At 44.2% G+C, this 57,671-nt stretch carries 53 protein-coding genes and 1 other annotated feature (1 of these 54 running past the window's edge); of the genes, 14 read left to right on the top strand and 39 right to left on the bottom strand.

Annotation, left to right across the window (positions count from 1 at the left end):
• On the bottom strand, window positions 1-820 hold the 5' end (the start) of the coding sequence (locus IGI69_RS00265) for an extracellular solute-binding protein (protein WP_438739278.1). Its footprint begins 851 nt before the window's first position; 820 of the gene's 1,671 nt are visible here — the first part of the coding sequence; it begins with the start codon at window positions 818-820; its stop codon lies off the left edge, out of view.
• Window positions 821-1,024: 204 nt separating this feature from the next.
• Between IGI69_RS00265 and IGI69_RS00260 the strand changes: the two genes are divergently transcribed.
• Window positions 1,025-2,530: a response regulator transcription factor gene (locus tag IGI69_RS00260; RefSeq protein ID WP_231472740.1), complete on the top strand. Its 1,506-nt coding sequence runs from the start codon at window positions 1,025-1,027 to the stop codon at window positions 2,528-2,530.
• Window positions 2,524-4,239: a sensor histidine kinase gene (locus tag IGI69_RS00255; RefSeq protein ID WP_430616028.1), complete on the top strand. Its 1,716-nt coding sequence runs from the start codon at window positions 2,524-2,526 to the stop codon at window positions 4,237-4,239. Before IGI69_RS00260 ends, IGI69_RS00255 begins: the two co-directional genes overlap by 7 nt.
• A 63-nt stretch (window positions 4,240-4,302) precedes the next feature.
• Here the strand turns inward: IGI69_RS00255 and IGI69_RS00250 are convergent, their stop codons facing one another.
• On the bottom strand, window positions 4,303-4,917 hold the full coding sequence (locus IGI69_RS00250; protein WP_438739275.1) for a TetR/AcrR family transcriptional regulator: 615 nt from the start codon (window positions 4,915-4,917) through the stop codon (window positions 4,303-4,305).
• Between the two features lie 319 nt (window positions 4,918-5,236).
• Here IGI69_RS00250 and IGI69_RS00245 point away from each other — a divergent pair, with 319 nt between their 5' ends.
• Genes IGI69_RS00245 through IGI69_RS00235 form a run of 3 tightly spaced genes read left to right on the top strand, consistent with a single transcriptional unit; the run spans window position 5,237 to window position 6,301 of the window.
• Entirely contained in the window at window positions 5,237-5,563 is a 327-nt protein-coding gene (locus IGI69_RS00245) for a PadR family transcriptional regulator (protein WP_438739273.1), read from the top strand.
• A complete protein-coding gene (locus IGI69_RS00240) occupies window positions 5,550-6,140 on the top strand; it encodes a DUF1700 domain-containing protein (protein ID WP_086294318.1) in 591 nt (196 codons plus the stop codon). Before IGI69_RS00245 ends, IGI69_RS00240 begins: the two co-directional genes overlap by 14 nt.
• The gene (locus tag IGI69_RS00235; RefSeq protein WP_005226470.1) at window positions 6,137-6,301 is read left to right on the top strand and encodes a hypothetical protein; all 165 of its coding nucleotides are present in this window, start codon (window positions 6,137-6,139) and stop codon (window positions 6,299-6,301) included. Before IGI69_RS00240 ends, IGI69_RS00235 begins: the two co-directional genes overlap by 4 nt.
• Before the next feature lie 292 nt (window positions 6,302-6,593).
• Here the strand turns inward: IGI69_RS00235 and IGI69_RS00230 are convergent, their stop codons facing one another.
• Window positions 6,594-7,079, bottom strand: a complete 486-nt coding sequence (locus IGI69_RS00230; protein ID WP_005226468.1) for a hypothetical protein — start codon at window positions 7,077-7,079, stop codon at window positions 6,594-6,596.
• 258 nt (window positions 7,080-7,337) lie between these two features.
• Between IGI69_RS00230 and IGI69_RS00225 the strand changes: the two genes are divergently transcribed.
• The gene (locus IGI69_RS00225) at window positions 7,338-8,711 is read left to right on the top strand and encodes an MFS transporter (RefSeq protein WP_438739271.1); all 1,374 of its coding nucleotides are present in this window, start codon (window positions 7,338-7,340) and stop codon (window positions 8,709-8,711) included.
• 121 nt (window positions 8,712-8,832) lie between these two features.
• Here the strand turns inward: IGI69_RS00225 and treP are convergent, their stop codons facing one another.
• Window positions 8,833-10,812, bottom strand: a complete 1,980-nt coding sequence (gene treP, locus IGI69_RS00220; protein ID WP_016608959.1) for a PTS system trehalose-specific EIIBC component — start codon at window positions 10,810-10,812, stop codon at window positions 8,833-8,835.
• A gap of 336 nt (window positions 10,813-11,148) precedes the next feature.
• On the opposite strand from treP, the gene IGI69_RS00215 reads away from it, so the two are divergent.
• From IGI69_RS00215 to treR, 3 genes are read left to right on the top strand one after another with little or no spacing between them, the layout of a single operon-like run.
• Window positions 11,149-13,776: a glycoside hydrolase family 65 protein gene (locus IGI69_RS00215; protein ID WP_438739269.1), complete on the top strand. Its 2,628-nt coding sequence runs from the start codon at window positions 11,149-11,151 to the stop codon at window positions 13,774-13,776.
• 14 nt (window positions 13,777-13,790) lie between these two features.
• The gene (gene pgmB, locus IGI69_RS00210) at window positions 13,791-14,441 is read left to right on the top strand and encodes a beta-phosphoglucomutase (RefSeq protein ID WP_151196107.1); all 651 of its coding nucleotides are present in this window, start codon (window positions 13,791-13,793) and stop codon (window positions 14,439-14,441) included.
• Window positions 14,442-14,495: 54 nt separating this feature from the next.
• Window positions 14,496-15,212: a trehalose operon repressor gene (gene treR / locus IGI69_RS00205; RefSeq protein WP_005226457.1), complete on the top strand. Its 717-nt coding sequence runs from the start codon at window positions 14,496-14,498 to the stop codon at window positions 15,210-15,212.
• Between the two features lie 297 nt (window positions 15,213-15,509).
• On the opposite strand, the gene rny is transcribed toward treR, so the two are convergent.
• The 7 genes from rny to yfmF all read right to left on the bottom strand — a co-directional run bounded on the left by rny (window position 15,510) and on the right by yfmF (window position 24,479).
• Window positions 15,510-17,084 (bottom strand): ribonuclease Y, encoded by a 1,575-nt coding sequence (rny, locus tag IGI69_RS00200; protein ID WP_005232891.1) that lies wholly within the window; start codon window positions 17,082-17,084, stop codon window positions 15,510-15,512.
• A 242-nt stretch (window positions 17,085-17,326) separates the two neighbouring features.
• Window positions 17,327-18,370, bottom strand: coding sequence for a recombinase RecA (gene recA / locus IGI69_RS00195; RefSeq protein ID WP_008376737.1), 1,044 nt, complete (start codon window positions 18,368-18,370; stop codon window positions 17,327-17,329).
• Window positions 18,371-18,472: 102 nt separating this feature from the next.
• Window positions 18,473-19,711 carry a competence/damage-inducible protein A gene (locus IGI69_RS00190; RefSeq protein ID WP_005232893.1) on the bottom strand — a complete coding sequence of 413 codons (1,239 nt, stop codon included), beginning with the start codon at window positions 19,709-19,711 and terminating at the stop codon, window positions 18,473-18,475.
• 127 nt (window positions 19,712-19,838) lie between these two features.
• Window positions 19,839-20,420, bottom strand: a complete 582-nt coding sequence (gene pgsA / locus IGI69_RS00185; RefSeq protein ID WP_005232894.1) for a CDP-diacylglycerol--glycerol-3-phosphate 3-phosphatidyltransferase — start codon at window positions 20,418-20,420, stop codon at window positions 19,839-19,841.
• A gap of 132 nt (window positions 20,421-20,552) precedes the next feature.
• Entirely contained in the window at window positions 20,553-21,455 is a 903-nt protein-coding gene (locus IGI69_RS00180; protein WP_438739265.1) for a helix-turn-helix domain-containing protein, read from the bottom strand.
• A gap of 464 nt (window positions 21,456-21,919) precedes the next feature.
• Window positions 21,920-23,218: an EF-P 5-aminopentanol modification-associated protein YfmH gene (yfmH, locus tag IGI69_RS00175; protein ID WP_005226432.1), complete on the bottom strand. Its 1,299-nt coding sequence runs from the start codon at window positions 23,216-23,218 to the stop codon at window positions 21,920-21,922.
• Entirely contained in the window at window positions 23,211-24,479 is a 1,269-nt protein-coding gene (yfmF, locus tag IGI69_RS00170; RefSeq protein WP_438739262.1) for an EF-P 5-aminopentanol modification-associated protein YfmF, read from the bottom strand. The genes yfmH and yfmF overlap by 8 nt, the downstream gene beginning before the upstream one ends.
• Before the next feature lie 161 nt (window positions 24,480-24,640).
• On the opposite strand from yfmF, the gene mscL reads away from it, so the two are divergent.
• On the top strand, window positions 24,641-25,087 hold the full coding sequence (gene mscL, locus IGI69_RS00165) for a large conductance mechanosensitive channel protein MscL (protein ID WP_005232898.1): 447 nt from the start codon (window positions 24,641-24,643) through the stop codon (window positions 25,085-25,087).
• 96 nt (window positions 25,088-25,183) lie between these two features.
• Here mscL and IGI69_RS00160 read toward each other — a convergent pair whose 3' ends face one another.
• From IGI69_RS00160 to IGI69_RS00105, 12 genes are all read right to left on the bottom strand, one after another.
• Window positions 25,184-25,636: a GNAT family N-acetyltransferase gene (locus IGI69_RS00160; protein ID WP_086298923.1), complete on the bottom strand. Its 453-nt coding sequence runs from the start codon at window positions 25,634-25,636 to the stop codon at window positions 25,184-25,186.
• Window positions 25,637-25,697: 61 nt separating this feature from the next.
• On the bottom strand, window positions 25,698-26,000 hold the full coding sequence (locus IGI69_RS00155) for a Veg family protein (RefSeq protein WP_438739260.1): 303 nt from the start codon (window positions 25,998-26,000) through the stop codon (window positions 25,698-25,700).
• Between the two features lie 30 nt (window positions 26,001-26,030).
• Entirely contained in the window at window positions 26,031-26,594 is a 564-nt protein-coding gene (locus tag IGI69_RS00150; protein WP_142437338.1) for a sigma-70 family RNA polymerase sigma factor, read from the bottom strand.
• Window positions 26,595-26,689: 95 nt separating this feature from the next.
• Window positions 26,690-27,208, bottom strand: a complete 519-nt coding sequence (locus tag IGI69_RS00145) for an NYN domain-containing protein (RefSeq protein ID WP_005226413.1) — start codon at window positions 27,206-27,208, stop codon at window positions 26,690-26,692.
• Window positions 27,205-28,044 carry a 23S rRNA (guanosine(2251)-2'-O)-methyltransferase RlmB gene (rlmB, locus tag IGI69_RS00140; RefSeq protein WP_005232903.1) on the bottom strand — a complete coding sequence of 280 codons (840 nt, stop codon included), beginning with the start codon at window positions 28,042-28,044 and terminating at the stop codon, window positions 27,205-27,207. Before rlmB ends, IGI69_RS00145 begins: the two co-directional genes overlap by 4 nt.
• A complete protein-coding gene (locus tag IGI69_RS00135; RefSeq protein ID WP_005232904.1) occupies window positions 28,010-28,432 on the bottom strand; it encodes a Mini-ribonuclease 3 in 423 nt (140 codons plus the stop codon). The genes rlmB and IGI69_RS00135 overlap by 35 nt, the downstream gene beginning before the upstream one ends.
• Window positions 28,429-29,841, bottom strand: coding sequence for a cysteine--tRNA ligase (gene cysS / locus IGI69_RS00130; RefSeq protein ID WP_438739257.1), 1,413 nt, complete (start codon window positions 29,839-29,841; stop codon window positions 28,429-28,431). The genes IGI69_RS00135 and cysS overlap by 4 nt, the downstream gene beginning before the upstream one ends.
• A complete protein-coding gene (gene epsC, locus IGI69_RS00125; RefSeq protein WP_034872105.1) occupies window positions 29,834-30,370 on the bottom strand; it encodes a serine O-acetyltransferase EpsC in 537 nt (178 codons plus the stop codon). Before epsC ends, cysS begins: the two co-directional genes overlap by 8 nt.
• A gap of 65 nt (window positions 30,371-30,435) precedes the next feature.
• Window positions 30,436-30,634: a binding site (T-box leader), on the bottom strand.
• A complete protein-coding gene (gene gltX / locus IGI69_RS00120) occupies window positions 30,631-32,088 on the bottom strand; it encodes a glutamate--tRNA ligase (protein ID WP_005226398.1) in 1,458 nt (485 codons plus the stop codon). Its footprint overlaps the feature before it by 4 nt.
• A gap of 169 nt (window positions 32,089-32,257) precedes the next feature.
• Entirely contained in the window at window positions 32,258-33,397 is a 1,140-nt protein-coding gene (locus tag IGI69_RS00115; protein ID WP_005232908.1) for a PIN/TRAM domain-containing protein, read from the bottom strand.
• A 163-nt stretch (window positions 33,398-33,560) separates the two neighbouring features.
• Complete coding sequence (radA, locus tag IGI69_RS00110) at window positions 33,561-34,931, bottom strand: DNA repair protein RadA (RefSeq protein WP_005226394.1); 1,371 nt, start codon at window positions 34,929-34,931, stop codon at window positions 33,561-33,563.
• A 44-nt stretch (window positions 34,932-34,975) separates the two neighbouring features.
• The gene (locus tag IGI69_RS00105) at window positions 34,976-35,485 is read right to left on the bottom strand and encodes a hypothetical protein (RefSeq protein WP_010748479.1); all 510 of its coding nucleotides are present in this window, start codon (window positions 35,483-35,485) and stop codon (window positions 34,976-34,978) included.
• Between the two features lie 189 nt (window positions 35,486-35,674).
• Here IGI69_RS00105 and proB point away from each other — a divergent pair, with 189 nt between their 5' ends.
• The gene (proB, locus tag IGI69_RS00100) at window positions 35,675-36,490 is read left to right on the top strand and encodes a glutamate 5-kinase (protein WP_428210718.1); all 816 of its coding nucleotides are present in this window, start codon (window positions 35,675-35,677) and stop codon (window positions 36,488-36,490) included.
• The gene (locus IGI69_RS00095; RefSeq protein ID WP_438739253.1) at window positions 36,487-37,731 is read left to right on the top strand and encodes a glutamate-5-semialdehyde dehydrogenase; all 1,245 of its coding nucleotides are present in this window, start codon (window positions 36,487-36,489) and stop codon (window positions 37,729-37,731) included. Before proB ends, IGI69_RS00095 begins: the two co-directional genes overlap by 4 nt.
• Window positions 37,732-37,835: 104 nt before the next feature.
• On the opposite strand, the gene IGI69_RS00090 is transcribed toward IGI69_RS00095, so the two are convergent.
• Window positions 37,836-38,237, bottom strand: coding sequence for a DUF4809 family protein (locus tag IGI69_RS00090; protein WP_428210716.1), 402 nt, complete (start codon window positions 38,235-38,237; stop codon window positions 37,836-37,838).
• A gap of 150 nt (window positions 38,238-38,387) precedes the next feature.
• On the opposite strand from IGI69_RS00090, the gene IGI69_RS00085 reads away from it, so the two are divergent.
• Entirely contained in the window at window positions 38,388-38,591 is a 204-nt protein-coding gene (locus IGI69_RS00085; RefSeq protein ID WP_010748476.1) for a hypothetical protein, read from the top strand.
• Between the two features lie 55 nt (window positions 38,592-38,646).
• Here the strand turns inward: IGI69_RS00085 and IGI69_RS00080 are convergent, their stop codons facing one another.
• Window positions 38,647-39,465 (bottom strand): ZIP family metal transporter, encoded by an 819-nt coding sequence (locus IGI69_RS00080; RefSeq protein WP_005232914.1) that lies wholly within the window; start codon window positions 39,463-39,465, stop codon window positions 38,647-38,649.
• A gap of 208 nt (window positions 39,466-39,673) precedes the next feature.
• Here IGI69_RS00080 and IGI69_RS00075 point away from each other — a divergent pair, with 208 nt between their 5' ends.
• Window positions 39,674-41,296 carry an ABC-F family ATP-binding cassette domain-containing protein gene (locus IGI69_RS00075; RefSeq protein WP_005226380.1) on the top strand — a complete coding sequence of 541 codons (1,623 nt, stop codon included), beginning with the start codon at window positions 39,674-39,676 and terminating at the stop codon, window positions 41,294-41,296.
• 100 nt (window positions 41,297-41,396) lie between these two features.
• Here the strand turns inward: IGI69_RS00075 and IGI69_RS00070 are convergent, their stop codons facing one another.
• From IGI69_RS00070 to dnaA, 14 genes are all read right to left on the bottom strand, one after another.
• The gene (locus tag IGI69_RS00070; RefSeq protein WP_005226378.1) at window positions 41,397-42,272 is read right to left on the bottom strand and encodes a DegV family protein; all 876 of its coding nucleotides are present in this window, start codon (window positions 42,270-42,272) and stop codon (window positions 41,397-41,399) included.
• A gap of 140 nt (window positions 42,273-42,412) precedes the next feature.
• A complete protein-coding gene (locus IGI69_RS00065; protein WP_005232916.1) occupies window positions 42,413-43,705 on the bottom strand; it encodes an adenylosuccinate synthase in 1,293 nt (430 codons plus the stop codon).
• Window positions 43,706-43,952: 247 nt separating this feature from the next.
• Window positions 43,953-45,323 (bottom strand): replicative DNA helicase, encoded by a 1,371-nt coding sequence (gene dnaB / locus IGI69_RS00060; protein WP_005226374.1) that lies wholly within the window; start codon window positions 45,321-45,323, stop codon window positions 43,953-43,955.
• A gap of 108 nt (window positions 45,324-45,431) precedes the next feature.
• Window positions 45,432-45,884, bottom strand: a complete 453-nt coding sequence (gene rplI / locus IGI69_RS00055) for a 50S ribosomal protein L9 (protein ID WP_005226371.1) — start codon at window positions 45,882-45,884, stop codon at window positions 45,432-45,434.
• Between the two features lie 15 nt (window positions 45,885-45,899).
• The gene (locus IGI69_RS00050) at window positions 45,900-47,348 is read right to left on the bottom strand and encodes a DHH family phosphoesterase (RefSeq protein ID WP_438739250.1); all 1,449 of its coding nucleotides are present in this window, start codon (window positions 47,346-47,348) and stop codon (window positions 45,900-45,902) included.
• Window positions 47,349-47,587: 239 nt separating this feature from the next.
• A complete protein-coding gene (gene rpsR, locus IGI69_RS00045; RefSeq protein ID WP_005226367.1) occupies window positions 47,588-47,824 on the bottom strand; it encodes a 30S ribosomal protein S18 in 237 nt (78 codons plus the stop codon).
• Window positions 47,825-47,847: 23 nt separating this feature from the next.
• The gene (gene ssb, locus IGI69_RS00040) at window positions 47,848-48,372 is read right to left on the bottom strand and encodes a single-stranded DNA-binding protein (protein WP_005232920.1); all 525 of its coding nucleotides are present in this window, start codon (window positions 48,370-48,372) and stop codon (window positions 47,848-47,850) included.
• Window positions 48,373-48,415: 43 nt separating this feature from the next.
• Window positions 48,416-48,715 (bottom strand): 30S ribosomal protein S6, encoded by a 300-nt coding sequence (gene rpsF, locus IGI69_RS00035; protein ID WP_005226363.1) that lies wholly within the window; start codon window positions 48,713-48,715, stop codon window positions 48,416-48,418.
• Between the two features lie 263 nt (window positions 48,716-48,978).
• Window positions 48,979-51,504 (bottom strand): DNA gyrase subunit A, encoded by a 2,526-nt coding sequence (gene gyrA / locus IGI69_RS00030; protein ID WP_438739247.1) that lies wholly within the window; start codon window positions 51,502-51,504, stop codon window positions 48,979-48,981.
• 23 nt (window positions 51,505-51,527) lie between these two features.
• The gene (gene gyrB / locus IGI69_RS00025) at window positions 51,528-53,477 is read right to left on the bottom strand and encodes a DNA topoisomerase (ATP-hydrolyzing) subunit B (RefSeq protein ID WP_005226359.1); all 1,950 of its coding nucleotides are present in this window, start codon (window positions 53,475-53,477) and stop codon (window positions 51,528-51,530) included.
• 5 nt (window positions 53,478-53,482) lie between these two features.
• Window positions 53,483-54,595 (bottom strand): DNA replication/repair protein RecF, encoded by a 1,113-nt coding sequence (gene recF, locus IGI69_RS00020; protein WP_010748471.1) that lies wholly within the window; start codon window positions 54,593-54,595, stop codon window positions 53,483-53,485.
• Window positions 54,582-54,821: a S4 domain-containing protein YaaA gene (yaaA, locus tag IGI69_RS00015; protein WP_008376781.1), complete on the bottom strand. Its 240-nt coding sequence runs from the start codon at window positions 54,819-54,821 to the stop codon at window positions 54,582-54,584. The genes recF and yaaA overlap by 14 nt, the downstream gene beginning before the upstream one ends.
• 222 nt (window positions 54,822-55,043) lie before the next feature.
• The gene (gene dnaN / locus IGI69_RS00010) at window positions 55,044-56,174 is read right to left on the bottom strand and encodes a DNA polymerase III subunit beta (RefSeq protein WP_005226354.1); all 1,131 of its coding nucleotides are present in this window, start codon (window positions 56,172-56,174) and stop codon (window positions 55,044-55,046) included.
• 159 nt (window positions 56,175-56,333) lie between these two features.
• Window positions 56,334-57,671 carry a chromosomal replication initiator protein DnaA gene (gene dnaA, locus IGI69_RS00005; RefSeq protein WP_015508676.1) on the bottom strand — a complete coding sequence of 446 codons (1,338 nt, stop codon included), beginning with the start codon at window positions 57,669-57,671 and terminating at the stop codon, window positions 56,334-56,336.

The raw sequence follows: 57,671 nt of genomic DNA, 5'->3' as shown, positions 1-57,671 counted from the left end.
CCTTCAGTAGCGTTAGTGCTTCTTTCATTTTTGGCGTATTGGATCCATAAAACATCTGCCCATTCTCATCTTGGAGATACGATTTTGGGTAGGCTCCAAACGCATTCATGATGGCTGTTCCGGTATATGCCGTGCCGCCATGATTTGGCGAAGACAACCAGAAGGCCAATGGCAAACCAACTGCTTTGCCAGTATTGGCTAAATCATTTTCTTGAAAAGCAATCGCTGTTTCCTTCAACTCATCCAATGTAATTGAGCGGTTGCCATCTTTATCCAGTTCAATACCTAGCTCATCTAGCCAGTCCTGGCGCAACCAGACAAGATTGGGCCCGAAGTCATCGCTAGTAGATGGGATCGCCATCAAGCGATCATCAAACGTAGCTGCTTCTAACTGAATCCCATCAAACGAATCATAGATGTCTTTTAGAAAATCGTCGGCATGCTCCTCAAATACTTCGGTCAAGTCTTCCACTAAATCATTGTTAACTAATTCTTCCAATTCATCTCTTGATCCGACGATCATTGTATCCGGTAGTTCCCCTGAAGCGATCGCTAGCGATACTTGCCGATCGTAATCTTCCCCGTGGGCTTCAAAGGCACTCTCCAGTTCGATGCCCAAACGTTCTTGAATCAATCGAGTATACGCGTTGTTGCTGTAAGAGTCCCCCTCCGGCAGTTTTGAGTTCGGTGCGGTTTGGCGTCCGATCGTAATCACGGTATCCCCATTTTCATTGGTCTTTGCTTCTTCTGAACTGCATCCTGTCATAATAAGTGCTGAAGCCATGGCTGTTAAAATTGCTGTTCCCCGCCTGAATTTCATTGTTTTCCTCCTCAAACTTTTTTGATATCCTTATTATACGCAATCGCTTCCATAGAAAATATAGCACTTTTTTCAGATTTATAGCACGATTTCCAGAAAATAAAACGTTTACAAATTTGTTCTGTTGCTTTTTTTGTTTATCGCTTACTATAGAAAGAAGAAGCGACTGTGTAATTTTCTCTATACGAAAGGACGGCGAAAACCATGTACCGACTGCTGATTGCTGATGACAGCTACGATCAAAGAGAAGTGATCAAATACTTCTTGAGTCAGCATGAAAAAGAATGGCTGATCGAAGAAGCCAAAAATGGCCGCGAAGCCTGGCAACTTTTTCAGAAACAGCCCTTTGACTTGATAATTACCGACGTAAAGATGCCCTTTATGGATGGACATGCCCTCGTAGCGAGAATCAAAGAAGCAGCTCCTGAAATTCCTGTGATGTTTATCAGCGGCTTTGAAGATTTTCATTATGTAAAAAAAGCCATACAGTTACAAGCGGTTGACTACCTCTTAAAACCAATCGACCCTGATGATTTTTATGAACAAATAAATAAAATCATTCTTTTTATCGATCAACAAAAGCAGCGCTCTTACACAAAAACAATCGCACAAACCCATTATTTGAAAGAGATTTTGAGTAAACTTTTTTATGGCTATCCTTGGCATTCACTGCCGAAGGAAGAGCAATCGGTTGCACAAGATTTTTTTAAGACTCATCCCTCTTTTTTTCTCGTTACTTGGCCGCTGGATTCTTGGAATGCGCCGGATTTCGTCCCTTCACTGTCTGCTGCATTTCCTGAAATGTTCAGTTTGTTTTTAGCTCCAGCACAACTGCTCTTTTTTAACGAACCTTTGCCAAAAAGGGAAATCGAGGAGCGAAAAAACAACTTGACTACCTATTTTTCCGAGCAGTTTCAGCAAAAAATAACACTTTTTGACAGCGGACCAGTTCCCCATCATTCCGGGGTGTACGGCACCTATCATGACTTACTGAAGACCAGTCAGCGGTCTTTTTATCAGCAAAACAAAGGGAAAATCTGCCAGCTGCTTCCGGGAGATCACTACATCGTCAAGAAAGCTCTTTTTGAAAAAACCGTTTCGTATGTGAATCAATACGAAAGTAAAAAAGCACACGCGCTTGTGAAAACAGTTTTCGACTGCTTTGAAACAAATGGACGTGAGGAACCAACCAATACCAAATTTTATTTTGCGACCTTTTATCAAACCATCATCGATCAGTGCACGATCGCCTTTGATGCGGAGCATGGCGCTAATCAGATCGGAAAAATACTGGAAGCGTCAAGTCTACAATTAATTGCGGATATTTTTGATGCCCTCTTCCGTTATATCCATGATGCACTGCTTCAAATCAACGGGAGTCAGTCAAATGACTATGTGCGCCAAGTAAAATCCTATATATTCGCTCATTTTCACCAAGAGTTGAGCTTGGAGCGCTTAGCAAAGGAAGTCAATATCAATCCTAACTACCTAAGCGAATTATTCAGTACTTCTGAAGGCATGGGTATCACCAAATACATCAAGTCTTACCGTATCAAACAGGCTCAGAAGCGTTTAAAGAACTCGAACTGCAGCATTCGAACTATCTCCAAACAAGTTGGCTTTAATCATTATTCCTATTTTTGCAAAACGTTCCGAGAAATTGTCGGAATGACGCCGGATGCGTATAGAAAGAGAGGTCCCTCTTGTTAAGAAAAGTACACGATTGTTTTAAAAATTTTCGTTTTCAAAAAAAGATCGTCCTTATTTCAATTCTTTCAAGCATTGTTCCTCTGATCGTTTTGACCTTTGTCGGGGTATCTATCATCCGAGCCTTTATCCAACAGCAGGAAAAAAGTGCTTACTCCGATAATCTCAAAAGTATCAGCTATCAGTTAGAAAGCAAGATCCACACCTATCGGGACAGCCTGCTCTTTTTAGCCAACAATACCGCCTTGACGCAAGAGCTTTCTAGTCAACGCTTCTCAAACTTTGATCAATACAATCTCTTTCAAAATACGATCGTGCCTTTGTTTCACAGTGTTCGTTTTCCGCAAGCAGATATTAAAGGCATCACGCTATACACCACGATCGATCTTTATGATCATGGGCAATACGTCAAAAAAATCACGGCTGATACAGCACTGCCTTTTCTAAAAGAAAAACCTTCGACCGAGATTCGAACGTATTTTGACAAAGAACGGGAGGAACTTTCTTTTTATACCAACCTTTTTTTAAAAGGCCATACCGCAGATTCCTTAAACTACATCGTTTTAACCATCGATCGAGCAGCATTGTTCACGAATCTTGATGCAGTCACTGAGGAACCTTACGATTTGACGATCCAGTCAGAGACCGGGCAGACGCTTTACCGCATTGATTATTTGACGAAGCAGCAGCGTACTCAAAAACAGTGGTTGGTTGGAAGCGCAGTTATTGAAGAAGCCCCTGTACTGCTGGATAATCATTGGCAAATCGTTTTTGTTAAAACCGCACAGTCATTTTTCAGCAGTCTACTGTATCTAGTTGGTGCGGCACTCATTATCTTTGGTTTTGTATTAGTGATATTGGTTTTATCCAGCTGGTGGCTAGCAAAAACCGTGGTACAGCCGATCAATTCTTTGGCCCAGCAAATGGCTTCTTTATCAATGGATCAATTCAAAATCCAGCACACATATTCTTCAAAAGATGAAGTCGGACAGTTATACACCAATTTTCAAAAAATGCTAGATAAAATCGCTGAGCTGATCAATGAAGTATATGAAGCCGAATTGAAACAAAAAGAATACGAATTGCGGGCTCTGCAAGCCCAGATCAATCCGCATTTCTTTTATAATTCCTTAGCACTGATCAGCAATACTGCCACACTAAACGGCAATCACGAGATCCGTGAGATGGCTCAGCTGCTGTCTCGATTCTACCGTCTCAGCCTAAACCAAGGATCCAACCGGCTATCCGTCAGCAAAGAACTCGATCTGACGATCACCTATGCTAAAATTCAGCAAAAAATGCATCACCATTCCTTTGATTTAGTCCTCGAAATTGACTCAAATATCGATGAATATCCGATGATCAATCTACTCTTGCAGCCGTTTGTCGAAAATGCCGTCTTTCATGGGCTTGATCATATTGAAGATGACCGCAGAGGGGTATTGACGATCCGCTGCCTCAAAGAAGGACAGTGGCTACGGTTTGAGATTCAAGACAATGGTCCCGGGATTGATCCTGAACAGCTAAAACAACTGGAGGAACCTTCTGATCAACATTATGGTATCAACAATGTACGCCAACGGCTAGCATTGTACTATGGCACGCAAGCTTCCTTATCGATTCAATCAGTAAAAGGTGAAAACACCACAATTGTTCTACTCATACCGCAAGACTTACCTCCTCAAAAAAAACCGTCAGTGAAGAATGTTTAATCACTAACGGTTTTTTGGTGTCAAAATATTCAGATATTTATTTTAATGCTTGATTTCAAGTACCTATTCCTCTACAGCAAACGCACCAGCCTCTAACAATGCTTGCGGTCCCCGATCACGTGGCGCGCTTTCTGGTTCCTTTAGCATTCGTTCCCAATACTCAATGGTATCTTTCATAAAATCATTCTTGCTGTCACTACACCCTTCACGAATAAACAGCAATACCAACCCACTAAAAAAGATCAAGGCTTCTTCATGATATTTTCTCAGACCGCTTTTATGCGCACATTGAAAAACAGCTGATTCCGCAATTGCTTCTTGAAAATAAGCAAAAGAACGCTCTTTTATGTAAGGACCACAGCCAATATCATTTAAAAAAAGTGCGAAAAAGAGGTTGCGATTGCGGCTGGCAAATACGTAATAGTCCTGCCAAAAGCTGTATAAGGAATCGAGTGTCTCTTCTGACTCTTTTTTTGTTTCGTGAATGTCGCGAAATACATCATCAACCATCGCCTGTTTATAATTTTGCATGTTTGAAAAATTTAAATAGATCGGTTGGGTCGATGTTCGTGCATATTTAGCAATGTCGCGGACAGTGATTGGTCGATAAAGATATTCCACCAGATATTTTTTTAAGCAATTGATCAAATATTTTTTCGTAATCGTTGCTTTTCTCATAATACCCCTTCCTTTCTTGACGTCACCAATTCTTGCTGATGATCGTCTCATTCACTTTGACTACTTGCAGCTTTTAGAAGCACAACCAACGCCCATTTTCTTACTGAAAGTAATCTTTATACTTCTACTTTAACAAAAAAGAGCACGTTAACCTATACTTTCCGCCGATTTTCTTAATTTTATTTTTTATTTTTGACCATTTTATTAAAGAAACTCTTGTTGTCTTATGATGCTCAGACTTAAGGCTGATTTTGACTGGTGCTGCTTGTGGAATGATACTATGTAATGTATAGTATGAGTATGAACAGGAGGAGAGCCTTTGGATGCCCAATTAAAAAAAGGATTATTGGAAATTTGTGTTTTGGCTTATTTGCAGCATGGTGACTCTTATGGCTATGAATTAGTCAAAAACATATCTCCTTTACTGCCAATCTCAGAATCAACGCTCTATCCTATCTTGAAGCGCTTAGAAGCCAGCCGAGCGGTTGAGACTTATAATAAAAGCCATCAAGGACGGACCCGAAAATATTACCGCTTGACCAAAATCGCAAAACAGCGGATCGACGATTTTTTAACCAACGACTGGCCCCAATTGACATTGATCCAGCGATTTATTAAAGGAGGAACATTAGATGAACAGAGTTGATTTTATCAAGGCATTGGCTGCAGAATTATCTGAAAAAGTCAGACCTAGCGAGATTCATCAGCTGATCAACTATTATGACGAGATGATCGAAGATTTGATGGAAGAAGGATACACTGAAGAAGAAGCCGTGGCACGCCTTGGCTCCCCAAAAGAACTGATCCAAACAGTCACAGAAACAGAAGAGGTCGTGGTAGAGATTCCCCGCCGCTTTCATCCCTTTTTGCTCTTGATCTTAGTGCTAGGCTTTCCATTGTGGGGCAGCTTATTGTTAAGTGCCGCTTTGCTGATCCTAAGCTTTTTAATAATCATATGGTGTGTGCCTTTCACCACTGGCATGATTGGTGTCACTACGTTTATCGGTGGGATTGCTAGCGTTGTCTTAAGTCCCATGCTGATGGCGGATGGTTTCTATCTCTTTTTAAGTCAGTTAGGCGTGGGGATTTTCTTATTTGGTTTAGGGCTGCTTTGCCTGATCGCCACTTATAGTATGAGCCGACCTTTTTCACGTCTTACCCACTCCCTTGTCATTTGGCCGAAATCATTTGTTCAAAACTATCGAAAGAAGGCAGTCCTATGATCAAAATCAATAAGCGCTTTTTCGTTTTTCTCAGTCTGTTGTTTATTATTCTCGGACTGGTCATCACCTTTATCGGTTTTTCAATGTCAGGCTATTCACCTGATGCCTACCATATTGAGCATCGTCGCTGGTATCAACTCGTTGGTTTCTATACGGAATAACAGACGGAAAATAATTATAAGTTGATTTTTTTGGTCATAAAAACAAGCGATTTTCATCAATTTCATGTATCGGTGAAAAAATTGAACTTCTCTTTTTGACGGAACCATATTACTATATAAGTACATCCTGTATCCTATTTCATAGGGTAACCAGAAAAACCCATACCATCCTATGGGTTTTTTTGCTGTCTATAAAAGCAAAAAACGTACCGCAAGTCCAGGTATCGCCAAGCCAGCTGTTTTAGCTAACCTTGGCAGAACCTGTCTGCAGTACGTTTTTTCTAATGATCGATTATTCCCCTAGTACTGGCTGTTCTTGCACAGTGCCAATAGGAAACAAGGCGCGAAACACCCGGCGAACGATTGGACCTGCAATGAACAATTGCAACGGCAATGCGACGATCACATTTTTCCCAATGTTGCTTAGCCAATTGACGAACACCGAGTGATCAGGGTTTGGGTGCATCAACGCACCAAAGAGTGACATACAGATCACCATGCCGGCGATCATCAATGAAGAAATCAAACCGATTTTTTTCCAAGTAGCTGATTGATGGTCCAAAAATCGAAACGCCAAACCTTTTGCCGGACCAGAAACAATGAACCAATCCAAAATAAAGGCGACACAAAGGGCTAATGGCAATTCATTCCACGCCAATTGGAATGCCAATGCCGAAACACCGACTTGAAACATGAGGTTATAAACACTCATAAAATACACCATGAAAATACACATAAGTGTCGTATAGATCAAACTTTCTTTTTTATTGATGGGCATGTAACAACTTCCTTTCTCTTTTTCGTACTCAACTATTCTAGCAGAAGAAAATTTTTCGTGTAAGTAAAAGATTGAAAACTTTCAAAAAAGTTTTTTGCTATTTTTTTATCCACTTCTCTTGACACTTTCTTATGAAGTCAGTAGAATAGCGATAGATTAAATCGTACAGATAACAAGCGGGTTCGCTTGTCGAGAGAGAGGCGGTTTCTATGAGAATAGAAACGGTCTCTTTTTTTGCGAATTTTTAGAGGTGAGAATATGGAAAACAACAAAAAACTCGTGGGGGCGATCCTCGCAACCGGATTGATGTCATTTGCAGGTGTGCTGATTGAAACAGCCATGAATGTAACGTTTCCGACATTGATCGATCAATTTACGCTTTCAACATCCGATGTTCAATGGGTGACGACCATCTACTTACTGGTCATCTCCATCATTGTCCCAATATCGACCTACCTTTTGAAACGCTTCTCATTGAGAACCTTGTTTCTAGCTGCCAACGCCTTTTTCCTTGTTGGCTTGGTGATCGACTTTTTATCGCCGACGTTTGCCATTTTGCTGATTGGCCGCTTTTTCCAAGGTGCCAGCACAGGGATCGCACTGCCTTTGATGTTCCACATCATTTTGACTTACTCCCCCTTTGAAAAACGGGGAGCGGCAATCGGCTTAGGGAATTTGACCACTTCCATCGCTCCAGCGATCGGACCGACATATGGGGGCTTATTGACCGCCCATTGGTCTTGGAATGCGATCTTTCTTTTCTTGATCCCAGTCTTGCTGATCTCCCTAGTACTCGGCCTTTACTCGATCCCTAAAACGGCTGGGGCAAAAGACACTTCCCTGGATTTACTGAGTGTATTAGGAATCGTCTTGATGTTCAGCGGCTTCTTATTGTTCTTGAATCAAGTAGGCACCTTAGCGAGTCTACTGCCGCTGCTTTTCGGTTTCATTGGTGCTGGCTTGTTTTATCAACGTTCAAAAGGCCCGAACCCTTTGATTCGTTTGGCTGTTTTGAAAAACCGCAGCTTCAGTTTGTTTCTGTTTGGCTTTCTTGTTTGTCAGTTCCTTTTACTGGGCATTTCCTTTGTCTTGCCGAACTTTGTCCAACTCGTCTTGGGAAAAGATGCCTTTACTGCAGGATTAGTTATGCTTCCTGGGGCGGCGATCGGTGCGATTCTTGCGCCGATCTCTGGTCGGTTGCTGGATAAAGTTGGACCAAAAAAACCGATCCTGTCTGGTTTGACGTTGATTGCCATCGGTTGGCTTGCCTTAGCCCTCGTTTTGCGTTCGCCGTTCATTTGGAGCCTAGTTGCCGGACATGTCTTTTACATGATCGGGATCGGCTTAGCCTACAGCAATATGATGACCACTGGCTTAAACAAGCTGACTCCTGCGTTGTACGCGGACGGTAATGCGATCTTTAATACGCTACAGCAATTTTCTGGTGCAGTGGCGACGGCTGTGGTGGCGACCATTATCAATTTGGCACAAAATGCGGCGACTGATTACACCCAAGGGACGGTCATCGGCTCTCAAATCGCCTTATTCTTTTTATGGGCCTTGGTCTTACTGACTTTCCTATTAACGATCAACTACTTCCGCAAAAGCACCAACAAAAAAGCCGTCAGCTAACTGCGGCTTTACCCATTGAAAACCAAGAAAAAAGCCGCTCTCCCTTGAGGGCGGCCATAAAAAAATCCGCTTCCGATTCCCCTTCTTAGTCAAAGGGCGCTCTCGGAAACGGATTATTTTTTTAGTTTAATTCAGCGGAACCAACCGCTGTTTTGGCTGTCACTGTGCCTGTAGTCGTCAATGAAAGCTGACGCACTTTTTCGGCATTCGTGATGACTGTCAAAACATCTGTCTGTTTGCCAGCTGCGGTCACTGCATCTAGATCCATCACTGCAATCTTCGTTTCTGGTGTGACCGTGTCACCTTCAGAAACAAGGACCTCAAATGGCGCACCTTTTAATTCCACAGTATCTAAGCCCATATGAACAAGAACTTCCGCGCCACCAGGCGTTAAAATCCCAATTGCATGCTTCGTTTCAAAAATGCTAGAGATCGTACCTGCAACAGGAGCATAAATCGTTCCATTCGTTGGCTGAACAGCAAAGCCGTCACCCATCATTTTTTGAGAAAAGACAGGATCAGAAACTTCAGTGATGGCAACTACTTTCCCATCAGCTGGAGCATAAAGGGTTTCTTCTGAAACTTGTGCTGCTTCTGGGGCTGCAGTTGTCGGTGCAGCCGTCGTTGGTGCAACAGCCGCTGCTGCAGCTGTATCAGCAGCCAATTGCGGTTCTAATTTATTTAAGAAGGTAACTTTTCTAAAGATGATGGTGCAAACAAACGTGATCGCAATCGTCACCGCCATCGAGATGAAGACCATTGGATAGTTTTCAATTTTAAATGATAAGAAGCCAGGTAGTCCCCCTACACCAATACCTAATGCACGGGTATTCGTTGCAGTGATCAGCATACCACCGAAGGCAGAACCTACCATTGCTGCGACAAATGGGTAAACATATTTCAAATTGATCCCGAACATCGCTGGTTCAGTAACCCCCATGTAAGCAGAAATCGTTGCTGGAACAGAGACTTGTTCTTCTTTTTTATTGCCACGGTGAAGGAACCAAATCGCCAATACTGCCGTACCTTGCGCAATATTTGACAGCATGATCATTGGCCAAAGGTTGGTTGTCCCAAAATCCGCTACTAATTGAGAGTCGATCGCTAGCGTTGTATGATGCAATCCGGTAATAACCAAAGGCGCATACAAGCCACCGAAAATGAAACCAAATAACCAGTTTAATGGTGAGGTCAAGCCAGCATTTACGACCCAAGAAATGCCTGATCCGATTTGCCAACCGATTGGACCTAACACCATGTGGGCTGCTAAAATAGTTGGCAGCAATGAGAACAATGGAACGAAGATCATTGAAACCGCTTCTGGAATCCATTTCCGGAAGAATCTTTCAAGATAAACCAATAAGAAACCTGCCAGCATTGCTGGGATCACTTGTGCTTGATACCCAATTTTATCAATAGTGAAGAACCCGAAGTCCCACGTATAATTTTGAGCAATTTCTGCAGCAGAAGTTGAACTTACTGAATAAGCATTTAATAATTGCGGTGAAACCAATGTAATCCCTAAAACAATCCCTAATATTTGCGTGGTTCCCATCTTACGTGTAATACTCCAAGTAATCCCTACTGGTAGAAAGTGAAAGATCGCTTCACAGGGCAGCCATAAAAAGCCGTTGACACCGTTCCAAAAAGTAGAAGCTTGTGTAATGGTTTGTCCACCTAGGGCTTCTAGCGGTACACCTTCTAAGAAATTTCTCAGCCCTAGCATCAAACCACCGACAATAATCGCTGGTAATAACGGGGTAAAGATCTCAGCTAACGTAGCGATCGCTCGTTGCACGATATTTTGATTGTTTTTTGCAATCGCTTTACTTTGTTCTTTAGAAACACCTTCTATTCCTGATACATCGGTAAAATCATTGTAAAACGTTGAGACATCATTGCCGATAATGACTTGGAATTGTCCCGCATTGGTAAACATTCCTTTGACACTTGGAATTTCTTCAATTGCCTTTTCGTTTGCTTTTGACTGATCGTTCAAAACAAAACGCATCCGTGTCGCGCAATGTGTTACTGCGGCGATATTTTCTTTGCCGCCAACATATTCCAGCAGCTTCTCAGCATCATCACGATACTTTCCCATAATTAATAAACCCCTTTCATATCCACTTGTATATATATGTTTTGATTACGCACTAATCATAACTTGATAATTTTGATATTGCAAGCGTTTCAAACCAATTTTTTTCACTTTTTCTATAAACAATACAAGCAAATAGCAAAGGCACCATATAAAAACCTTGATAAATAAACGTTTTTTAAAATGTTTCATTAATATAAAATAATATTGCCAACAACTTTATTTACTGTTTATTTGACAAAAAAGAATAAAAAAACAGGATAGATAAATTGAAATAGCTTACAATTTACGTTATAATCATTTTGCATGTATAGACAAGTTTAAAGGAGGATAACTACTGTGAATACGATTATATTGTCTAAGGAACAATGGCTGTTAACGGATCAAACGGGTACGACCTATCCGTTTTCTGGGACTGACAGTGAACGCGTTGCCGCACTGACCGCGCAGCTGCAGCAAATGGAAGGTGGCGGGATCGTCTCTGAATCGCTGGTGTTTACGAATGAAGAAGGGACTTTTTCATTGGACCAATGGTTGACAGAAAAATTGAATCGTCCCTTTGTTTGCACTACGAAAGAACAGTATGAAGAAAAAAGTACTGAAATTCCTTGGCGCCTCGAATACTATGGCTACACCCCTGGTAAAGATGAATACTCGGTGGAGTCACTTTTAACCGTCGGTAACGGCTATTTAGGGCTGCGAGGCACAACGCCTGAGATGACCATTTGTGAAGCGAACTATCCAGGACTGTATTTAGCAAGTCTTTACAATACGGTGGAATCGGATGTTTCTGGTCATACCATCAGCAATGAAGACTTCGTCAATGCACCGAATCTGCAAAAAATGTACGTAAAGATCGATGATGAAGTGATCGATATCGCCAACAATCAGCTCCTTTCATTTAAACGGACATTGGATCTGAAGACCGGCTTGTTCCAATCAGTGGCAGAAATTGAAACCAAAAAACAAAAGCGTCTGCGAATCGAAACGAAGAAAATCGCCAATATGCAAGACGTTCACCAATACAGCTTGGTCTATCAGTTTACCCCGCTGAACTTTTCTGGCATCGTTACCTTCGTCAGTGAAGCCGACGGATCGGTCTATAACTATAACGTCGCTCGTTACCGTAGTTTAACCAACCAGCATTTGACCGTGAAAGAGGCAGCAGCTGAACAAAACAAAGCGCATTTAGTGGTCACCACTAACCAATCACAGATTACCGTTGTCCAATCCTCTGAACTGTTTTCACAGGACCTGCCATTGGCTGAGCTGCAAGCTGAAACAAACGACCAGGTCGTCCGTCAGCAAGTAACCCTTGAGGTGACGGAAGGACAAACTTATCGGGTCGAAAAATCAGTCACTGTTGCCGCTTATCGCCAAGAAGAGCCGCAACCGGCATTTACGTTTTCTTCCTTAGCATTACCTGATTTTGCGACGATGTATACCGCCTCAAAACAAGCCTGGGCTGAATTATGGGCAAAAGCGGCCATCGAAGTCACTGGTGACTTGATGTCGCAAAAAATGCTGAATCTGCATACGTATCATCTGCTGGTCTCCGCAGCACCGAATGCTTATCAGGAGTCCTTAGATGCCAGTATCACTGCCCGTGGCCTACATGGTGAAGCCTATCGCGGTCATATTTTCTGGGATGAACTGTTTATCTTACCTTTTTACATTCTACATTTTCCTGACACCGCCAAAGAAATTCTGCTGTATCGCTACCGCCGCTTAGCTGCTGCCAAAAAAGATGCCCAAAAAGCTGGCTACCAAGGCGCCATGTTCCCATGGCAATCCGGATTGGATGGCAGTGAGCAATCCCAAGAACTGCATTTGAACCCTATCAGCGGCGAATGGAAAGAAGATCACAGTCGCTTGCAACGCCATGTCTCCTTAGCGATCGCTTATAACATTTGGCAATACTGGCACAACACGCAAGATCGAGTCTTCATGGAACAATATGGGTTAGAATTGATGTTAGAAGTCGCTCATTTCTGGCAAAGTGCTGCCACCTGGGATGATGCTGCTCAACGTTACTTTATCGATAAAGTCATGGGACCAGATGAATTTCATGAAAGCTACCCAAATAGTGAACAAGGCGGCTTGAAAAACAACGCCTATACCAATATGATGGTAGTATGGTTGTTTGAAGAGATCGAGAACCTTCAACAACAACTTTCAGCAGAGAGCTTCCAAGCGGTATTAGAGAAAACGGCTTTAACCCCTGCAGATATTGCTGCTATGGCAGATATTCGTACCAAGCTGGGCTTAGAGATCGATCCAGAAGGCATCATTGCACAATTTGAAGGGTACTTCCAGCTGGAAGATCTGGATTGGGCCCATTATAAAGAGAAATATGGCAACATTTATCGGATGGACCGCATCCTAAACGCTGAAGGCAAGAGTGCTGACAGCTACAAAGTCGCGAAACAAGCCGATAGTTTGATGATTTTCTACAATTTCTCAAAAGAGCAAGTCAATCAGATTTTGGCGGATCTTTCTTACCAACTACCAACAGACTATATTGAAAAAAATCTGCATTATTATTTAGCTCGCACCTCCCACGGCTCGACTTTGTCACGGATCGTTCATGCCCAGTTAGCGGCAATGGTGGATGATCAGGAATTGGCTTGGTCGTTATACCAAGAAGCCCTCTCTTCTGATTACCGTGATATCCAAGGCGGGACTACAGCAGAAGGCATTCACGCCGGTGTCATGGCCGCTACGTTGTTTATTCCGTTAACCACTTTTGCTGGGATCGATATTCGAGAAGAGCAGCTTCAAATCACACCAAACTTGCCAAAAGCCTGGGACAGCTTAGCCTTCCAGCTAGAAGTTCGCGGCACCCACTTTGCAATGAATGTTACACATGAAACATTGACGATTACTGCTGATCAGCCTGTCACGATCTTAGTGAATGGGCAACAAGTTTCTCTAGAAGCAAACAAAGAAGCAATGATTACTTACTAAAAGGAGTGTTACACATGAAAAAAGGATTTATTTTTGATTTAGACGGCGTTATCACGGATACGGCCAAATACCACTACATTGCATGGAAAGAATTAGCTGCGGAGATCGGGATCGAGATCGATTTGAAGTTCAACGAGCAGTTAAAAGGCATCAGCCGCATGGATTCTTTAGAGCGAATCTTAACACTAGGCAACAAAAATGATGCCTACACAGAAGTCGAAAAAGAAGCGTTAGCGACGAAGAAAAATACCCACTATGTACAATTATTACAAAGCTTGACTCCTGATGATCTATTGCCAGGGGTAAAGACGTTCCTTGATGAAGCCAAAGCAAAAAACATTCCTTGTGCGATCGCTTCGGCATCCAAAAATGCGCCGTTTATTTTGGACAAACTTGGGGTCATGCAAGACTTTGATACGATCGTTGATCCAGCAACCTTGAAAAAAGGCAAACCAGATCCAGAGATCTTTATCCAAGCAGCGCTGGCACTAGGCATTGAACCGTCAGAAGCAGTTGGCTTTGAAGATGCTCAAGCAGGGATCGACGGCATCAAAGCTGCTGGTATGTACGCGGTAGGCGTTTATTCAGGAGAAGAATTACACGGTGCAGATGTGATCGTTGAAAAATTGACGGACCTAAACATTGACGAACTTTTGGCGAAATAGTCGATTGCATTTCCAAATTGGCCTCGCTATAATAGCCAAAGAGGGGGCAATCCGATGAACAAGTTCAAAGAAATATTTTTAGATTTAGAACAAAAAATTCTAGCAAACGAATACCCTCCGCATTCTTTGCTGCCTAGCGAAAACCAATTGATCAAAACTTATGGTGTCTCCCGCGAGACTGTCCGTAAGGCATTGAATTTATTGCGGGATGCTGGTTATATCCAAAAGAAACAAGGGAAAGGCTCAATCGTCTTAGACTTGAATCGCTTTGATTTCCCGATTTCCGGCTTGACGAGTTTTCGTGAGCTGCAAGATACCCAACGCATTCCTAGTGAAACAAAGGTTGTCGAGATCCGTAAGATTGCCGTTTCGCCAAAGCTGCACGAGACCACTGGTTGGCCTGTCGCTTCTGAGGCATGGAAACTGATCCGTCAGCGGAGAATCGATGGAGAAGTGGTGATTTTGGATAAAGATTACCTTGATGCTTCTATCATCGAAGAGTTGCCAGAAAACCGAGCGAAAGTATCGATTTTTGATTACTTTGAAAATGATCTTGGCCTTGAGATCGCTTATGCACAAAAAGAAATCACTGTTGACCCCGTCAACAAAGAATTGCGGGATCTAATGGATCTGCGTCCTGAAGATCAGCATGTCGTTACGGTTCGCAGCCTCGTGTATCTAGAAGACACGCGCTGTTTTGAATACACCGAATCGATCCACCGACTGGATAAATTCCGCTTTGTGGACTTTGCCCGTCGACGCAAGATTTGATGGACGTATAGACGTGAAACACATCAAACAGACCTGGACTTCCCCGAGAAGTCTGGGTCTGTTTTTTTTTCAATAGCCCCCCACTCGATAATACTGGATCGATCCTCCCATTTTTCGCCTCTGTCGCTATCGAGCCATCCTTTTGCTTGCTCGTTTTTCTATTGCCCATGAATAAAAAAGGCACGATCATTTATGGGACTGATGAAATAGTGTTGAATTTGCACAACTCAGCCGTCCTTATTGACAATCAGCTACACAAAAAAACAGTATCCTCTGAGAGGATACTGCTTTTGCTTGCTATTTGGCGTAATCCGTTGCGCGAGTCTCGCGAATAACGGTTACCTTGATATGACCTGGGTAATCCAAATCGTCTTCGATCTTCTTGCGGATGTCGCGAACCAATCGTACAGCATCCAAATCAGAAATCTCTTCTGGTTTGACCATTACACGGACTTCACGTCCGGCTTGGACTGCAAAACTGGAATCGACCCCTTTGAAGCCGTTGGCGATATTTTCTAGGTTTTGCAAGCGGCGAATATAATTTTCCAATGATTCGCTGCGAGCACCTGGACGGGCTGCTGACAAGGCATCTGCGGCTGCAACTAAAACAGAGATAACCGATGTTGCTTCAACATCTCCATGGTGAGAAGCGATCGCATTGATCACCACACCATTTTCTTTGTATTTGGCAGCTAACTCAGCCCCGATCTCAACGTGAGAGCCTTCAATTTCATGGTCAAGGGCTTTCCCGATATCATGCAAGAGTCCAGCACGTTTGGCTAACTGAATATCTTCGCCTAATTCTGCGGCAAGAACACCGGTTAGTTTTGCGACTTCGATCGAGTGGTTCAAGACGTTTTGTCCGTAGCTGGTACGGAAACGCAAACGACCTAAAATCTTGATCAAGTCTGGATGAAGGGTGTGGGCGCCGACTTCAAAGGCTGCTTGTTCCCCATATTCACGAATATGCTCATCCATTTCTTTCCGAGATTTTTCGACCATTTCTTCAATTCGAGCTGGATGGATCCGGCCGTCTTGAATCAGTTTTTCAAGGGTCATACGAGCAATTTCACGGCGAATCGGATCAAATCCTGATAAGACGACTGCTTCTGGCGTGTCATCAATGATCAAATCGATCCCTGTCAATGTTTCAAGGGTGCGAATGTTCCGACCTTCTCTTCCGATGATTCGACCTTTCATCTCATCGTTTGGTAATGATACGACCGATACCGTGGTTTCAGACACTTGGTCTGCGGCACAACGTTGGATTGCTAGGGACAAGAGATTTTTTGCTTTTCGATCTGCTTCTTCCTTCGCACGCTGTTCAGATTCTTTGACCATGATCGTTAATTCATGGTTCAATTCCTCTTCCGTTGATTTCATGATCAACTCTTTTGCTTCATCTCTAGACAGCGCGGCGATGCGCTCTAATTCTTTCTGTTGTCCATCGATTAAGTTTTCTACTTCTTTTTCTCGCTCGTCAATTAATTGTTGTTTCTCACTAAGTCTGCCTTCTTTATCTTCAAGTGAGCGTTCTCGTTTTTCCAAAGAATCGTCCTTACGATCAAGTACTTGTTCTCTTTGGAGTAAACGATTTTCTTGTGATTTTAAATCAAGTTTGCTTTCTTTCAACTCACTTTCAATCTCTGACCGATACTTCTGATTTTCTTCCTTAGCTTCTAACAATGCTTCTTTTTTAAGAGTTTCTGCTTCTTTCTTAGCGCTTTCGATAATTCCAGCTGCAGAATTTTGGGCGCCGTTGATTTCTTTCTCATGACGAGATTTCGTCACATAAACTCCTAATCCAAGACCGACAATTAAACCGATGATAGCGAGGAGAATGTAAAGTAGTTCCAATGAATCCACCTCCATACTATCTTTTTTAATATTTTGTAATTTTGATTAACAAAGGATAACAAAATTATCAATTCGCTACTTCTTATGTGGAAATCCACATACGTTTATTCTAATGTTTGAACACAAGAGTGTCAACTTTAAATAATAAAGTAAACTTTCGCAACCCTTCCTTTTTACGGATGTTTTTTCAACAATAGATGAATCTAGCAAAAAGCCACAAAAAAGCCAAACAACCTCGTTGTTTGGCTTTTCAAGACTTATTCGTCTAATGGTAATTCTTCTTGCGCTTCCTCGAGGGTTACGGTCTCTCCTGTTCCAATCCCGTAAGCATCGCGGACGCGAGCAGAAACTTCTAGCATCATTTCTTGGTGTTCACGCATATAGTTTTTGGCGTTTTCACGACCTTGACCGATGCGATCCCCTTTATAGGCATACCACGCACCGCTTTTATCAACGATGTCTTGTTCCACGGCCATATCCAATAATTCACCTTCTTGTGAAATACCTAGACCATACATCATGTCGACTTCCGCTACTTTAAATGGTGGCGCTACTTTGTTTTTGACTACTTTGATCTTCGTGCGGTTCCCGATGATATCTGTACCGGATTTCAATTGCTCAGCACGACGTACTTCCAAACGGATGGTTGAATAGAATTTCAACGCACGTCCACCAGGTGTCGTTTCTGGATTCCCAAACATGATCCCAACTTTTTCCCGAATTTGGTTGATAAAGATCGCGATCGTTTTCGTTTTGTTGATGGAACCAGAAAGTTTCCGTAATGCTTGTGACATCAAACGAGCTTGCAAACCAACGTGGGTATCACCCATTTCACCATCGATCTCCGCTCGTGGGACTAAAGCTGCTACCGAGTCAATAACTACGATATCAACCGCACCACTTGAAACTAAGGCGTCAGCGATCTCTAATCCTTGTTCCCCTGTATCTGGTTGTGATAACAAAAGATCATCGATATTTACACCTAATTTTTGCGCATACTGCGGATCTAACGCATGTTCGGCATCGATAAATGCTGCTGTTCCGCCATTTTTTTGGACTTCCGCAATGGCATGTAAAGCAACTGTCGTTTTACCAGAACTTTCTGGGCCGTAAACTTCTACGATCCGTCCTCGTGGGTAACCACCTACACCTAATGCAACATCCAAGGCCAATGAACCACTTGGGATCGTTGAAATTTGTTGATCAACTTTTTCGCCAAGCTTCATGATGGCACCTTTACCATAGTTCTTTTCAATCTTCTTTAGTGCAGCATCTAAGGCTGCTTTACGATCATCTGCCAAACGGATAATCCTCCTTATATTCATCACTTTCGTGTGTCGTTCATAAGATAATAATAGTCCTTCTGAAGGGAAATTGCAAGAAAAAACGAACAAACATTCGCATTAATTTAATAATTCCTTACGTATTTGATTTAAGCCTGCCATGACAGCACTATGCCGAATATAGGCGCGGTCGCGGTTGAAGTGATACAGCTGGCTTGAGACGCCTTTGTCAGAAGCTAAGGCGATCCAAACAGTGCCTTTGGGCTGGCCTTCTAGTTCGTCTGGACCAGCAACACCGGTGAAGGCCACCGCATAATCGGTCTCTGCTTGTTTGCGGGCATAGACGGCCATTGCTTCCGCACACTCCTGACTAACAGTCCCATAGCTTTCTAAAAGCGCTGAATCGATGCCTAAGAGCTTGCTTTTTGTTCCAGCAGAATATGTCACGAACCCACCGGGAAACACCTCAGAGACGCCAGGAATCCCTCCTAAGGTCGCTTGAAACAAACCAGCGGTCAAACTTTCCGCTGCGGTGACGGTTTTCTTTTTCTCGATTAGTAGATCGACGACTGTTTCTGCCAGCGAATTTTGTTCCCCATATCCATAGAAATACGCACCGACCCGTGCTTGGACGGTTTCTTCTAATGCATCCAATTGTTTGATTCCTTGCGCCTCATCTGCGGTTTTGACCGTCAGACGCAATGTGACCTCATTGGGTTTGGCATAAGGGGCGATGGTGGGATTGACTTGGTTCTCGATCAAATCGGCCAATTCTGTGACCAACGCCGATTCCCCGATCCCGTAATAGCGCAAAACGCGAGAAAGCAAGACTTCTTCTTGGGGAAACTGCTCTAACAGAAGTGGTTTTGCGTGGGTAAGAAACATCGCCTGCAGTTCACTTGGCGGTCCTGGCAGCAGCAAATAACTGGTAGCGGCTGTCTGATAAAAAATCCCGATCGCTAGTCCATTGGGATTTGGCAAAGACACACCGTCTTTGAAGACTAAGGTCTGCCGCAAATTGTTTTCCGTCATCCTCCGTTGACTGTTTTCAAAGAAGGCTTTCAATTGGTGATAACCTGGTTCATCTCGCACTAATTCCTGTCCCACATGGCGGGCAGTGACTTGTTTCGTCAAGTCATCGTCGGTGGGCCCTAAGCCGCCGCACAGCACGATCAAGTCGCTGCGTTTGTCGGCGATCGTCAGCAATTCCTCTAAGCGATTGGGGTTGTCCCCGACAACACTATGATAAAAAACATCGATCCCTAGACTTGCCAGTTCTTCTGACAAGAAGGTCGCGTTCGTATTCACCACCTGTCCTAAAAGTAATTCGGTCCCGACTGCAATAATTTCTGCTTTCATTCGTTTACTCCTTCATTTATCAGATACGTAAAAGTCTTTCATATTGACAAAAAAAGTCCAGAAAACTTCTGAACTTTCGTGACTTGTATCCTTGTTTTTATCGCTTCTTTATCTAGATCTAGAACTTTTACATAGAATCTTTAAAAACATTCGTATTTTTTATGAAATAATCGACCCCGGAATAGATCGTGAAGATCAGGCATAGATACAACATGATTTGATCGACAGGTAAACCGATCATTGAAAAGGGAATGTTGTTCAAGAACAAGAAAATGATCGCAACCATTTGTGTCGCGGTTTTGATTTTCCCCGGCCACGCAGCAGCCATGACTTCGCCACTTTGTTCCACTAACAACAAGCGTAAACCTGTCACTGCCAACTCACGGCAAACGATGATCGAAACTACCCAGCCTGGGGCTTTGTCTAATTCGACCAGCATGATAAAAGCCGTCATGACGAGCATTTTATCTGCTAACGGGTCAGCAAACTTCCCGAAGTTGGTAACAAGGCCTCTGGAACGAGCGATCTTGCCATCTAGCCAGTCCGTAATGCTGGCTGCCGCAAAAAGGATCGCTGCAATAAGGTGCGTGTTTTCTAATTGTGTCGTACCAACGGTCATCGTGCCAAGATCGATCGGCAAAACCAAGACCAAAATAAAGATGGGGATCATAATGATCCGTAATACAGTTAATTGATTGGGTAAATTCACGAAATAGACTCCTCTCTGCCGACTATTGTACGAAATAACGGCAAATCATGCCACTACTTCTGCTTTTCAATGGTCGGATGCAACAGATAACTTTTTAGCTAATGATACCTCAATAAGGCGCATTTGTCAGATTTATGCCGCATCGTCTTGGTATTCAATCACGAGGCGGACTGTCTTTTGTAACAATTCAAATTGCGGGTCAGAAAAGTCCACTTCCTGACCATTGGCAGTGATGGAGATATTTTGGCTTGCGCCCAGGGTCAAGGTCGCATTCGTGGCGCCTTCTGGCAACGTCATCGATTGCGTTTCCCCCGCTTGAACAGTGTATTGGTACACATAAGCGTTGTCGACTTGTACACCGACCCAACAAGAAGCATCTAGCCCAGTAAATGCTAATTCAATAGGATTTTCCGCATCTTTCATCGTGATCGTGATCGACGATTGCGTCGAATCACTGGCAGTCATCGTCATTTTCGCTTCGCTGGATTCCGTCGTACTTGAGGACTCCGTCGCTTCACTCGAAGTACTGGTTTCTTCCGTACTTGACGTGGTGGAAGCGGTAGACGCTGAATTTTCTACCACAAGAGAAGAGCTTCCTTGGATCATCGGCGTTGTATTCCGGTCTTGCCAAGCCATGTAGCCCACGATACTCACGATCGTAATGGCCACCAGGCCTAATAGAATCATCGGCAAATAGCGGACGACAAATGAGCCGCTTTTTTCTTCTACGTGCTGTGCTTTTCGTGAGCCGCTGACGGTTTCAGGCTGCGGTCTTTTTGGTAAGGGGGCGTCTAACGTATCTTTGCCATCAAAAACGGCCACCAATTTGTCGCCGTCTTCTCCAACCGCTGCTGCATATTGGCGAATAAACGCACGGACATAAAAAGTGCCTGGCAATTGATCAAAACGCTCTGCTTCAATTGCTTCTAAATAGCGTTTTTGGATCTTTGTCATTTGTTGTAATTCAATCAATGAAATCTTTTTATCTAAACGGGCTTGCCGTAATTTTGCTCCAATCGTTGTTTCGTTGGCCACTCGATCATCTACTCCAGTCTTTTATTCATCTTTAAAAAAAGCCCTAAAATCGCTTCGCTGCTTGTCGTAAGGTCAGCAAAGCTGCTCTATCATTTTAAAACAGGGGTTCCCTGTATACGTCAATAAAAAAAACTCCGTCACGCCGATTGCCATCTGAGCGCGCCGTCTACTAAATATAACATTTTTTCCGTGATTTTTTGTAAAAAAACAAAAAAAGATTTTGCTTCAATAATTAAAGAATACCATAAAAGAAAAAGTCTGAGGATAGCCTAACCACAACTCGCAAACAAATTTTAATACTTTTCGCCAAATTGGCATCAAATTGCAAGAAAAAACCACCCTTTGACGCAAAAAGAAAACACTGAATGACTCAGGAGTTGGCCAGCCCTTGTTCTGTTGGGCGTTCCTCCTTGAATCAGTCAGTGTCGCTCAGATGAAAGCTGTTTGACAAAACCAGCCTTCGCTTAGGCTTTTTCCGTTGGATACATGTAAAAACGACTAAAGGCTTTGGGATCGATAAAGGAACGAGCCGCTTGCTGGACATCTTCCAAAGTGATCGATTGGATCACTTCTGGCAGATCAAAGAGCGTCGTTTCACCGAATAAACTTTGGGTAAACTGGTTTGCGATAAACTCCAGTGAGTTCAGTGATTGGAAATATTTCCCTAGCATTTTCTTCTTCAATAACGTCAAGTTTTCTTCATTGATCTCTGGATCTTGCGGGAAATTCATTACGATCGCTTCGATCTCTGCCAACATTTTTTCTGGCTCTTCAGAATCCCCCGAGAAGTCGGCAAAGTAAAAGCCGCGATCCAAGTTCACTTCAAACCCAAATGTGTCGTCGATGATGCCTTGATCATACAAACGCAAATAATTGGCGGAAGTATTGCCTAACACCAATTGGCAGAAAAGATTCAACGCATTTTTGAAGCGCAAGAGCTCTCTTCCTGATTTCGGCAGTTTGTTCAAGTCTCCTTTGATCCCTAATACGCCTTTGGCACGTGTTACTGGCATGGTAAGACTTGATTCTGCTTGAATATCGGCAAAGGTTTCTTCAGGAAACTGGCGAATGATCGCCTGCGTTTCTGGAAAGGTCTTGGCCGCTTGATTGGTCCGAATCCACGCCATCGTTTCTTCCGGATCGATATTGCCTACCACAAAAAGCGTCATGTTGCTTGGGTGATAGAAGGTATTGTAGCAAAGATACAAGTCTTCTGCGGTGATCTGCGCAATGCTTTCCACCGTACCAGCGATATCGATATGCAAGGGGTGCTTCGGATACAGATTTTTGATGATGCCGAAAAACTGCTGCCAGTTCGGATCGTCATCATACATTTGGATTTCTTGACCAATGATCCCTTTTTCTTTTTCGACGGTTTCTTCTGTGAAATACGGGGCTTGAACGAAATCGATCAACGTTTCAAGGTTCAGCTTGATTTGATCGGTTGCCGAAAAAAGGTAGCTGGTTTTCGTGAAACTGGTAAAGGCGTTAGCAGACGCCCCCTGCTGACCAAAGGTTTGAAAGACATCGCCGTCTTCTTTTTCAAACAGTTTGTGCTCTAGAAAATGGGCAATGCCATCTGGAACTTGATGCAATGCTTCGGGAGAAAACCCGAAATGATTGTCGACAGAGCCATAGTTCGTACTGAAAAGTCCGTAAGTTTTATGGAAATCGGCTTTTGGCAGCAAATAAACTTTCAAGCCGTTTGGCAATACTTCTTCATAAAGGGTCTCATTGATTTGCTGATAGACTTTTTTATTCATGGGTCGTCTCCTTATCCAGGAAGAATACAGCTTGCAAGGACACGTTTTGAGCCAATGCTTGGACATCTGCCACGGTCACTTGTGCCAATTTCTGCATAAATTCATCTTCCGTCATTTTCGTATTCGGTACCCACTGATTCAGATAGGCTGTTTCGATCAGTGCTTGTGGGTTATCCAATGAAAGCAAGTACTGGTTTTTCAACATCGCTTTTGTTTGTGCCAGTTCTTCCGCGGTGACTTCGCCACGCTGCAAGCTTTGCAGCTGCTGTTCGATCAATTTGAAGACCTTGTCGCGATTTTTGCCATCGATCCCTGTTTGGACCGACAAATACCCACGAAACGTATCGATACTGCTGGAAGCATAATACGCCAAACTTTCTTTCTCTCGGACATTCATAAACAGTTTTGAATGAGGGAATCCGCCAAACAACCCGTTGAAGACCATAAAGGCGATCCGCTCGGCTTGGTCATAATACACGCCAGTATGATAGCCTAGGTTCAATTTGGCTTGGATGATTGGTTCCCGCAAAATTTTCTCGCGAATGATGTTTTCCGCCGCTTGCTGATAAAAGACCGGCATTGCTTGGTCTGGCCGATCGGTAAAGGCCATGTTCTGGAAGAGCTCCGCGACTTCTGCTTCAACCACATCGCCGATCACAAAAAGATCGATTTGGTCATTGTCCATCATTGAGCGATAGGTTTGGTAAAGCTCTTTTGCGGTCACAGCTTCTAAGTCTTGGGGACGGCCAAAGCTCGGATACTTCTGATTCTGATCCTTTTCAAAATACAACTCTTGCAGTCCTAAAGAAGCCAATGCTTGCTTATCTTCTGCCACGCTGTTCATATAGGCGATCAAGTTGTGTTTTTCGATGGTGAAGTTCTTTTCTTCAAACTGTTCCTCGTGGGCATTCGGATGGAACAAAACTTCTGCTAAAAAAGCGGCTGCTTGCGGCAATACTGCTTCATCTGACACGTACTTCCCGTTGACAAAGGACATCGCTGCATTGATTTGATGCAGATTGCCCCGTTTGTTGACATTCATACCAAAGCTGGCACCGTAAAGCTCTGCCAGCTGACTGCTAAATGCGGTCTGTGTCGGATAAGCCAAACTAGTCGTTTCTAATAAACTGGTCAATAAGGTCCGTTTGGCGGTCATTTCAGCCTGCAATGGTGCAGTAAACCGAACGAAAAAACGAATCGTTTTATACTTTTTGGTCGGTAGCACCGTTAACCGAACACCTTTTTTTAATTCAATAGACATGTGACACCCCTTCTAGAAGCAAAATTATCTCTTCAATTATAGCATAGCTGACAAGCTTTCTCCTCGGCTCGCTGATCAAACCTGCTGCAGCGAGCGTTTTTTTTTATAAATCCCGCGTTTTTCGCTATACTGTCAGTAAGATTTAGAAGGGAGGATACAGGATGATTAAAGAATTTAAAGAATTTATTTTACGAGGAAACGTCATTGACTTGGCGATCGGGGTCGTGATCGGGAGTGCCTTCACCGCAATCGTCACTAGTTTAGTTGAAGGATTGCTGACACCATTGGTTTCATGGATCTTATCACTCTTCGGTAACGCCGATGCCTTTTCTGGCTTGGTCTTTGAACCCGCCAAAAATGTAGTCTTTGATTTTGGCCGCGTCATCACTGCCATTATTACGTTCTTGATAACCGCATTTGTCTTGTTCTTGATTGTCAAAGCAGTGAACAAATTACGCAATCTGAAACAACAACCTGAGGAAGACGAAGTACCAGAAATCACTGCAGAGGATTATTTAGAAGAGATTCGTGATCTTTTAAAAGCGCAAACGCCTACTGCCAACACCGTTGATCCACGTCCAACATCATTGGACGATACGATCAGATAAGAAACCGGCTCTTTGTCATTAAGGACAAAAGAAGCAATTCGGATTCATCCGATCCATCAATCATAGCGCTAAAAGAAGCAAGCACGGCGAACCTCTCTAGAGAGTCGCTGTGCTTGCTTCTTTTTTCATCCCGACATGCAGGATCCCGTCTTCATAAAAAGGCGGTGTAATGGTTTTAAAGCCATACTGGCCGTAGAATTTTTCTAGGTGGGCTTGTGCTTCGATCTCAATAGGCAAAGCCGGATAACACTGCTCAATGCGATGCAAAACTTCTTTGATCAGACGATGGCCTTCTTTTTGCCCCCGGTATGCCGGTGCCACAATGACCCGACCAAAATGCACCGTTTGTTCCTGCTGGAAAATACGGGCGTATGAAACGACCTGCCCGTCCTCATCAAGGGCCCATAAATGTTTGGCCTGTGCATCGATCACATCGATCTCCTGATACGCACACGCTTGTTCCACCACAAAAACTGCTGTGCGCAAACGGGCAAGTTGATAAAACTCCACCCCAGTCATTTCCCCTAACTCTTTTAGAAAAAACGCCATCCCATCACTCCTTATCTTGTTGAACCAAAAAAGAGTCAACAAAGTGTCAACTCTTCTTGTTTCAAACAGCTTCCGATAAAAATTCAATCTCAACAGTTCTGGTTAAAATATCTGAATAACTATAAGAAACCCGCTCGAATGAATTCTCGTTTGGATCCAAATCTACAACAAAAACTGAAGGATAAGTTTCTGTCAAAACGCCGCGACGTTCAGTTTGACGCTTACGTCCAGTCTGAGCAACTAGCATAATCTCACTACCGATACGGCATTCTAAATCTTTCTTGATTGTAGCTAAAGTTGTTGGCATCGCATTCACCTCGAGCATCATTATACCACGAAATGCAGAAAATTTCAAGTTTACCATAAAATAATTCTACTTTCAATAAGATTTTTGTTAAACGTCTTTGATAAGCGCTATCAATTTTGTCCTACCGCGACTGAAAGCGCTTTTTATTTTTTCGTAAGACAGCTTTTCTTGAGCCGCAATCTGATCAAGTTCTAATCCTTTTAAATAATTCATTATAACCATTCTTTCTAAAGACGATAAACTTTTCGGATACGCTACCAACGATTCATTAACAAACAAATAGGTCTCTGCAGTTTCCGCACAGCGATTATGATCGGTCAAAAACCGATTGCCTTCCTGTGAAAGCTTTTCTTCCAGCGAGCAGGCATCGACTTGGGCTTTGCGTTTTTGGGCATGCTGCGCCCGCAACAAGCTGCAGATACGGTTTTCAAAGGATCGCTTAAACAAGATACCCAGCGTCGTTCCTTTGTCCTGATCGTAAGTCTTTAGACACTTATTAAAAACGATCCGGCCTTCTTGCAGCCAATCATCTAAGTCATAATCCCGCAGATAATATTTTTTATGCAAAATCTCAACGATCGGTCGATATTTTCTGAACAACTCTTCAAATCTATCAGAAGGGTGTGATACTTGTCCTTCTTCCCTGCGCATCGATATCACTCCTTTTGTTTTTGCTTCATTTGCTACAAAAGGAGCGTATCATAAATGGCTGGGACATCTTCTAATTTACCAGACCAACTTTGTCCCTAACTAAGGTCCCGCAATTTCTTTTCAAGTTCGGCTAATTGCTCCGGTGACCAGGGGGAATTGCGCCGGAAATTTTCAAACCGCAAGTCGGTTTGATGCTCGTGGATGTCTTTTTCCGTTTTTTCCACGCTTTTGTACAATTCCCGTGCCGAAGTCCGCAAGGCACCTTGAGAGAAGATCACCCACTGTTCGGCTAAATCGCTGGTAGCGACGGTGACTTGCGTCAACCGATTGTTTAATTCACCTGCGATTCGTTCGATGTAGCTGTCGGCGGTCTCTCCTTCTTCGGTAAAAATAACTTCCAGCTGATATTTGGTGTAACTTTGTGTCACACCAGGCACCAGTTGGGCATCAAAAACAACGATGATTTTCAACCCTTCATATTTTGCATAATTTGACAGCCGGTTCAGTAAGGCTTCTCGGGCATCTTCTAAACGGTCCTGATTTTTCAAAAGAACCAGCTCCGGCCAAGCGCCAATCATATTGTAGCCATCCACGATCAGCAAAGGGGTTTTCATTGGGACGCCCCATTTCGGCTAGTAAAGGCCTGATACATTAACAAGCCCGCCGCCACACTGGCATTCAAGCTCTGCACGTGCCCGGTCATTGGGATCGTCAGCATTTGGTCCACTTCTTTTTTCAAGCCTTCTCCCATGCCGCGACCTTCGTTACCGATGATCAAACCGACCGCCCCTTGAGCATTCCATGTGCGGTAATCACTGCCGCTCATATCAGTACCAAAGATCCAAAAACCAGCTTTTTTCAGCTGCTGGACTGCTTGGGTCAAATTAGTCACGCGGGCCACAGGAATATGTTCCACTGCGCCAGTCGATGTTTTCACCACGATCGGCGTGATCCCCACCGCACGGTGTTTCGGAATGATGATCCCGTCTACGCCGCTGGCATCAGCGGTTCGCATGATGGAGCCGAAATTATGGGGATCTTCTAGATTATCTAAAATCAGATACAGCGGCTGTTCTTTCGTTTGGGCCAACAATTCATCCAAGGTCAAATACTGGTAAGGGGTGATTGCCAAGATCATGCCTTGATGGACCCCTTGGTCACTCATCGTATCCAGCTTTTGTTTTGGCACCCATTTGACCGGAACTGCCTGTTCCCGTGCCATTTCTTTCAGACGATCGATCTTTTCTCCCCTTGCCTCTTCAGAAAGAAACAGCTTGTTGCCTCGCCCTTCTTTCAAGGCTTCAGCAACCGCATGATAGCCAAAGACAAAATTATCTTCGATGGCTTCTCCCTCGGCTTCTTTGCGGCGATCCGGTCTATTTTCTTTTCTGGCTTCTGATTGGCCAGCTGTTTTTTTATTTGGACGCTTTCTTTGCGGTTTTTCTCGCATCTTCTTCTCCTACTTTCTTTATACACCAGTCTACCAGCTCGTCTAAGCGTTCTTTTTGCTGCGTGAGGTGCAAATACCCGATCAGCGATTCAAAGCCAGTAGCGATGCGATACGTCGTGACATCGGCATTTTTGGCACCCGTATGACTTTTACTATTACGGCCGCGGCGATAAAAATCATGTTCTTCTTCGGTCAGGATCTCTTCATCCAACATCTTTTGGATCAACGCCGCTTGGGCTTTGGCAGATACATAGTGGGTCGCCATATGGTGCAGTTGGTTTGGTCGGGTTTGGCCTTGGGCGACTAAATAATCGCGAATATAGACTTCATAGACCGCATCCCCCACATAGGCCAATGCCAAACCATTCAATTGTTTATAATCTCTCATACTTCTCGTCTCCATCGGGTTCCTTGCGGGGTATCTTCTAAGATGATCCCTTGTTCTTTCAACTCATCACGGATTTGGTCGCTGCGGGCAAAATCTTTGGCTTTGCGAGCGGCGATTCGTTCATTGATCAGCTGTTCGATTTCTTCATCCAGCAATTCTTCTGATACAAAATAAATCCCGAAAATCGTCAGCCATTCGCTGAACTTGGCTAATCCAACGGTTAATAAAGCCAAGTCTGTTTCTGGGTCTTCGCTAGCTAAGTTCAGCCACTTCGCCAATTCATAGACCACTGTGATCCCATTAGCCGCGTTGAAATCATCGTCCATTTCTTTGATGAAACGTTCTTCAAATTCTTCCAGAACCGGTGCATTGACTTCCTCATCGCTGGCTTGATAGTGACTGCTATTCAAGCGGAATTTGGCATTTTCATAGGTCGTACGCAATTTTTGCAGATTGGTTTGTGCTTCATGCAAGGTAGTCTCGCTGTATTTGATTGGTCGGCGGTACTGAGTCGTTGCCAAAAAGAAACGCAGCACCTGTGGATCAACTTTTTTGACCATCTCATGCACCGTGACGAAGTTGCCCAGCGACTTACTCATTTTTTCTTCGTCTTCACCGATCGTCACATAGCCATTATGCATCCAATAGTTGGCAAAGGTCTTGCCGGTTTTTGCCTCGCTTTGGGCGATCTCATTTTCATGATGAGGGAAGGTCAAGTCTTGTCCGCCTCCATGAATATCGATGGTCTCGCCTAGGTGTTTGGTCGCCATCACCGAGCATTCGATATGCCAGCCGGGACGGCCGGCTCCCCAAGGAGATTCCCAAGCGATCTCATCGCCTTTTGCCGCTTTCCACAAAGCAAAATCCAACGGATCTTCCTTGATTTTTTGTTCTTCACCGGTTCGCTGGCTTGCGCCGACTTCCAGCTCGTCGATGGATTGGTCGCTTAATTGCCCATAGTGAGCAAATTTACGGGTACGGTAATAAACATCGCCATTGACTGGATAGGCATAGCCTTTTTCTACAAGAGCAGCAATAAAGGCAATGATGTCTTCAATATGATCCATCACACGAGGATTCATCGTAGCAGGTTTGACATTCAGCGCTGCAGTATCTTCATTGAAGGCGTTGATAAAACGCTCTGCCACTTCTGGGGCCGTCGTACCTAATTCTTTTGCTGCACGAATGATTTTATCATCGACATCAGTAAAATTCATCAAATAGTCCACTGTATAGCCGCGGTATTCGAAATAACGACGTACGGTATCAAATGAAACAGTACTGCGGCCATTCCCGATATGGATATAGTTATAGACGGTGGGTCCGCAAACATACATTTTTACTTTCTTTTCTTCCAATGGCTGAAACACTTCTTTTTCTCGTGTCAGCGTATTATAGATTTTAATCATCGTGGGTAACCTTCTTTCCTTTGATTCGAACGATCTTTGCCGGGATGCCGACAGCAGTTGCTTCTGCGGGGATATCCTTCAAAACCACTGCATTGGCGCCGATCTTTGCATATTCACCGATCGTGACAGGACCTAAGATCTGCGCATGGGCTGAGAGAAACGCACCGGTTTTAACCGTGGGATGACGCTTGCCCCGCTCTTTGCCGGTTCCCCCCAGGGTGACTCCGTGAAACAAGACGACATCATCTTCAATGATCGCCGTTTCCCCAATCACGACCCCCATCCCATGATCGATAAAGACCCCTTGGCCGATCTGGGCACCAGGATGAATCTCGATCCCGGTCAAGAAACGCCAAAACTGGGCCGTCAGTTTTGCCAAAAAATACCAGCGATGCTGAAACAAAAAGTGCGCCCAACGATGCCAAAATAAGGCATGGAATCCCGGATACGTGATGATGATCTCCAACGTTGATCGCACCGACGGATCGTGTTTTTTTGTTGCCGCAATTGCTTTTTTGAACCAAGTCATCTTCTCACCTGCTTTATCCAAACTTCTTGATACGAAAAAAGCGTCTTTCAAATAAGTTTCCTTATTCAAAAGACGCTTTTTTGCGTGGTCCCACTTTTGTTCGCAGTTCGGCACTGCCTTCAAGCGGGTAACGTCCGCTGCTTCGTCTTTGACTTGCGCCAAAGCCACTCCTAGGTGCATTTCCTAGCCTTTTTTGACCACTCTCACCTTCCGTGGCCTCTCTGAAAAAAATCGGCTAGTACTTCGTCTATTCGCTGTGTTTATAACACGTTATTCAAATGATCAAGGGCTTTTTCTTTCCCTAATAATTCAACGGTATCCGGTAGTTCTGGTCCATGGGTTTGGCCTGAGACTGCCACTCGGATCGGCATGAATAAATTCTTGCCTTTGATGCCTGTTTCTTTTTGGATCTCCTTGATAGCTGCTTTGACTGCTGCAGCTTCAACGACTGGCATCGCCTGTAATTTTTCTTTAAAGGCTGTCAAAACCGTCGGTACGGTTTCTCCTGCTAAGACTTCTTTGGCTGCATCATCTAATTCAGGGTGTTCTTCGAAGAACAATTCCGAAAGGTCGACGATTTGTGCCGCAAAACTCATTTGCGGTTGATACAAGGAAACGATTTTTTTCAACCAAGCAGCTTTTTCTTCGGTCAATGTTTCTTCGATGCGACCGGCTTTTGCCAAGTAAGGGACGCACATTGCCGTCAATTCATCCAGATCCATTTGTTTCATGTACTGGTTATTGACCCATTCCAACTTCTTGGCATCGAAGGCAGCTGGTGATTTGCTCAACCGTTCAGGATCAAAGATTTTGATCAATTCTTCTTGAGAGAAGATTTCTTCTTCCCCTACTGGTGACCAGCCTAAAAGTGCAATGAAGTTGAACATAGCATCTGGCAGATAACCCAACTCACGGTATTGCTCGATGAATTGGAGAATCGATTCGTCCCGTTTGCTTAATTTTTTCCCGGTTTCGCTATTGATGATCAACGTCATATGCCCGAATTCTGGTGCTTGCCAGCCAAATGCTTCATAGATCATCAACTGTTTTGGTGTGTTGGCGATGTGGTCATCTCCACGCAGCACATGGGTGATTTTCATATGATGGTCATCGACTGCTACTGCAAAGTTGTAAGTCGGCATACCGTCACGTTTTTGGATGACAAAATCGCCACCGACATTATCTGATTCAAAAACGATCTCGCCTTTGACCATGTCGTGGAATTTGTATTCAGTATTGCGAGAGACACGGAAACGAATCACTGGTTTCAAGCCTTGTGCTTCTTTTTCGGCTTGCTCTTCTGGTGTTAAGTTGGCACATTTCCCTGCATAATGGGGCATTTCGCCACGAGCTCTTTGGCCTTCACGTTCGGCTTCCAGTTCTTCTTCCGTACAATAACACTTATACGCACGATTGCTTGCAAGCAATTGATCGATCAGTGGTTGGTAGATATCGCCGCGTTCTGATTGACGATACGGACCGTATTCTCCTGGATTTTCAGGTGATTCGTCCCAATCCATTCCTAACCATTGCAAGTTTTCAAGCTGGCTTTTTTCACCATCTTCAATGTTTCTTTTTTGATCGGTGTCTTCGATTCGGATAATAAATTCACCGTCATTGTGACGAGCAAACAAATAATTGAATAAAGCCGTCCGAGCATTCCCGATGTGTAAATGTCCTGTTGGACTTGGCGCGTAACGTACACGTACTTTTGTCATTGTTTTCCTCTTCCTTCATCTGATTTCCAAGCCAGCCAAGCTGCTTGGGGCTTATTGTTCAGTTTAGTGGGAAAGACCCGCGTAAAAAACAGAACCCTCAAGTTGAATTGTACAATCAATAACCCAATTAGTAAAGGCAGCTGGCATATTTTACGCCAGCTGCCTAGGATTATTTCTCTGATTTCGATCCTTCTTTGTTGTCGATGCCGCGACCAGAATGGGCTGGTTTGGCAAAAATCATCCGCCCAGCTGCCGTTTGCAAGGCGCTGGTGACGATCACTTCGATGTGTTCATTCATGTAATGCTGGCCATCTTCCACCACGACCATCGTCCCGTCATCTAGATAAGCGACCCCTTGCTGCCGCTCCGTGCCAGCTTTCACTACTAAGACGTGCATGCTTTCTCCTGGAATCACCACTGGTTTGACCGCATTGGCCAACGCATTGATATTCAAGACCGGCACATTTTGAAATTCAGAAACTTTGTTTAAGTTGTAGTCATTAGTCACAACGACACCATCCAGCAATTTCGCTAACTTGATCAGCTTGCTGTCGACTTCGGAAATGTCTTCAAAATCGCCTTCGTACATCTCAACTGCGATGCCTTCTTCTTTTTGCAAAGCATTCAAAATATCCAAGCCGCGACGGCCCCGGACCCGTTTCAAACTATCGCCAGAATCTGCGATGTATTGCAATTCATACAAAACGAAATTCGGGATCAGCAGGACGCCTTCCAAAAAGCCGGTTTTGGCAATATCATAGATCCGGCCATCAATGATCACGCTGGTATCCAAAATTTTGTATTTGTGGAAATGGTCCGCGATTTTTCTTTCTAGCATCTGCTGTTCATCTTGCTCTTGAGGCTCTGCCTTTTTGTTTTTCGGGGCAAAGACTTTTTTCCATTCATCGATCCGTGTCGTCCCGATCTGAAAACCGAGATACCCTAACAGGACCATCACTAAGATTGGGGCGATCCCGTTGATAAAAGGAATATCCCAATTGTAAAAAGGAATCGACACGATCACACCGATCATCAGACCGATGATCGAACCAATTGCGCCAAACAAGAGATAGGTTAAGCTCAATTCACTTAGTTTTTCTTCAATTTTGCGAATACCGGCTGCAATATATTTCGCTAATAGTAAAGATAATAAAAAGAAAATAAGGGCTCCAAGCAAACTATTAGTGATGTTATTATTCAGCCATTCATTTTGGGTTTGCCCAATGGCTTGCCATGCGATGGGCATCAGTGAGATCCCTAGACTTGCTCCGGCAAGTACCATTAGTGCGGTAATGACTCGTTTCTGCATACATGTTCCTCCATACTCCAGTAGGTTTCTTTTGTTCAAAAATCCGTGCTGCCAAACTGACTCCTTCCACCAGTCAGCGGCTGTCGGTTGGTTCAATGAATGAACCAGCAGCGTCAGGGCAAGAGTAAGGGAGATTGCCCCTTGCTCTTGCAGTGACTCCACTTTAACGGAAGACTTTCCGTAAGGTTTCGGCTAAGGTAGACACGCCTTCGACTTCGATGCCTTTTGGCGGCTGCCAACCAGTCAGATTGTTTTTAGGCAAATAAACTTTTGTAAAGCCCAGTTTCTGCACCTCTTTGACCCGTTGTTCGATCGCATTGACTCGGCGAATCTCACCCGTCAAGCCAATTTCACCGATAAAACACTCCGTCGGGCTGGTGCCTTTTTCTTTATAGCTGGAGGCGATACTAACAGCGATCGCTAGATCGATCGCGGGTTCATTTAATTTGACCCCGCCGGCTGCTTTTAAGTAGGCATCTTGATTTTGCAGCAGCAAACCTGCCCGTTTTTCTAAAACCGCCATGATCAGCGAGACCCGGTTGAAGTCTAGCCCCGTCGTCGTGCGTTTGGCATTGCCGAACATCGTTGGCGTGACCAGTGCTTGGATCTCCACCAAGATTGGCCGACTGCCTTCCATTGCCACTACGATCGCCGATCCGGTTGCGCCTTCTAAGCGTTCTTCCAAAAAGACTTGTGACGGATTGGCGACTTCTTTCAACCCGCCTTCTTCCATTTCAAAAATCCCGATCTCATTGGTGGACCCAAAGCGGTTTTTGACGGCCCGCAAAATCCGAAAGCTGTGGTGCTTTTCGCCTTCGAAATACAAGACGGTATCCACCATATGCTCCAGCATCCGCGGTCCTGCGATCGAGCCTTCCTTCGTCACGTGGCCAACGATAAAGATGGCGATGCCATTGGTTTTGGCGATTTTCAGCAATTCTGCGGTCGTTTCTCGCACTTGGCTGACACTGCCTGCCACGCTGGTGATATCCGGTTGGGTCATGGTTTGGATCGAATCGATGATCACATAATCTGGGCGGATGTTTTCGATCGCTTTACTGATCTCTGACATGTCCGTTTCCCCATAGAGATAAAATTCTGTGTCGATGGCGCCTAAGCGCTGCGCCCGCATTTTGATCTGCTCGGCACTTTCTTCTCCTGACACATACAAGACCGTCCCGCCGATCGCTGCTAATTGCTGGGAAACTTGCAAGAGCAGCGTCGATTTTCCGATCCCTGGATCCCCACCGATCAAAATCAAGGAGCCTGGGACCACGCCGCCGCCTAAGACGCGATTCAACTCAGCGAGTTTCGTTTGGACCCGCGGTTCTTTTTTCGGTACGACATCGGCGATTTTCGTCGGCTGCATCTTTTGCCCCGTCAATGTCGTACGTACTCGACGATCGGCGGTTTCTTGGATCACTTCTTCCACCATTGAATTCCAACTGCCGCAATTGGGGCATTTCCCTAAATATTTAGGGGAACTATACCCGCAATTTTGACAGACAAATTGACTTTTTGCTTTTTTTGCCATTGATCTCCTCCACTACTTCTATCAAACAGACCCCCAGGCAGGATTTACTGATTCGAGGAGCCAAAGCCGCCGGTTCGGCTGGCAGTGGTTGTATCTTGATCAGCTTTTAAGAACGGCAAGAAAATTCCTTGGCCGATCCGTTCGCCTTTTTTAATGACGACATCTGTGGGGCCGAAATTGGTAAACTGAAACATGATATGCCCTTCATTATCTGGATTGTCATAGTAATCGCTGTCGATGACGCCGACACCATTCGTCAAGACTAAGAAACGTTTCAAAGGATTGCTGGAACGATTTGTCAGCTGCAAATACTCGTCTTCCCCCATATAGGCTTTGATCCCCGTGGGAATCAAGGTTGGCTTCAACTGTTTTGCGGTCTCTTTCGCAAAAAGCGCTTTGACCCCGTCGATCACGCCCGCTTTCCAAATGCTTGGCACCACGATTTCTTCCGCTGCTTCAAAGTCGTAACCAGCCGCATGATGGGTGGCACGTTGAGGCAAGGTGATGCTTTTTTCTTTATATGCTGTAATAATTTCAAATCCTCGTAATTTCATGGGTTCCTCCAATAATAAAACATATAGCTATTTTAGCATAGGAAGAACTATTTTCTTCATGGAAAACACAATTATCGAAAAGTCTTTACAATTTCTTCGTTTAAAAATAGACCAAAAAGAAAAAAGGACATGACGAAACGCCCGTTTGCGAGTACAATAGAAAAAATATCAAAAAATAGGCGGTGGCATATGCGCGCAGATCTTTCAAACAAAAACCGAATCGTTGTAAAAATCGGCACCAGCTCGTTGATTTATCCCAATGGTGCCATCAATCTAGCTGGCATCGATGAATTAGCCTTTGTCTTAGCAGCTTTGCAAAACCAAGGCAAAGAAATCATCTTAGTTTCTTCTGGTGCGATCGGTGTTGGCATGAACAAGTTGAATTTGAAAGAACGACCCGTGGAGATCCCGCTGCAGCAAGCCGTGGCAGCCGTTGGCCAATCAGAACTGATGACGATCTACAACCAGCGTTTTCAAAGCTATAGCCAGCAGACTGCACAGATCCTGCTGACCAGAGACATCATCGAATTTCCCCAAAGTCGTCAAAACGTTAGCAACACCTTAGAGCAATTACTTACGATGGGGATCATTCCGATTATTAATGAAAACGACACGGTGGCAGTGGATGAATTGGACCATCTCACCAAATTTGGCGACAATGACCAGCTGTCAGCGATCGTCGCTCAGTTGACGAAAGCCGAGCTTTTGATCATGCTTTCTGATATCGACGGCTTTTATTCCGCCAATCCGCTGAATGATCCTGATGCCGTCTTGTATTCCGAGATCAATGAAATCACCCCAGAACTTTTAGAACAAGCTACGGGAAAAGGCAGTCCTTATGGAACCGGCGGTATGACCAGTAAACTAAAAGCCGCCCAACGTATCTTAGACTTGAACAGTCACATGCTGCTGGCTAACGGCAAGCAGCCGAAAATTATTTTTGACTTGCTCGCAGGGGAACCTGTCGGCACCCACTTTTATCAACGAACGGAGGATGAGCAATGAGCAACTTGCAAACGATCGGTCAACAAGCTCAAGCAAGCGCCCAGACATTAAGCTTACTGAGTGCCAGCGAAAAAAACCACCTATTGGCAGCGATGGCCGATGCTTTAGAAAAAGCTGCCGAGACGATTTTAGCTGCTAATCAACAAGATCTAGCCGCCGCAAAAGCCAAAGGAACCAGCCAAACGATGCTAGATCGACTGTTGCTGACAGAACAACGGATCACCGAGATGGCTAACGGCATCCGAGAAGTCGCCCAATTGCCCGACCCAATCGGTGCCGTGGATAAAATGTGGCGCAATGCTGACGATCTTTTGATTGGTCAACAACGAGTGCCTTTAGGGGTCATCGGCATCATCTACGAAGCCCGCCCTAATGTCACCACTGACGCAGCTAGTCTGTGTTTCAAATCAGGAAATGCCGTGATTTTGCGTGGTGGAAAGGAAGCCTTCCACTCCAATCAAGTCCTCGTGACTATTTTACAAGAGGCTTTAGCTGCCAATGGATACTCCCGCCATGCGATCCAGTTTATCGAAGACACGAGCCACGAAACAGCGGCTGAGCTGATGCGGCTGACAGATTACTTGGATGTTTTGATCCCTCGGGGAGGCGCCGGCTTGATTCGTCGTGTCAAAGAGACCGCCACGGTGCCAGTGATCGAAACCGGCACCGGCAACAATCATATCTACATCGACCAAGCAGCCCAGCTGCCGATGGCACTGGCGATCGTCACGAATGCAAAGACTCAACGCCCTTCTGTCTGCAATGCCATCGAAACGATCCTCGTCCATGAAGCAGTGGCAGCGGAGTTTTTGCCAATGGTAGAACAGCAATTTGCCGATCAAGTCGAATTGCGAGGAGATCAAAAAGCGTTGGCGGTTTTAAACAATGCACAGCTTGCCACTGAAGACGACTGGGCAACCGAGTTTTTAGACTATATCTTAGCGATCAAAGTGGTGGCTTCGCTAGAAGAAGCCATTGCTCACATCAATCGCTACAATACGAAGCACTCCGAAGCGATCATCACCGATGATTATTTCGCTTCCCAACGCTTCTTGAAAGAAGTTGATGCGGCGGCGGTTTACGTCAATGCCTCGACCCGTTTCACGGATGGCTTTATGTTTGGCTTTGGTGCCGAGATCGGCATCTCGACGCAAAAACTCCATGCCCGTGGGCCAATGGGGTTAGAAGCACTGACTTCTACCAAATACATTATTTATGGCGAAGGCCAGATCCGTAAGTAACGATACGAAAAAAACAGCCACTTGCTGTCATGACTCCCAATAGTTAGACTAAAAAGCTAACTTTAAAAGGTCGGTACATGCGCAAGCGGCTTTTTTTCGTCCTCTTATGCTTGTGCAGCCCGCAGAACGAAGGAAAGCGGTTCGATGCCGAACAATTCTGTCAGCACTTGATTGGTTGTGGCAAAGACGTCAGCTTCGCAACTCTTTTTCGGACAAGAAATCGTCTGTCCTTTGCTGGAAAACGTATCCTGACGGCTGCCCTCTACGAAAATTACTTCTTGCGTTCCTTTTTGATAGATCAATCCTTCGTCTTCTTCTAATAATAAGCGCGTCTGCCACTGATTGATCTGGGCAATTGGCAGCACCAATGCAGCAGCATCCAAGTTTTCTAACGAAAAACTACGACCATCCGGCAGCTGCAGCGTGAAGGTATTGAGTTCATAAGGCAAACAGGCATTGCACCCTCCTTCTGTGATGACTTGGCTCGTGAGAATTTCTGCATTCATTCTTTTTGACTCCTTTCATGATTCATTCATGTTTAGTTTATCACAAACCTATGGCGCACGGCGGAGCAATTATTCCGTCTTAAGTTGGATGTGTTTCTTTTTCTTTCTTGCTATGCTAGGGATAAGAAAAAAAGTCTAGGAGGAGTCACAATGAATACAGAAAGTTTATTAGGAAGAATCGTTACTGTCGTGGCAGTTTTAATCGCAGCATCCCTTGTTTTATCCGTTGTATTAGGCATTATTGGTGGGTTGATCGGATTGGTCTTCCGTTTCGGGATTCCTTTGCTGCTAGCCGTTTTGATCGTTCGCTGGTTAACATCGATTCGCCAAAAGCCAAGAAAATATTATCGTTAATTACAAGTAAATCAAAAACACCTGACTTTTGGAAAGTCAGGTGTTTTTTTATCGATCAGCCTAATGCTACATCTAAAACCATCATTAAGATAAAGCCTAGCATGACGCCAAAGACCGCAAAATGGCGACGACTAGTCAAGGTTTGCTGCGCTTCTGGAATCAATTCTTCCACCACTACATAGATCATAGCACCCGCTGCAAAAGCCAACGCATACGGCAAGACAGCGGACATACTCGTTACTAGCAAAGCTCCGATCACACCGGCGATCGGTTCTACGATCCCTGACGCTTGCCCGTACATAAAGGCTTTGGTTCGGCTTAACCCTTCTTGGCGCAAGGGGATCGAAACGGCTGCGCCTTCTGGAAAATTTTGGATCCCGATCCCGATCGCTACCGAAAGCGCCGCTAAGATCGCTGCTCGCGGATCATCGGCACTAGCCGCCGCCCCAAACGCTACCCCTACCGCCAAGCCTTCTGGGATATTATGCAGCGTGATGGAAAAGACCAGCAAGATCGTTCGCTTCAAATGACTGGGCAAACCTTCTGTTTCATGATTCGGACCAAAATGCATATGCGGGAGCGTCTTATCTGCTGCATATAGAAACAAACCACCCAAACCAAACCCGATGCTGACCACAAGCCACGGAATGTCGCCATTTTCTTCGGCTCGTGCGATCGCAGGATCTAATAACGACCAGAAACTAGCAGCGATCATCACGCCAGAGGCAAACCCCAGCATCGTATTCAGGACATTTTTATTGATTTCTTTGAAGAAAAAGACTAGCGCTGCCCCAAGCGCCGTCATACCATACGTAAAGATTGTCCCCGCCAACGCTTGCTGCCATGGCGACAATCCAACCAACCAATCCACCATTCGTCTGCTCCTTTGTCTAACTATTCTACCAATACTCTAGCATAGGAAGCCGTCAGGTTCTACTAGGAAGGCAGCAGCAGCCAAAATTTTTCTTTCACCAGCCCTAAGCCTTTCCTGATGAAATCCTCGGCTTTACTTGAAAGTTTCAACATTCATCGCTATAATGCTAGGAGACTCCATGTCAATTTATATAAAGTGAGGAAAAGAATTGATTACAGTAAGTGATGTAAGTTTGCATTTTTCAGACCGCAAACTGTTTGATGATGTTAATATTAAGTTTACGCCTGGTAATTGTTATGGTTTGATTGGTGCAAATGGTGCTGGTAAATCAACTTTTTTAAAAATTTTATCTGGTGAGATCCAACCTTCAACCGGGAATGTGTCTTTAGGTCCTGATGAACGGATGGCTGTCTTGAAGCAGAACCACTATGATTACGAAGAGTTTCCAGTGATCGAAACGGTCATCATGGGCCATAAACGTCTCTACGAAGTGATGAAAGAAAAAGACGCGATCTACATGAAGGAAGACTTTTCTGATGAAGATGGGATTCGTGCCGCCGAACTAGAAGGCGAATTTGCGGAACTTGATGGCTGGGAAGCAGAGCCCGAAGCAGCTGTTCTTTTGCAAGGCTTGAACATTCCCGATGAATTGCATCATGTCTTGATGAAAGATCTAACTGCTGGTCAACGGGTGAAAGTCTTACTGGCACAAGCCCTTTTCGGTAAGCCAGATGTCTTGCTCCTAGATGAGCCTACCAACGGATTGGATATCCAATCTATCAACTGGTTAGAAGAGTTTCTGATCAACTTTGACAACACCGTCATCGTTGTTTCCCATGACCGCCACTTCTTAAATAAAGTTTGTACCCATATGGCCGATCTAGACTTCGGCAAAATCAAATTGTTTGTCGGCAACTATGATTTCTGGTTGGAATCAAGCCAATTAGCTGCGAAATTACAATCCCAATCAAATGCCAAAAAAGAAGAGCAGATCAAAGAACTGCAAGACTTTATCGCACGCTTTAGTGCCAATGCATCAAAATCCAAACAAGCAACATCTCGGAAAAAAATGTTGGATAAAATCACTCTTGATGATATTCAACCTTCGTCTCGCCGCTACCCGTTTGTCGGTTTTAAACCAGAACGTGAAATCGGGAATGACTTGCTGCAAGTCGACAATGTCAGTGTGACGATCGACGGCAAAAAGATTTTAGACAATATCTCTTTCACCTTGAACAAAGACGACAAAGTCGCTTTTGTTGCCAATAGCGATATCACCACCACAACGCTATTCAAAGTCATCATGGGGGAAATCACTCCTGATACAGGTAGTGTTCGTTGGGGCGTGACCACGCAGCATGCGTACTTGCCAAAAGATACGACCAGCGAATTTGATACGGATACCCCGATCGTTGATTGGTTGCGTCAATACGCAAGCAAAGAAGAAGACGACAATACCTTCTTGCGCAGCTTCCTAGGTCGCATGTTATTCTCTGGTGACGAAGTATTAAAACCCGTCAATGTTCTTTCCGGGGGCGAAAAAGTTCGCTGCATGTTGTCGAAAATGATGCTTTCAAAAGCCAACGTATTGGTATTGGATGATCCAACCAATCACTTGGACTTAGAATCGATCACCGCATTAAACGATGGCTTGATGGCCTTCACCGGCTCATTGTTGTTTGCTTCTCATGACCACCAATTTATTCAAACCCTTGCGAACCGTATCATTGCGGTCTCTAGCAAAGGCGTGGTGGATCGTGCCGAAACGACCTACGATGAATTCTTAGAAAACAAAGATGTCCAAAAACGCGTAGCAGAAATGAATCAATAAGCTACTTTTGAAAAAAAGAACGCTCCAGTTGCCCGCCACCAAGGCTGCAACTGGAGCGTTTCTTTTATTTTGCCTAGGTGCTTCGGGTATTTTTGGCAGGTTACGCTTGTTCTAAACGGGCTTTGCCGAATGAAAACAGCGCCAAGCAGCCATAGCCGGTATGACTGGAGATCGTTGGACCTAATGGATAATGATGAATAATAATGTCAGGAATTTTTTCGGTCAAACGTTTGATGACTTTCTCCGCCGCTTCGGCATCGCCAGCATTGGCAAAATAAACCGTATTGGTTTTTGATTCGTGAAGATTGGCAATGGTTTGATCCACGATTTTTTGGATCGCTTTGTTGCGTCCCCGCACTCGATCAACGCTGCGTAATTTTCCCGCAGTATCGACGGTAATGATTGGTTTCACGTTCAGCAATCCGCCGATCGCTGCCGCTGTTTTAGAGATTCTGCCGCCGCGTTCCAATTGTTTTAAATCGTCGACGGTGACCCATGAATCTAAACGCAGTTTGTTTTCTTCTACCCATTGGCTGACTTCTAGCAACGAACGTCCTTGGGCTTTTTGTTGGGCTGCTTCAGCCACTAAGAAGCCTTCGCCTAAACTCGCAGAGCGCGTATCGATCAAGGTGATCGCAACTTCTTTGTATTCTTCTTTTAGTAAGGCTACGGCTTGGACGGCACTTTGGAATGAGCCGCTCATTCCTGAAGAAAAACCTAAATAAAGGACCGGTGTGCCCGCTTCGACATATGGCCGAAAATACTCCATATAACGTCCGACATTGATTTGAGAAGTTGTCGGCTGCGCATGCTCTTTTAGTTTTCCTAAAAACCATTCCGTATCAAATTCTTTGCCCATATCATCGATATATTCTTTGCCGTCTAATTCGATCAGCATCGGAATATACGCAACATCTAGCTCCGCTAATCTTGCTGCTGGTAAATCACAGCAGGAATCTGTCATGATTTGAAACATGGTTTCACCCCTCTCGTTACCCCCTATTATAGCAAAAAAAGAACAAGACAGAAGAAATTCTCATCAAAAGCAGTCAAACTTATCGTTGACTGCTTTTGACACAGGAGTTCTTCGTCTTGTTCTGAAGCTTTTGCGTCAGATTAGATTTGCGCCCAAACACTTTCTAAGATGTTGGTTTGGCTGCGGTCTGGTCCTACCGAGAAGGTCGAAATGCGGACACCGACTAATTCAGAGATGCGGTGAACGTAATTGCGTGCATTTTCTGGCAGATCTGCTAATGTTTTGCAGCCAGTAATGTCTTCAGACCAGCCAGGAAGTTCTTCGTAGACTGGTTTGCAGCGGTTCAACTCTTTCAAGCTTGCTGGGTAATGATAGATCAATTCGCCGTCTAGTTCATAAGCCGTACAGATCTTCACGGTTTCTAAGCCGCTCAAGACATCGATCGAGTTAAGGGATAGGTTCGTGATCCCTGAAACACGTTTTGAATGGCGCATCACGACGGTATCAAACCAGCCCACACGGCGAGGACGTCCTGTCGTTGTTCCGTATTCACGACCGATCTTACGAATTTGTTCACCTGTTTCATCAAACAGTTCCGTTGGGAAAGGACCATCTCCTACCCGAGAGGTGTAAGCTTTGCAGACACCAACGACTTTGTTGATTTTTGAAGGACCCACACCACTACCGATGGTGACACCTCCAGCAACGGGGTTGGATGATGTCACGAAAGGATAGGTTCCTTGGTCGATATCCAGCATCACGCCTTGTGCCCCTTCAAATAAAACCCGTTTGCCTTCATCTAAGGCATCGTTAAGGATCACCGAAGTATCCGTCACATATTTTTTGATTTGTTGGCCATATTCGTAATACTCTTCAAAAATGTCTTCAAAAGCGATTGGCTCTGCGTCAAACATTTTCACGAATTGACGATTTTTTTCTTCTAAGTTGATACGCAGACGTTCTTCAAAGATTTCTTTGTCTAAAAGATCAGCGATCCGAATGCCGACTCTGGCAGCTTTATCCATATAGGCTGGTCCGATCCCTTTGATCGTGGTACCGATCTTGTTGTCACCTTTGGCATCTTCTTGCAGCTGATCCAAATGGATATGGTAAGGTAAAATAACATGTGCACGATCAGAAATCTTTAAGTTTTCTGTTATTATATTGTTTTCTTTCAAGTATGCTAATTCTTTAACTAATGATTTCGGGTTCACAACGACCCCGTTTCCAATGACACTGATTTTATCTGCATAAAAGATCCCAGAAGGAATCAAATGCAGTTTATAGGTCACACCGTCAAATTTAATCGTATGGCCGGCATTGTCTCCACCTTGATAACGTGCAATGACTTCCGCGTTTTCACTCAAAAAGTCCGTAATCTTTCCTTTACCTTCATCGCCCCATTGTGTACCTACTACTACTACAGATGACATATAATGACCTCTTTCTTTAATTAGTGCATTCCTTAAGTATTGTAACAAGATTCGCAAGCTCTTTCAATCTAAAATCGAATAATCGTTTTAAATTCTCATTTTTCAGGGGTAAAAAACGAACTATTTTCTTCTCAATAATTATTTATACACGTAAAAACGAATAAAGTCAGCACATAAAAAAAGCCCTGCTGCCATCAGCGCAATGCAGACGGCAGCAGGAGCCTTGGTTTCTCACATCGTTGGTGTCTTACCCGAACTCTTCTCGCGGCGAGACCGAGGAGAACTTATTGTATTCTTTGATAAATAGAAGTTCGACGGTCCCCCGGGCACCACTCCGGTTTTTCTCGATAATGACTTCGATCACATTGTTGTTTTGTTGTTCTTCTGGTTCATCGTCATCGTCGCCTTCGCTGCGGTAGTAGTCATCTCGGTACAAGAAAGCAACGATATCGGCATCCTGCTCAATCGATCCTGATTCCCGAATATCACTTAAAACAGGACGCTTGTCTTGTCGTTGTTCCACACCCCGAGAAAGCTGAGACAGTGCGATCACTGGCACTTTTAATTCCTTCGCCAGTTTCTTTAATTGGCGAGAGATCTCAGAGACTTCTTGTTGGCGGTTTTCGCGACCCGTTCCTTCAATCAGCTGCAAGTAGTCGATCAAAATCAAGCCGAGATTACCTTTTTCTTGCGCCAGTTTCCGACAACGTGCCCGAATCTCAGAGATCTTGATCCCAGGGGTATCATCGATATAGATATTGGCGTTAGAAAGACTGCCCATGGCAACGATCAAATTCCGCCACTCTTCTTCTGAGAGCTGCCCCGTCCGCAAGTGACTGGCCTCAATCGAGCCTTCCGCACAAAGCATCCGGTTGACCAATGATTCAGCCCCCATTTCCAGACTAAAGATCGCTACGGAACGATCGGTTTTCGTTCCGACATTTTGCGCGATATTCAAGGCAAACGCGGTTTTCCCTACCGCGGGGCGGGCAGCGAGAATAATCAGCTCTTCTTTTTGCAACCCCGCCGTCATTTTGTCTAAAGCCGCATAACCCGTAGGTAATCCGGTGATTTCTTCATTGTTTTGCGCCAACTGATCGATCGTTTCGATCGTCCGATTCAAGACTTCCGCTATCGATTGGAAGCCATTGCTATTGCGCTTTTCGGATACTTCTAAAATACTTTTTTCTGCTTGATCAATGATCGACTGCACATCTTCATCTTGTTCAAAGCCTTTGGTTACGATGCGGCTCGCTGTTTGGATCAGATTGCGTAACGTGGCTTTGTCGTCAACGATCTTCGCATAATAAGCAATACTTGCTGCTGATGGTGAAGCTTGACTCAATTCAGTCAGATACGTCAGACCGCCAACATCTTCAAGACTGTTGCTTTTTTCAATTTCTGCTTTCAACGTAATCAAGTCGATCGATTCACTACGGTCGTTCAACTGGATCATTGCTTGAAAAATTATTTGATGGCTGCGGCGATAAAAATCTTCTGGGGCGATTACTTCCATTGCATCGATGATCGCATCGGCATCTAAAAAGACTGCCCCTAGGACCGCTTGTTCCGCTTCAATATCTTGTGGGGGAACTTGATTTTGCCAAACTTCATTCATGCCATTCGCTCCTTCGTCCATTCATTCTACAAGATTCCCATCCAAAGTACAAGATTGCTTGGACGTTTGCCGAAAAAAACCCCAACATGTGACTGTTGGGAGTAATGCTTATTCTTGGATGGTATGAACATTGATCGTTGCTGTTACTTGTGGGTGCAATTTTACAGGTACTTGCGTAAAGCCTAATGCACGGATCGGCTGATCCAATTCGATTTTGCGTTTGTCGATCTTGATTTTGTATTGCTTGTTCAAGGCATCGGCGATTTGTTTTGATGGGATCGAACCGAACAAGCGGCCATCTTCCCCTGCTTTGGCATTGATCTTCACAACGGTTTCTTCTTTTTCAAGAAGTGCTTTTAACTCTTTCGCTTCTGCTAAGACTTCTGCGTCTTGTTTTTCTTTGGCTTTTTGTTTGCCTTTTAATTCTGCCATGCTTTCATTGTTGGCAGGTTTGGCTAAGTTGTTTTTGATCAGAAAGTTTTGTGCGTAGCCATTAGGGACTTCCTTGATATCGCCTTTTTTGCCTTTGCCTTTGACATCTTGTAAGAAAATAACTTTCATCTTGGTCACTCCTTGTTATTGTTCATTTTTCGTTAATTCCGCTCGCAGCTGGTTTTCTACATCACCAATGCTGCTGTTCTTTATTTGCGTGGCTGCGTTGGTAAAATGTCCGCCGCCGCCTAATGCCTCCATCAAGGTTTGTACATTGACTTTACCAGTGCTTCTAGCACTGATACCGATCAAATCTCCTGGTTGTTTCGTAATGACAAATGCGGCATGGATCCCATTGATCGATAGCAGAGTATCGGCCGCTTTCGCAACGGTGACACTATCGTACACCCGATCTTCATCCGCTGCAGCAATCACGATATCTTCTCGGAAATGCTGGCTGCGAGAAACCAGTTCACTGATCATCAAATAGGAATCGAGATCCGTACTCAACATGTATTGAACCAATGACGTATCTGCGCCTTGGTTTTTCAAATAGCCAGCAATATCAAAGGTCCGACCAGTGGTTCGCACCGTGAAGTTCTTCGTATCCACGTAGATGCCCGCTAATAAAGAAGTCGTAATAAATTTCGGGACTTGCGATCTGCGAGAAGCGCGATACTGGATCAATTCTGCTACCAGTTCCGATGCCGAAGACGCGGAAGATTCAATGTACGTCAATAGTGGCTTATCGGGAAACTCATCCCCGCGACGATGGTGATCGATCACTGCGATTTTGTCAAATTCATCATAGACCGCTTGCGAGATCGACATCGACGGCTTATGGTAATCTACCATCACTAAGACACTTTCTTCGTTCGATAAATTGACGGCTTCTTCCCCAGTGATCACAAATCGTTCCAGATCGGGGTATTTTTTCAATTCTTCCAATGCCCGCTGAATGTCGGCGGTGATCTCTTTTGGATTTAAAATAATGTAGCATTCTTTGTCGCTCATCATCGCCATGTAAGCCACCCCAAAAGCCGAACCTAAGGCATCCATGTCCGGGTAACGATGACCCATGATAAAGATCCGCTGGTTTTCAGCAAAAATCTTTCTCAACGCCGTACTCATGGCACGAGAACGAACACGCGTTCTCTTGGGTGTGCCGTCTGTATTGCCACCAAAGAATTGCGGTTTCGCTTCTTCTTTGGCTTCTTTTAAAACGACTTGATCGCCGCCACGAACTAACGCAATGTCGAGATTGTTTTGTGCCACTTCACCAATCTCTTCAAAAGACTCTTCCCCATAGGAGATTCCCATACTGATCGTTAATGCCAGATCATTTTTTTCCGCAACTTGCCGTACTCTAGTCAAAAATTGGAATTTTTCTTCCTTCATCCGCTCAATATCTGAATACTTCGCGACGAAAAGAAACCGCTCGGAATTGATTCGTTTGTAAAAAACATGATTCTCACTTGCCCAATCAGAAATCAGTGTCGTGATCAGCGAGTTCAAATAAGAAACTTGTTTGTCGTCTTTTTTCTCAATCAAATCATCGTAATTATCAATTGAAATCAACCCAATTGCTGCCATCTTTTTTACCCCTCAATGTATCATCCCATTTTTTTGAAGCTTTATTCCTTATTTTACCACAAAACAATCAAATAGGCGATTGATGCAAAAAGTTCCACGTGAAACTTTTTTGGTGAGATAATCATGGGAAAATTTCTGTCACTCGTTATTCTATCTGTATATAAAATAACAAGTATTTCTTCAGTAGATAAAAAAATTGACAAGCTTCAAAAGAAACTTGTCAATGAAAATCATTCGATTTATTCTTCGCCTACGAATGGAAGTAATCCCATAATACGCGCACGTTTGATTGCAATGGTAAGTTTGCGTTGGTTTTTCGCACCAGTACCAGTTACACGACGTGGTAAAATTTTACCGCGTTCTGAAATGAAACGTTTTAGTAATTCAATATCTTTATAATCGATATGTTCAATATGGTTTGCAGCAATGTAGTCTACTTTACGACGTTTGCGTCCGCCTCTTCTTTGTTGTGCCATCCTATTTCCCTCCTATCAATTTCTTAGAATGGTAAATCATCGTCTGAAATGTCGATTGATGAGTTTCCGAATGGATCGGAGTTGTCTCGATCAAAATTAGGCATTCCTGATGGTTGAGAGGATTGAGTTTGATTTGAGTTATTGTTACCAAATCCAGAAGAACTATTTGAGTTATACGTATTGCTGCTGCCAGATCCGCTATCAGTTGTGCGTCTTTGCTCGGAAGCATTTCGCGATTCTAATAATTGGAAGTTGTCAGCAACGACTTCTGTTACATAAACACGTTGGCCTTGTTGGTTGTCGTATGAACGGGTTTGAATACGTCCAGTAACCCCTAATAAAGTTCCTTTGCGTGCATAGTTTGCTAATGTTTCCGCTGGTTTTCTCCAAATAACACAGTTGATGAAATCAGCTTCGCGCTCTCCACTTTGGTTGGTAAAATTGCGGTTTACCGCCAAGGTAAAGGTTGCGACACCAGTGCCATTAGAAGTGTAACGTAAATCAGGATCTTTGGTTAGTCTTCCTACTAGTACAACATTATTAATCAAAGTTCATCATCTCCTCATCGCTTTTGTTTCATGTGAAACAATATTATGCTTCTTCTTTGACAATCATGTGACGGATAATGTCATCATTGATTTTCGCAAGACGGTCAAACTCGTTGATTGCACTTGCAGTTGTTGAAGAAGAAACTTTAACGATGTGATAGATACCCTCACGGAATCCATCCATTTCATACGCTAGACGGCGTTTTTGCCAATCTTTTGATTCGATAACTTCAGCGCCGTTATCAGTTAAGATTGAGTCAAAACGAGCGATCAATGCGGCTTTTGCTTCTTCATCAATGTTTGGACGAATGATATATAAAATCTCATATTTCGTGTTTTCCATTGATTTTTCACCTCCCTGTGGACTTTGGCCCCTAGTTTTCTAGGAGCAGAGAGAGTGGTCTAATTAGACTACTCACAAATAATTATTATACACTTTTTTCGTCCTTACTGCAAGCTGTTTTTTTGCGTCCCTGCATCTACCCATCACCGCAAACAATCGCTTACACTGATAAATACGTCAGCTGCTGCCGATTTTTTGAAAAAGAATAGGAAGACAGCAAGCTGCAGGTTCGCAGGTTGCTGTCTTCCTAGAAAACGTATTGCTTATTCTTGTGTATCCGTGGTGTCTTCCGTTGTTTCTTCCACATCTGGTACGTCTTGTACCGCTGTTTCTTCAGCAGTCGCTAGTTCTTCTTCGACTTCTGGTTCAACCGTTGCCATCGTCACTACTTTGGCATTGTTTTCCATCTTCATCAAACGAACCCCTAAGGTTGCCCGACCAGTTTGGGAAACAGTCGCTACATTGAAACGAATCAAGACGCCTTTATCGGTGATCACCATGATGTCTTCCTCACCGCTGACCGTCTTCAAGCCGGCTAATGGACCATTTTTCGCCGTAATGTTGGCTGTTTTGATCCCTTTTCCGCCCCGACCTTTGATTGGGTATTCAGAGCCTTTGGTACGCTTGCCATAGCCGTTCTCAGTGATGACCAAGACTTCACTGTCTTCTGTGATCACTGCAGCGCCTACCACGTAGTCTCCGTCTCTTAGACGAATGCCTCGCACACCAGCAGCTGTTCGGCCCATATCCCGAACAAGGGCTTCTTTGAAGGTCACAGAGTAGCCATCGTGGGTTCCGATGATCACGACATCTTCGCCGTGGGTTTCGATCACGTTGACCAACTCATCATTTTCCCGAAGACCGATCGCAATCAGACCATTGGCACGGATATTTGAAAAGGCCGTCACTGAGGTCCGTTTGACCACACCTAGACGCGTCGTGAAGAACAAGTAGCGTCCTTCTTGAGGCCCACCAGAAGCCGAAATGATCGCTTCGATCCGTTCGCTAGAATCGATCCCTAGGAGATTGATCACAGGGATCCCTTTGGCTGCTCGACCATACTCAGGAATTTCATAACCTTTGGCTTTGTAAACTTTCCCTTTATTGGTGAAGAACAGTAATGTGTCATGAGTCGAACAAGAAACCAATGTCTTCACGAAATCTTCATCGTGGATCCCCATTCCTTGAACGCCACGTCCGCCGCGGCGTTGTGCACGGAATTCAGACTTAGCTACTCGTTTGATGTACCCATTGTTCGTCAAGGTAATGACGATTTCTTCTTCTTCGATCAAATCTTCATCTTCAAGACTCAAGACTTCTCCAACCAATAATTCAGTTCGCCGATCATCGCCAAAGCGTTGGCCTAATTCTTGCAACTCCGTTTGGATGATTTCTAGGACCCGTTGTGGATTTGCTAAAATGTCTGTCAAATCAGCGATAAATTCTAACAAGCCTTGGTACTCGTTTTCGATCTTGTCGCGTTCCAAACCAGTCAAGCGACGCAAACGCATATCTAAAATCGCTTGCGCTTGGCGATCGGACAATTTGAAGCGCTCCATCATGCTATTTTTCGCTTCATCATCAGAATTTGATGCTCGGATCAAAGCAATGATCTCATCGATATGATCCAATGCGATCCGTAATCCTTCCAAGATGTGGGCACGAGCTTCTGCTTTGTTTTTATCAAACTGTGTCCGACGAGTCACCACTTCTTGTTGGTGCTCGATGTAGTTTTCTAAAATTCGTTTCAAGCTCAAAATCTTCGGCACGCCTTTTTCAATGGCTAACATATTAAAGCCAAAAGAAGATTGCAGTGCAGTCATTTTGTAGAGATTGTTTAAGATCACCGACGCACTGACGTCGCGACGAACGTCGATCACGATCCGCATGCCTTCACGAGACGATTCATCCCGCAGATCGGTGATTCCTTCGATCCGTTTGTCACGGTGCAGCTCAGAGATCCGTTCGATCAACTTCGCTTTATTGACCATATATGGCAATTCAGTCACTAAGATCCGTTCTTTGCCGTTGGGCATTTCAGTCACTTCGACTTTTCCGCGAACAGTGATCGAACCTTTCCCTGTTTCATAGGCACGGCGAATACCGGATTTTCCCATCACGATCCCGCCAGTTGGGAAGTCTGGTCCTGGTAGGACTTCCATCAATTCACTCGTTGTGACTTCTGGATTTTCCATCAATAGATCGATGGCGGCAATGACTTCATTCAAGTTATGAGGCGGGATATTGGTCGCCATCCCAACAGCGATCCCAGTCGTCCCGTTGACCAAAAGGTTCGGGAAGCGGGCAGGTAATACCGCTGGTTCTCGTTCTGTATCATCATAGTTGCTTTGGAAATCAACGGTATCTTTGTTGATGTCCCGCAGCATCTCCATCGCTAGTTTACTCATGCGGGCTTCGGTATACCGCATCGCAGCGGCACCGTCACCATCGACTGAACCAAAGTTTCCGTGGCCATCGACTAGCATGTAGCGATAGCTAAAGGGCTGTGCCATCCGCACCATTGATTCATAGATCGCACTGTCCCCATGGGGATGGTATTTCCCCATGACATCGCCGACGATCCGGGCTGATTTTTTATGGGGCTTGTCTGGTGTGACCCCTAATTCATTCATTCCATATAAAATTCGGCGGTGAACCGGCTTTAAGCCATCCCGCACATCTGGTAAAGCCCTAGCAACAATTACACTCATTGCATAATCGATAAAGGACTCGCGCATTTCACTGGTCAGATTGACGTCATGAATATTTTGTTTTGCTTCTTCACTCAAGCTGTTTCCTCCTCTACGATTGGCTAGATGTCAAGATTTTTCACGTAGTGCGCGTTTTCTTCGATAAAGGCCCGTCTTGGTTCGACGCGATCCCCCATCAGCATTTCAAAAATTTGATCGGCTTCTATGGCATCATCTACGCTGACCCGCAGCATCATCCGGTTTTCAGGGTCCATCGTGGTTTCCCATAACTGGTGGTCATCCATTTCCCCTAGACCTTTGTAGCGTTGAACCGTTGGTTTTGGTGTCGCAGGCAGTGATTCAATCGTATTTTTCAAATCTTGTTCGGCATTCTTGCCGGGTTGGATATAGTGGATATTTTTCCCTTGTTTGACACCGTACAATGGCGGTTGTGCGATATAGACATAACCAGCTTCAACGATTGGACGCATATAACGATAGAACAGCGTCAAAAGTAGGGTCCGGATATGGGCACCATCGACATCGGCATCGGTCATGATAACTAGCTTGTGGTAACGGGCTTTTGCTACATCAAAATCAGCACCAAACCCAGTTCCCATTGCCGTAAACAGCGAACGGATCTCTTCGTTTGCTAAGATTTTGTCCATGCTGGCTTTTTCGACATTTAAAATTTTCCCACGGATCGGTAAGATCGCTTGGAATTCGCGACTGCGGCCTTGTTTTGCTGAACCGCCGGCAGAATCTCCTTCGACGATAAACAATTCGCACTTTTCTGGATCATTACTGGAACAGTCGGCTAATTTCCCAGGTAAGTTACTGATTTCTAACGCACCTTTTCGGCGAGTCATTTCTCGGGCACGTTTGGCTGCTTGACGGGCTTTTGATGCCAAAAGTCCTTTTTCCACGACTTGACGACCCACATTCGGGTTTTCCATCAAGAATTTCGTGAAATGTTCGGAAAAAAGACGATCAGTGACTGTCCGCACTTCCGAATTTCCTAATTTGGTTTTCGTTTGTCCCTCAAACTGAGGATCTGGATGCTTGATAGAGATAACTGCCGTCAATCCTTCCCGAACATCTTCTCCGGTCAGGTTTTCGTCGTTTTCTTTCATCAATTTTGACTTGCGGGCGTAATCGTTGATCACCCGTGTCAAGGCAGTCTTAAACCCGAATTCATGGGTTCCGCCTTCATAGGTATGGATGTTGTTGGCAAAACTCAACAGGTTGCTGTGGTAGCTATCGGTATATTGCATGGAAACTTCAACCGTGATTCCTTGTTGTTCTCCTTCTAAGTAGATCGGATCTGGGAAAATCACTGTCTTACTTGCATTCAAATGCTCCACATAGCTCTTGATCCCGCCGTCGTAATGATATTCTTTCAAGACGGGTTTTTCTTCCCGTTTGTCTTCGATCGAGATTTTTAAGCCACGGTTCAAGAAGGCTAATTCCCGAACCCGTGTCGCTAATTTATCAAAATTGAATACGGTTGTTTCCGTAAAGATCTCTGGATCTGGAACAAAGTGGACGGTCGTTCCGTGGCGGTCGGTTTCATCGATCACTTTCAAGTCATCAACGACTGCCCCACGATGGTATTCTTGATAATACACTTTGCCTTCTTTATAGACTTTTACGTCTAAAGTCGTGGATAACGCATTAACGACGGAGGAACCTACCCCGTGCAGTCCACCAGATACTTTGTAGCCGCCACCGCCGAATTTCCCGCCGGCATGCAGGATCGTAAAGACGGTTTCTACCGCTGGACGGCCTGTTTTGGCTTGGATATCAACGGGGATCCCTCGACCGTCATCGACGACCGTAATACTATTATCTGGTTCAATGATCACTTGAATACTTGAGGCAAAGCCTGCTAGTGCTTCATCGATCGAGTTATCGACGATTTCCCATACTAAGTGGTGCAAACCTTCTGAACTGGTAGAACCAATATACATCCCAGGTCGTTTGCGGACGGCTTCTAGTCCTTCCAACACTTGGATCTGACTGGCATCATAGGCTTTCGCACGTTCAACTAAGCTTTTTTCTTCTTCTGTCATTCAGTCTATTCTCCTTTAATATGTCCTTGCTCTACATAAAAAATCTCTGCTTCCACAGACATTTTGTCTTTCACATGTTCTAATGTCGTCGTTGTCAGAAAGGTCTGAACTTTTCCTTCAATGGTCTCCAATAAATGCAGTTGTCGGGAATCATCCAGCTCACTCATGACGTCATCTAATAAAAGGACGGGATATTCCCCCGTTTCTTCTTTCATCAAATCGATTTCTGCCAATTTAACACTTAAGGCGGTCGTTCGCTGCTGTCCTTGCGAACCAAAGGTCTGAACATTTTTCTCATTGATCAAAAAATCCAGATCGTCTCGATGGGGACCTGCCAACGTGACTTGCCGAAATCGTTCACGGTCTTTGACTAGTGCCAAGGCTTTGACAAATTGCTGTTGGATCTCCTCCAGCGTACTCGCCTCACCGGGCACATTCGATAAGTAGTCGATCTGCAAGGTTTCTTTTCCTTGGCTGATCTTTTGGTGCAGCTGATTTGCCCAATACGCCAAGCGCTGAACAAACCGTTGTCTGGCTAAAATGATTTTACTGCCGAAAGCCACCAGCTGTTCAGTTAAAACATCTAAATAGATCTCATCGGTCTGTTTTTTTTCATTCAGCTGTTTTAAGTATTGATTGCGCTGTTTCAAAACGGATTGGTATTGAACGAGATCATAAAGATAGATTGGATCGATCTGCCCAATTTCCATATCGAGAAATTTGCGGCGGACTTGGGGACTTCCTTTTACAAGGGAGAGGTCTTCTGGAGCAAATAAAATGACATTCAACTGCCCTATGTAACTACTGAGCTTTTTTTGCTCAATGTGGTTTACTTTCGTTTTTCGTCCTTTTTTTGACAAAAACAGTTCTAACGGGATCGTTGAGCGTCCCCGACTGACACTGCCAGAGATCCGCGCCCCTTCTGTGTCCCAGCGGATAAGCTCTTGCTCGCTGGAGGTGCGGTGGCTTTTGGTCATCGCCAATACATAGATGCTTTCTAAAATATTGGTTTTTCCTTGCGCGTTTTCGCCTAAAAAAATGACCAGACCTTTCTCAAAAGTCAGTGTCAGCGAATCATAGTTCCGATAATTGCTTAAATGCAACTCATTCAGCCGCATCGGCGTCTTCCTTCTTCACCATAAAAAAAGTACCTTCATCAGGTAGCTCAACACGCATTCCCGCATACAATTTGCGCCCTCGTCGATTTTCTGGCTCGCCGTCGACAAAAACGGTGTGCTCTGCAAGGTACCATTTCGCTTGGCCGCCGCTGCTGATCACACTGACTTCTTTGAGCATTTGTCCAAGTGTCATGTATTCCGTTTCTAACGGTATTTGCATTTTCATAATTCCCCTCAATTCTATCAAAGAGCGTTTAGCTCTATTATACTCTTTTTTTGCCAAGAAAACAAATTCATCGGCATATTTTTCATTCTCAGAAGACTTACTGATTTTAGACAAAAAAGAAGCCAAAATAGAAAAAAGGGCTTAAAAACGATTTTAAGCCCTTTTAACTCATTTATTCATTTTCAGATGATTGTTTCAACTTTTTTCAAAAGACATGAAAAACTAGTTGGTCCGCACCGGTGTGATCAGCTGGATAAAGCTGCCTTTGCTCTCTGTCGGCTCCAATGTAAAGGGACGGATCGCTGAGATAAAGCGGATCACGATGCTGGTGTCACCAAATGCTCGGAGTGCTGCTTTCATATAGTCAGGATTGAAAGAGATCTCTAATGGGTCGCCGGTCACTTTTTCAAAAGAAAGATCTTCTTCCACTTTCCCGATTTCTGGTGAGTTTCCATATAAGACAACGGCTTCTTCGGAGATCGCCAAACGAACGATGTTGTTACGGCCTTCATGAGAAAGCAATGACGCCCGTTCGATAGCTTGTAACAATTCTGGGACAGAAAATTCAATCTCAGTATTGAAGCTTGAAGGAATCAGACGGTTGGTATCTGGGTAAGTTCCTTCCAATAAACGAGAATAGAATTTCATGGTTTTCGTTTGGAACAACACTTGGTTATCCATAATGCTGATTTGGATCGCTTCTTCTTCATCTGTTAAGGAACGAGAAAGTTCCGTTAAGCTTTTGCCAGGAATCACGATGTTGAAGGCTGTTTCTCCGCTTTCCAATGGAATCACCCGTTGGCTCAAACGGTGTGAGTCCGTCGCAACAGCTAATAATTTTTGATTTTCTAAGACAAAGTGGACCCCAGTCAAGATCGGACGGCTTTCGTGTTGCGAAACCGCAAAGACTGTTTCACTAACGACCTTATTCAATACGTGCGCTGGAATCTCGATCGAATCTTGACTTTCGACAACTGGTAAATGTGGATAACTATCGGCATCCAAGCCGTTGACGGTAAAGTTGGCTTTTCCAGAAGTGATCGCTACTTGATTATTGTCTAAAACTTCTAACGTTAAGGTACTTTCAGGTAAACGACGAACAATTTCGCTGAAGAAACGTGCTTGTAAAACGATCGCTCCTGTTTTTTCGATTTGCATTTGCGCTTTTTCGTTTTCCACACTCAAAAAAGTTTCAATGGAAATATCGGCGTTGCTCCCAGTCATGGTCAATCCTTTTTCGGAAAGGGATAATTTTACTCCAGTTAAGATCGGGATGGTGGTTTTGGTTGAAATCGCCCGTTGGACAGTTTGTAATTCTTGCATGAACTCTGTTCGGTTTAAAGTTAGCTTCATAGCGATACTCCTTTAATTTATAGTTATTAAATAAAAGTAATAGTAGTAATAGGCTTGTTAGTAATGTGGATAACTCGAGAAAAGAGTGATTAGACTAACGAAAATGCCTGTGAATAACTTGTGGACAACTTTTTTGGTTCTTCTTTTCTTATCCACAGATCAGCTGAAGAGGATTTGTTTGATTTCAGCGATCTCATTTTTGATCGTGGGATCTGTTTCGACTAAATGCTGAATTTTTTCATGGGCATGAATGACCGTTGTATGGTCTTTGCCGCCAAATTCGCCGCCGATTTTTGGTAAAGAACTATCGGTCAATTCTCGAGAGAGATACATCGCGATCTGGCGTGGGACCACGATGCCTTTGACCCGTTTTTTCCCTTTTAGATCATTGACATGAATGTGATAGTATTTTGCGACTTCTTCTTGGATCTGCAAAATCGAAACTTGGGTCGAGCCATGGCTTGATTTCAAGGCTTTGATGGCTTCAGCTGCCAAGCTCGTTGTAATGTCTGAGTTTTGCATCGTAGCAAAAGCTTGCACCCGCACGAGTGCTCCTTCAAGTTCCCGGATATTCGAATCGATCTGCCCAGCGATATAACTTAACGTATCGTCGGGGATCTCCAAGCGTTCGGCTTCGGCTTTTTTCCGCAAAATCGCAGTCCGCGTCTCTAGATCCGGCGGGGTGATATCAACGGATAAGCCCCAAGCAAAACGGGAAACCAAACGTTCCGGCAAAGTCGGGATTTCATTTGGCAAACGATCACTTGTCAGGACGATCTGTTTATTATTGCGATACAGTTCTTCGAAGGTATTAAAGAATTCTTCTTGGGTTCCTTCTTTATTGACTAAGAATTGAATATCATCCACCAGCAAAAGATCAACATTGCGGTATTCGTTTCGGAAATCTTCCATTTTGTTCTTTTGAATAGAAGTAATGAAATCATTGGTGAAATTTTCACTACTAACATACTTGATTTTGGCATTGGGACGTTTCAGCAACATTTGATGACCGATCGCGTGCATCAAGTGGGTTTTCCCTAAACCAACGCCACCATAGAAGAACAGCGGATTATAAATAGACCCAGGATCTTCTGCAACAACTAAAGCAGCAGCGTGGGCCATCTGATTGCCTTTCCCGATGACAAAGGTATCAAATGTGTATTTTTCATTTAAGATCGATTTCGGCGGCCGCTCGTTTTCTTCTGCAGCTGTTTGAATAGTAGAAGGGGCTGTTTTTAAAGCTTCTGCTTCTTCGACAGTCACAAAACTAGGAATCAATTCTTCACCAGTTTTCATAAATCCCATTTCAACAATTTTGGCAGCTAGATTTTTTTCCCAATAAGATTTATGAAGATCGCTGGGTACTTCGATCAGCAGCTGATTTTTTTCAAACGACAAGACATTGGCAGTCTCGATCCAAGCACTATAACTGGCCGGATTCAGCTCTTCTTTAAAGGAACGTTGAAGATCTTGCCAAATAGAATCAGCAGATGGCAT

The sequence above is a fragment of the Enterococcus sp. DIV1083b genome (assembly GCF_051713705.1).
Taxonomy (GTDB): Bacteria; Bacillota; Bacilli; order Lactobacillales; family Enterococcaceae; genus Enterococcus_D; species Enterococcus_D casseliflavus.
The sequence above is the reverse complement of the archived record's forward strand: the minus strand, read 5'-3'. Positions and strand labels throughout refer to the sequence as shown.

Coding starts and splice junctions, on each gene's coding strand:
- IGI69_RS00155 (WP_438739260.1), bottom strand. CDS start 26,000: ATGGTAAACTTGAAATTTTCTGCATTTCGTGGTATAATGATGCTCGAG.
- proB (WP_428210718.1), top strand. CDS start 35,675: ATGCGCGCAGATCTTTCAAACAAAAACCGAATCGTTGTAAAAATCGGC.
- IGI69_RS00065 (WP_005232916.1), bottom strand. CDS start 43,705: ATGTCATCTGTAGTAGTAGTAGGTACACAATGGGGCGATGAAGGTAAA.
- IGI69_RS00085 (WP_010748476.1), top strand. CDS start 38,388: ATGAATACAGAAAGTTTATTAGGAAGAATCGTTACTGTCGTGGCAGTT.
- IGI69_RS00050 (WP_438739250.1), bottom strand. CDS start 47,348: ATGGCAGCAATTGGGTTGATTTCAATTGATAATTACGATGATTTGATT.
- IGI69_RS00260 (WP_231472740.1), top strand. CDS start 1,025: ATGTACCGACTGCTGATTGCTGATGACAGCTACGATCAAAGAGAAGTG.
- pgmB (WP_151196107.1), top strand. CDS start 13,791: ATGAAAAAAGGATTTATTTTTGATTTAGACGGCGTTATCACGGATACG.
- epsC (WP_034872105.1), bottom strand. CDS start 30,370: ATGACTTGGTTCAAAAAAGCAATTGCGGCAACAAAAAAACACGATCCG.
- yfmH (WP_005226432.1), bottom strand. CDS start 23,218: ATGAATAAAAAAGTCTATCAGCAAATCAATGAGACCCTTTATGAAGAA.
- dnaA (WP_015508676.1), bottom strand. CDS start 57,671: ATGCCATCTGCTGATTCTATTTGGCAAGATCTTCAACGTTCCTTTAAA.
- rlmB (WP_005232903.1), bottom strand. CDS start 28,044: ATGCGAGAAAAACCGCAAAGAAAGCGTCCAAATAAAAAAACAGCTGGC.
- IGI69_RS00235 (WP_005226470.1), top strand. CDS start 6,137: ATGATCAAAATCAATAAGCGCTTTTTCGTTTTTCTCAGTCTGTTGTTT.
- rpsF (WP_005226363.1), bottom strand. CDS start 48,715: ATGGAAAACACGAAATATGAGATTTTATATATCATTCGTCCAAACATT.
- yfmF (WP_438739262.1), bottom strand. CDS start 24,479: ATGTCTATTGAATTAAAAAAAGGTGTTCGGTTAACGGTGCTACCGACC.
- IGI69_RS00090 (WP_428210716.1), bottom strand. CDS start 38,237: ATGAATGCAGAAATTCTCACGAGCCAAGTCATCACAGAAGGAGGGTGC.
- gltX (WP_005226398.1), bottom strand. CDS start 32,088: ATGACAAAAGTACGTGTACGTTACGCGCCAAGTCCAACAGGACATTTA.
- IGI69_RS00135 (WP_005232904.1), bottom strand. CDS start 28,432: ATGAGAGATTATAAACAATTGAATGGTTTGGCATTGGCCTATGTGGGG.
- IGI69_RS00240 (WP_086294318.1), top strand. CDS start 5,550: ATGAACAGAGTTGATTTTATCAAGGCATTGGCTGCAGAATTATCTGAA.
- IGI69_RS00095 (WP_438739253.1), top strand. CDS start 36,487: ATGAGCAACTTGCAAACGATCGGTCAACAAGCTCAAGCAAGCGCCCAG.
- dnaN (WP_005226354.1), bottom strand. CDS start 56,174: ATGAAGCTAACTTTAAACCGAACAGAGTTCATGCAAGAATTACAAACT.
- IGI69_RS00115 (WP_005232908.1), bottom strand. CDS start 33,397: ATGCAGAAACGAGTCATTACCGCACTAATGGTACTTGCCGGAGCAAGT.
- yaaA (WP_008376781.1), bottom strand. CDS start 54,821: ATGAAAATGCAAATACCGTTAGAAACGGAATACATGACACTTGGACAA.
- IGI69_RS00150 (WP_142437338.1), bottom strand. CDS start 26,594: ATGCGCAGGGAAGAAGGACAAGTATCACACCCTTCTGATAGATTTGAA.
- rpsR (WP_005226367.1), bottom strand. CDS start 47,824: ATGGCACAACAAAGAAGAGGCGGACGCAAACGTCGTAAAGTAGACTAC.
- IGI69_RS00145 (WP_005226413.1), bottom strand. CDS start 27,208: ATGAAAACCCCTTTGCTGATCGTGGATGGCTACAATATGATTGGCGCT.
- IGI69_RS00230 (WP_005226468.1), bottom strand. CDS start 7,079: ATGCCCATCAATAAAAAAGAAAGTTTGATCTATACGACACTTATGTGT.
- recF (WP_010748471.1), bottom strand. CDS start 54,595: ATGCGGCTGAATGAGTTGCATTTAAGCAATTATCGGAACTATGATTCG.
- rny (WP_005232891.1), bottom strand. CDS start 17,084: ATGGAGGTGGATTCATTGGAACTACTTTACATTCTCCTCGCTATCATC.
- IGI69_RS00160 (WP_086298923.1), bottom strand. CDS start 25,636: ATGGCGTTTTTTCTAAAAGAGTTAGGGGAAATGACTGGGGTGGAGTTT.
- cysS (WP_438739257.1), bottom strand. CDS start 29,841: ATGATTAAAATCTATAATACGCTGACACGAGAAAAAGAAGTGTTTCAG.
- gyrB (WP_005226359.1), bottom strand. CDS start 53,477: ATGACAGAAGAAGAAAAAAGCTTAGTTGAACGTGCGAAAGCCTATGAT.
- IGI69_RS00225 (WP_438739271.1), top strand. CDS start 7,338: ATGGAAAACAACAAAAAACTCGTGGGGGCGATCCTCGCAACCGGATTG.
- IGI69_RS00190 (WP_005232893.1), bottom strand. CDS start 19,711: ATGAAAGCAGAAATTATTGCAGTCGGGACCGAATTACTTTTAGGACAG.
- treP (WP_016608959.1), bottom strand. CDS start 10,812: ATGGGAAAGTATCGTGATGATGCTGAGAAGCTGCTGGAATATGTTGGC.
- IGI69_RS00070 (WP_005226378.1), bottom strand. CDS start 42,272: ATGTTTCAAATCATGACAGATTCCTGCTGTGATTTACCAGCAGCAAGA.
- treR (WP_005226457.1), top strand. CDS start 14,496: ATGAACAAGTTCAAAGAAATATTTTTAGATTTAGAACAAAAAATTCTA.
- dnaB (WP_005226374.1), bottom strand. CDS start 45,323: ATGAATGAAGTTTGGCAAAATCAAGTTCCCCCACAAGATATTGAAGCG.
- mscL (WP_005232898.1), top strand. CDS start 24,641: ATGATTAAAGAATTTAAAGAATTTATTTTACGAGGAAACGTCATTGAC.
- IGI69_RS00105 (WP_010748479.1), bottom strand. CDS start 35,485: ATGAAATTACGAGGATTTGAAATTATTACAGCATATAAAGAAAAAAGC.
- rplI (WP_005226371.1), bottom strand. CDS start 45,884: ATGAAAGTTATTTTCTTACAAGATGTCAAAGGCAAAGGCAAAAAAGGC.
- radA (WP_005226394.1), bottom strand. CDS start 34,931: ATGGCAAAAAAAGCAAAAAGTCAATTTGTCTGTCAAAATTGCGGGTAT.
- IGI69_RS00080 (WP_005232914.1), bottom strand. CDS start 39,465: ATGGTGGATTGGTTGGTTGGATTGTCGCCATGGCAGCAAGCGTTGGCG.
- IGI69_RS00250 (WP_438739275.1), bottom strand. CDS start 4,917: ATGAGAAAAGCAACGATTACGAAAAAATATTTGATCAATTGCTTAAAA.